Source organism: Gluconobacter sp. P5H9_a (genome assembly GCF_018812085.1).
GTDB lineage: Bacteria > Pseudomonadota > Alphaproteobacteria > Acetobacterales > Acetobacteraceae > Gluconobacter.
This window is the reverse complement of sequence record NZ_JACRVW010000021.1, coordinates 1-41,163: the sequence shown is the minus strand read 5'-3', so window position 1 is coordinate 41,163 and position 41,163 is coordinate 1. Positions and strand designations below refer to the sequence as shown.

34 protein-coding genes, 3 tRNA genes, 1 rRNA gene and 1 pseudogene are annotated in these 41,163 nt (G+C 56.5%); 26 read left to right on the top strand and 13 right to left on the bottom strand.

What is annotated here, in order from left to right; translation table 11 throughout:
- The 4 genes from KP708_RS14310 to KP708_RS14295 form a co-directional block, all read left to right on the top strand.
- On the top strand, positions 1 to 991 hold a 991-nt coding region (locus KP708_RS14310; protein ID WP_215757205.1), incomplete at its 5' end, for a MotA/TolQ/ExbB proton channel family protein.
- Positions 992 to 995: 4 nt separating this feature from the next.
- The gene (locus tag KP708_RS14305) at positions 996 to 1,421 is read left to right on the top strand and encodes a biopolymer transporter ExbD (protein ID WP_202208093.1); all 426 of its coding nucleotides are present in this window, start codon (positions 996 to 998) and stop codon (positions 1,419 to 1,421) included.
- Positions 1,422 to 1,494: 73 nt separating this feature from the next.
- Positions 1,495 to 1,929: a biopolymer transporter ExbD gene (locus tag KP708_RS14300; RefSeq protein WP_202208094.1), complete on the top strand. Its 435-nt coding sequence runs from the start codon at positions 1,495 to 1,497 to the stop codon at positions 1,927 to 1,929.
- 3 nt (positions 1,930 to 1,932) lie between these two features.
- Positions 1,933 to 3,180: a hypothetical protein gene (locus tag KP708_RS14295; RefSeq protein WP_215751052.1), complete on the top strand. Its 1,248-nt coding sequence runs from the start codon at positions 1,933 to 1,935 to the stop codon at positions 3,178 to 3,180.
- 59 nt (positions 3,181 to 3,239) lie between these two features.
- On the opposite strand, the gene flgH is transcribed toward KP708_RS14295, so the two are convergent.
- Complete coding sequence (gene flgH, locus KP708_RS14290) at positions 3,240 to 3,986, bottom strand: flagellar basal body L-ring protein FlgH (RefSeq protein ID WP_215751051.1); 747 nt, start codon at positions 3,984 to 3,986, stop codon at positions 3,240 to 3,242.
- A gap of 246 nt (positions 3,987 to 4,232) precedes the next feature.
- On the opposite strand from flgH, the gene KP708_RS14285 reads away from it, so the two are divergent.
- The 3 genes from KP708_RS14285 (at position 4,233) to KP708_RS14275 (ending at position 7,149) form a co-directional block, all read left to right on the top strand.
- Positions 4,233 to 5,792: a carbohydrate porin gene (locus KP708_RS14285; protein WP_252347532.1), complete on the top strand. Its 1,560-nt coding sequence runs from the start codon at positions 4,233 to 4,235 to the stop codon at positions 5,790 to 5,792.
- A gap of 78 nt (positions 5,793 to 5,870) precedes the next feature.
- Positions 5,871 to 6,038 carry a hypothetical protein gene (locus tag KP708_RS14280; RefSeq protein ID WP_167386170.1) on the top strand — a complete coding sequence of 56 codons (168 nt, stop codon included), beginning with the start codon at positions 5,871 to 5,873 and terminating at the stop codon, positions 6,036 to 6,038.
- A gap of 205 nt (positions 6,039 to 6,243) precedes the next feature.
- Entirely contained in the window at positions 6,244 to 7,149 is a 906-nt protein-coding gene (locus tag KP708_RS14275) for an NAD(P)-dependent oxidoreductase (protein ID WP_215751050.1), read from the top strand.
- A gap of 76 nt (positions 7,150 to 7,225) precedes the next feature.
- On the opposite strand, the gene KP708_RS14270 is transcribed toward KP708_RS14275, so the two are convergent.
- Entirely contained in the window at positions 7,226 to 7,870 is a 645-nt protein-coding gene (locus tag KP708_RS14270; RefSeq protein WP_202208098.1) for a D-sedoheptulose 7-phosphate isomerase, read from the bottom strand.
- Between the two features lie 207 nt (positions 7,871 to 8,077).
- Here KP708_RS14270 and KP708_RS14265 point away from each other — a divergent pair, with 207 nt between their 5' ends.
- Entirely contained in the window at positions 8,078 to 9,823 is a 1,746-nt protein-coding gene (locus KP708_RS14265; RefSeq protein ID WP_215751049.1) for an alpha-glucosidase, read from the top strand.
- 26 nt (positions 9,824 to 9,849) lie between these two features.
- On the opposite strand, the gene nagA is transcribed toward KP708_RS14265, so the two are convergent.
- From nagA to KP708_RS14240, 5 genes are read right to left on the bottom strand one after another with little or no spacing between them, the layout of a single operon-like run.
- Positions 9,850 to 10,959 carry an N-acetylglucosamine-6-phosphate deacetylase gene (nagA, locus tag KP708_RS14260; RefSeq protein ID WP_215751048.1) on the bottom strand — a complete coding sequence of 370 codons (1,110 nt, stop codon included), beginning with the start codon at positions 10,957 to 10,959 and terminating at the stop codon, positions 9,850 to 9,852.
- Entirely contained in the window at positions 10,956 to 12,236 is a 1,281-nt protein-coding gene (gluP, locus tag KP708_RS14255; protein WP_215751047.1) for a glucose/galactose MFS transporter, read from the bottom strand. The genes nagA and gluP overlap by 4 nt, the downstream gene beginning before the upstream one ends.
- The gene (locus KP708_RS14250) at positions 12,233 to 13,519 is read right to left on the bottom strand and encodes a D-tagatose-bisphosphate aldolase, class II, non-catalytic subunit (protein ID WP_215751046.1); all 1,287 of its coding nucleotides are present in this window, start codon (positions 13,517 to 13,519) and stop codon (positions 12,233 to 12,235) included. Before KP708_RS14250 ends, gluP begins: the two co-directional genes overlap by 4 nt.
- A 3-nt stretch (positions 13,520 to 13,522) precedes the next feature.
- Positions 13,523 to 14,476 carry an SIS domain-containing protein gene (locus KP708_RS14245; RefSeq protein WP_215751045.1) on the bottom strand — a complete coding sequence of 318 codons (954 nt, stop codon included), beginning with the start codon at positions 14,474 to 14,476 and terminating at the stop codon, positions 13,523 to 13,525.
- 11 nt (positions 14,477 to 14,487) lie between these two features.
- On the bottom strand, positions 14,488 to 15,447 hold the full coding sequence (locus tag KP708_RS14240; protein WP_371822778.1) for an N-acetylglucosamine kinase: 960 nt from the start codon (positions 15,445 to 15,447) through the stop codon (positions 14,488 to 14,490).
- 178 nt (positions 15,448 to 15,625) lie between these two features.
- Between KP708_RS14240 and KP708_RS14235 the strand changes: the two genes are divergently transcribed.
- From KP708_RS14235 to KP708_RS14220, 4 genes are read left to right on the top strand one after another with little or no spacing between them, the layout of a single operon-like run.
- Positions 15,626 to 16,408 (top strand): DeoR/GlpR family DNA-binding transcription regulator, encoded by a 783-nt coding sequence (locus tag KP708_RS14235; RefSeq protein WP_215751044.1) that lies wholly within the window; start codon positions 15,626 to 15,628, stop codon positions 16,406 to 16,408.
- Position 16,409: 1 nt separating this feature from the next.
- Positions 16,410 to 16,790, top strand: a complete 381-nt coding sequence (gene hpxZ / locus KP708_RS14230; protein ID WP_215751043.1) for an oxalurate catabolism protein HpxZ — start codon at positions 16,410 to 16,412, stop codon at positions 16,788 to 16,790.
- 31 nt (positions 16,791 to 16,821) lie between these two features.
- Complete coding sequence (locus KP708_RS14225) at positions 16,822 to 17,001, top strand: DUF4089 domain-containing protein (protein ID WP_046900228.1); 180 nt, start codon at positions 16,822 to 16,824, stop codon at positions 16,999 to 17,001.
- Complete coding sequence (locus KP708_RS14220) at positions 16,998 to 18,332, top strand: AtzE family amidohydrolase (protein ID WP_215751042.1); 1,335 nt, start codon at positions 16,998 to 17,000, stop codon at positions 18,330 to 18,332. Before KP708_RS14225 ends, KP708_RS14220 begins: the two co-directional genes overlap by 4 nt.
- Before the next feature lie 46 nt (positions 18,333 to 18,378).
- On the opposite strand, the gene KP708_RS14215 is transcribed toward KP708_RS14220, so the two are convergent.
- Both KP708_RS14215 and KP708_RS14210 read right to left on the bottom strand, forming a co-directional pair.
- Complete coding sequence (locus tag KP708_RS14215) at positions 18,379 to 19,944, bottom strand: gamma-glutamyltransferase family protein (protein WP_305798411.1); 1,566 nt, start codon at positions 19,942 to 19,944, stop codon at positions 18,379 to 18,381.
- Positions 19,945 to 19,983: 39 nt separating this feature from the next.
- Complete coding sequence (locus KP708_RS14210; RefSeq protein ID WP_215751040.1) at positions 19,984 to 20,865, bottom strand: LysR family transcriptional regulator; 882 nt, start codon at positions 20,863 to 20,865, stop codon at positions 19,984 to 19,986.
- A gap of 101 nt (positions 20,866 to 20,966) precedes the next feature.
- On the opposite strand from KP708_RS14210, the gene KP708_RS14205 reads away from it, so the two are divergent.
- Positions 20,967 to 22,202 (top strand): allantoate amidohydrolase, encoded by a 1,236-nt coding sequence (locus KP708_RS14205; protein WP_215751039.1) that lies wholly within the window; start codon positions 20,967 to 20,969, stop codon positions 22,200 to 22,202.
- Entirely contained in the window at positions 22,199 to 23,425 is a 1,227-nt protein-coding gene (locus KP708_RS14200) for an alanine--glyoxylate aminotransferase family protein (protein ID WP_215751038.1), read from the top strand. The genes KP708_RS14205 and KP708_RS14200 overlap by 4 nt, the downstream gene beginning before the upstream one ends.
- Positions 23,426 to 23,474: 49 nt before the next feature.
- Here KP708_RS14200 and KP708_RS14195 read toward each other — a convergent pair.
- Positions 23,475 to 23,642, bottom strand: a pseudogene (locus KP708_RS14195) (plasmid stabilization protein); the annotation flags it as partial.
- A gap of 175 nt (positions 23,643 to 23,817) precedes the next feature.
- Here KP708_RS14195 and KP708_RS14190 point away from each other — a divergent pair.
- The 4 genes from KP708_RS14190 to KP708_RS14175 all read left to right on the top strand — a co-directional run bounded on the left by KP708_RS14190 (position 23,818) and on the right by KP708_RS14175 (position 27,882).
- Positions 23,818 to 23,893, top strand: a tRNA-Thr gene (locus KP708_RS14190).
- 224 nt (positions 23,894 to 24,117) lie between these two features.
- Positions 24,118 to 25,596, top strand: a complete 1,479-nt coding sequence (locus KP708_RS14185; RefSeq protein WP_215751036.1) for a paraquat-inducible protein A — start codon at positions 24,118 to 24,120, stop codon at positions 25,594 to 25,596.
- Positions 25,593 to 27,263: an MlaD family protein gene (locus KP708_RS14180; RefSeq protein ID WP_215751035.1), complete on the top strand. Its 1,671-nt coding sequence runs from the start codon at positions 25,593 to 25,595 to the stop codon at positions 27,261 to 27,263. The genes KP708_RS14185 and KP708_RS14180 overlap by 4 nt, the downstream gene beginning before the upstream one ends.
- Positions 27,264 to 27,267: 4 nt before the next feature.
- Entirely contained in the window at positions 27,268 to 27,882 is a 615-nt protein-coding gene (locus tag KP708_RS14175; protein WP_215751034.1) for a membrane integrity-associated transporter subunit PqiC, read from the top strand.
- Between the two features lie 75 nt (positions 27,883 to 27,957).
- On the opposite strand, the gene nusG is transcribed toward KP708_RS14175, so the two are convergent.
- From nusG to KP708_RS14160, 3 genes are all read right to left on the bottom strand, one after another.
- Positions 27,958 to 28,488 carry a transcription termination/antitermination protein NusG gene (gene nusG / locus KP708_RS14170; protein WP_046900219.1) on the bottom strand — a complete coding sequence of 177 codons (531 nt, stop codon included), beginning with the start codon at positions 28,486 to 28,488 and terminating at the stop codon, positions 27,958 to 27,960.
- Positions 28,489 to 28,497: 9 nt separating this feature from the next.
- A complete protein-coding gene (secE, locus tag KP708_RS14165; RefSeq protein ID WP_232309136.1) occupies positions 28,498 to 28,752 on the bottom strand; it encodes a preprotein translocase subunit SecE in 255 nt (84 codons plus the stop codon).
- A 62-nt stretch (positions 28,753 to 28,814) separates the two neighbouring features.
- Positions 28,815 to 28,891, bottom strand: a tRNA-Trp gene (locus tag KP708_RS14160).
- Positions 28,892 to 29,065: 174 nt separating this feature from the next.
- On the opposite strand from KP708_RS14160, the gene KP708_RS14155 reads away from it, so the two are divergent.
- The 8 genes from KP708_RS14155 to KP708_RS14120 form a co-directional block, all read left to right on the top strand.
- Positions 29,066 to 29,139, top strand: a tRNA-Gly gene (locus KP708_RS14155).
- Between the two features lie 504 nt (positions 29,140 to 29,643).
- Complete coding sequence (gene atpH, locus KP708_RS14150; RefSeq protein ID WP_064274294.1) at positions 29,644 to 30,216, top strand: ATP synthase F1 subunit delta; 573 nt, start codon at positions 29,644 to 29,646, stop codon at positions 30,214 to 30,216.
- Positions 30,216 to 31,751: a F0F1 ATP synthase subunit alpha gene (gene atpA, locus KP708_RS14145; RefSeq protein ID WP_046900218.1), complete on the top strand. Its 1,536-nt coding sequence runs from the start codon at positions 30,216 to 30,218 to the stop codon at positions 31,749 to 31,751. Before atpH ends, atpA begins: the two co-directional genes overlap by 1 nt.
- A gap of 9 nt (positions 31,752 to 31,760) precedes the next feature.
- Positions 31,761 to 32,648 (top strand): F0F1 ATP synthase subunit gamma, encoded by an 888-nt coding sequence (locus KP708_RS14140; RefSeq protein ID WP_046900217.1) that lies wholly within the window; start codon positions 31,761 to 31,763, stop codon positions 32,646 to 32,648.
- 21 nt (positions 32,649 to 32,669) lie between these two features.
- Positions 32,670 to 34,133: a F0F1 ATP synthase subunit beta gene (atpD, locus tag KP708_RS14135; RefSeq protein ID WP_099213283.1), complete on the top strand. Its 1,464-nt coding sequence runs from the start codon at positions 32,670 to 32,672 to the stop codon at positions 34,131 to 34,133.
- 5 nt (positions 34,134 to 34,138) lie between these two features.
- The gene (atpC, locus tag KP708_RS14130) at positions 34,139 to 34,555 is read left to right on the top strand and encodes an ATP synthase F1 subunit epsilon (protein WP_046900215.1); all 417 of its coding nucleotides are present in this window, start codon (positions 34,139 to 34,141) and stop codon (positions 34,553 to 34,555) included.
- Positions 34,556 to 34,680: 125 nt separating this feature from the next.
- Positions 34,681 to 40,692, top strand: a complete 6,012-nt coding sequence (locus tag KP708_RS14125) for a DUF3320 domain-containing protein (RefSeq protein WP_215751033.1) — start codon at positions 34,681 to 34,683, stop codon at positions 40,690 to 40,692.
- 402 nt (positions 40,693 to 41,094) lie between these two features.
- A 16S ribosomal RNA gene (locus tag KP708_RS14120) occupies positions 41,095 to 41,163 on the top strand; the annotation flags it as partial.

Here is a 41,163-nt window from a genome sequence, read left to right as displayed (position 1 = left end):
GGCTTCGGGTGCAATCGCACCGGCCGTCGCTTTCGCTCAGCCTGCACCGGCTGATCAGAGTGCTCCGGCTGCCGCTCCGGCCGACCCGTCGGCAGTGCCGCCGGCTCCGTCCTCGGACCCGTCTGCTGCACCTGCTGCTTCTGCACCGAATGATGCTGGCGCTCCGGCACCTGCAGCCGGTGATGCAGCTGCTCCTGCTGACCAGACGCCTGCTGCTGCTGCCACCCCGGGTGAAAGCGCAACGGCCGCTCCTGAAGCTCCGGCTCCGCAGGGCAACCCGTACGGTCTTGGCGCTCTGTGGGCCAATGGTGACGTGATCGCTCGTGGCGTTCTGATCATCATGGTTATCATGTCCGCTGGTACCTGGATCATCATGGTCATGAAGTTCCTGGAGCAGGGCCGTGTGTTCGCTGCCTCCAAGGAAGCTTCCCGTGAATTCTGGACGAAGCCGTCCGTTCAGGCTGGCGCTGCGTCCCTGAAGGCTTCTTCTCCGTTCCGTTACATCGCTGAAACCGGTATTGTTGCTGCAGAGCACCACGAAGGTTCCATGCGTGATGCGATCGACCTGCACTCCTGGACGGAAATGTCCATCGGGCGCTCCGTTGACACCATCAACACGCGTCTTCAGGGCGGCCTTGCGTTCCTCGGTACGGTGGGTTCCACCTCTCCGTTCGTCGGTCTGTTCGGCACGGTTTGGGGTATTTACCACGCTCTGACCGCCATCGGCATTGCAGGTCAGGCGTCCATCGACAAGGTTGCTGGTCCGGTGGGTGAATCCCTCATCATGACGGCAATTGGTCTTGCAACCGCTGTTCCGGCCGTTCTGGGTTACAACCTGCTCGTTCGCCGTAACAAGGGCGCTATGGATCGCGTTCGTAACTTCGCTGCAGACGTTCAGTCTGTCCTGATCGGTGGCTTCCGTCACGGCGTGTCTCCGGAAGACGGCGGCATGTCAGCTCCGACCACCATCACCACCAGCCAGCGGGTCTGATACTATGGGAATGAACGTCGGAGGAGGCGGCGGTGACGACGAGGTGGTGTCGGCAATCAACACCACTCCCCTCGTCGACGTCATGCTGGTGCTGCTGATCATCTTCTTGATCACCATCCCAGTCGCCACGCATACTGTGAAGCTCAAGCTGCCGGTTGATGCAAATCAGCCGACCCAGACTAAGCCTAATAATGTTGTTCTGGCGGTAACTGCGAATGGCCAGGTTTTCTGGAACACCACACCGGTCCCAACGCATCAGGATCTGCTGAACCGCCTTGTAGAGGTGGCTAAGCAGAAGCCTCAGCCGCAGGTCCAGATCCGTGGTGACGGTGCTGCCAAGTATCTGGCAGTTGGCCAGGTGGTCGCTACAGCTCAGGAAGCTGGTATCGCTCACGTGGACTTCATCACCGAGCAGCCCCACTCGAACTGAAGGTCTGCCGGGCCGTTATAGAAAGAACGGTCCGGCAACCTCTTTCACGTCACCCTTTTGGAGAACCGCCGTCATGGGCATGAGCGTCGGATCGGACAGCACGCACGAAGACGAAGGTATCGTCGATATCAACACCACGCCGTTGATCGACGTGATGCTGGTGCTGCTGATCATGCTGATCATCACCATCCCGCTGCAGACACATTCGGTGGCGATCGATCTGCCTCAGGGCAATCCTCCGCCGTCTACCGAGCAGCCTAAGCTGGTGACTGTCAGCATCAATTACGACAACAGCATTTCGTGGAACAGCGAGCCGGTCAGCTCGGAAGCAGCACTTCAGGCCCATTTTGAGGCCGCTGCTGCTGAAGGCGATCAGCCCGAGGTCCATATTCATCCTGACCGTCTTGCCGATTATAAAACGGTTGCCCACGTCATGGCTGACGCTCAGCGTCTTGGCGTGACCAAGCTGGGTATTGTCGGTCTGGATCAGTTCATGGAAGGACAGTAATTCGTGTCTTTGTCCCTTAACCGCCGTCTGAGCGCCCGCTCCCTTCTGCTGGCTGGTGCTATTGGTGCAGCTCTTGTTGCTGGGCCTGCTGCCCATGCAGATGATGTGCTGGGCCAAGCTGTCGGCAAAGATCTTCAGCAGGCGCAGAGTGCTCTTGCCGCGAAGAGCTACGAAAAAGCCATGGCTGCGGTGGATGCCGCGGATGCGGTCAAGGGCAAGACGGATTACGAATCCTATACCATTGCCCAGATGCGTGCAGCGGTCGCCGCTCAGTCCGGTAACGTGGCTGCGGCAACCAAAGCTTATGACGTTCTCATCAACAGCTTCCGCACGCCGAAGGCTGCGAAGGGTCAGATGCTGATGGCTCAGGCTACCATGGCTTATGGTGCCAAGAACTATGCGGCTGCCATTCCGCCGACTGAGCGTTACCTGCGTGAACACGGGCCTGACCCGCGCATGCAGACGATGCTGATCCAGTGCTACTATCTTCAGGGTGACTGGAAAGGAACAGCCAAGGCTGCTCAGGAGCAGGTGGACGCAACGATCAAGGCAGGCAAGATTCCTGCTGAAAATCAGCTTCAGATGCTCGCCACCGCTTATACGAACCTGAAGGACGCGGACGCCAAGACGCACGCCTACGTCCTGCTGGCCAAGTATTATTCCAAGCCTGATTATTGGGCGATGCTGATCCATGATCTGGTCGCAAATCCTAATCTGGCACCGCCGCTGGTTTTCTATGTTGAGCGTCTGCGTCTGGCGACGGGGGTCCTGAAGGATCCGTCCGACTACCAGGACATGGGTGAGCGCGCTGTTCAGCTGGGTCTGCCCCAATTGGCACTGAACCTGCTCAATCAGGGCTATGCCAACAAGTCTCTGGGTAACGGTCCGACAGCCGCTGGCGATGCGAAATTCCACGCATTTGTTGCACAGCGTGCCGCTGCTGACCGTGCACAACTTGCTCAGGCTGCTGCGTCTGCTGCCACGGATCCCTCTGCGGGTCCTGCTCTGACAACAGGTTATAATCTTGTTCTGAATGGTCAGGCTGATCAGGGCCTTGCCCTGATGAAAACCGGGCTTGGTAAGAAGCCGCACTATCCGGATCTGGCCCAGATTGAATTTGGTATGGCGCAGATGGATGCTGGTCATAAGGCTGATGCCATCAAGACCTTTGAATCCATCACTGGGAATGGTCCCGCAAAGGACGTTGCCGAACTTTGGGCTCTTCTGCTGTCTCGTCCTGCCGCTCACTGAGCTGGATAAAAGCTAAGATCTTAAGGAAAACGCCGGGTCATTCCCGGCGTTTTTTTTGTTTAGAATGGTAAGATCGAGTCCATAATCTGTTGTCCGTAACGAGGGGTTTGGATTTGGGTGATGGTCCCTCTGCCGCCATAAGAAATACGGGCTTCCGCCATCCGATCGTGAGTAACGGTATTGTCCGCCGTTATGTCCTGTGGCCTAACAATGCCGCTGACACCGAGTTCGCGTAGTTCACTGTTGACCCGGACTTCCTGTTTCCCCATCACGACGAAATTCCCGTTTGGAAGAACCTGTGTGATGGTTCCTGCCAGGCGAAGGGTTACCGTCTCATTCCGGATGATCTTTCCTGTCGCGCTGCTATCGCTACTGCTGGTCGTGTTCAGGCTGTCAGCACCCGTTACAGCGCCGATGACTCGTCCTTTGATTCCAAACAGATTTGGGATTCCAAATTTTTCGTTGGCAGCACGATTGGCTGTCGTGCCGTTATTGAAAGCAGCGTTATCGGTGATGTCCACAATGATCGTGACCAGATCCCCAACCTGAGAGGCACGCTGGTCCTTGAAGAACGCACGGCTACCACTTCGCCACAGGCTGGAGGCTTCCTGCGGAGGGGGACGCAGGGGGGGCATGGGCATTGTGACAGGGCGATAGCTTGCTGCTAATGTTGGGTCGGTAATGGACGTCATGCGTGGCGGCCGCCCAACCTCAGAGAGCTGGGCTAGCGAATTACAAGCGGAGAGGGCAGGTATTAGCCCGATCAGCCCCAGACAGCGCATAGCATGACGAGATGGAAGCAACATGTATGGGGCAATTCCGTTTGTTCTGAACAAAACGACCCAAACATATGTTTCGTAAAAAACGGGTTAACTCTGTGCCTAAGTGGGGTGTTTAGCGCACTTTTCTCCGGTTTATGAAAGTCGAAGTATCCATATTGTCTTCGTTCCAACGCTCATGCAGTGGGAGGGTCAGCATTTGCAGGATGGAAGCTAATGTCGTGGTGTGCATAAACAGGACAGGTTGAGGGCGACATCAAGGAAAATTCATTTTTGAGCGTTGATAGTTCGATAAGCGACTACATTAAAAACGGCATGGAAAAGGCTCGCATGGCTGTGGTGCAGCGTATGATGCGCATCGCCGTTTCGGCATGTGTATTGTCTTTGACCAGCGTTGTGGTGGCTGCCGAACCAGCGTCTGACTCGTCTTCGTCTGAAGGGCGTACCGCGTCTGATCAAGCCAACGGGGAAACAGAGGCTGCACCGCTTTCAGCTGGAGCGGCGGAACTCCTGCCAAAGGCTTCGGCGTATGAAGATCTGGCCGGGAATCTGTCTGCCCCGCCGTCGCTCTTTTCCTATGTGAACGATGCTCATGGTTGGTTGAGGCGCCATGGAACGATTGCCCAGTTCGACAATATGAACGAGATGATGGGTGCTGTGACGGCTCCGACCAAAGGGTATGGTTACAAGCAGGGCGCGTCTAATGCCGGACAGTATGCTCTGAATATTGTGACGGATTGGAACCGTCTGGCGAAGCTTCAGGGCTTTGCGACTCATGTGATTTTCATAGGGCGCTACGGCACAACGGCTAACCGCATGTTTGGAGACTGGCTGGCTCACAGTCAGGAAACCTATGGTGGTGGCGGAAACGTCGTGGTGCATCTTGTGATGGCATATGGGGAGCAGCACCTGTTCCAGAACCGACTGGCAATCGCAGCGGGGCGTATGTCCCAGCTTTCGGATTTCGCAGCCGGTACGGTGTTCTGCTCCTTCGTGAACAATAGCTTCTGTGGTCGCCCAAAAGGTGCTTCTGATAGCGCCTATTACAGCTCTTATCCGGCGTCTGTCTGGGCGTTGCGTGTGAGGGGGCGTCCCTGGCGGCGGGATGTTTATGTCGAAACGGGTGTCTATTTTGCGGAAGAGGGAATTTATTCGGTCGCGCAGCACAGAACAGGGTTCAAGCTGAATGGCTCGAATATTGTGGGTGAAATCTTTCCTGTAGAGATTGGATGGCAGCCCATCTTCCGCCGTCCTTCCGGAGAACTTGCGTATCCAGGCCATTATAAGCTGGGCATTGCCGTGGAAACGATGGGGCGGTCTGAGAACTTTCTGGATACGCTGGGAAATCCCTATGCGGATAGCGGATATTCCGCTGCCCGACACAGCGGTTCATGGTCCACGTGGTTGATGGCGGATCAACGAATCAAAGGCTCTAGAATCAACCCACAGGGCGGTGTGACGCTGATGGGGGGGGGCGTACTGAACGAGCCTCGGACGGCACTGAGAGACCGGCAGATCTATCTGGGCGCAACCTGGAAAGGTTTCTGGGCTGCGCGGCCATCAGACACGATTGGACTGGCGGTCTCGTATGTTCATATCGCGTCAGGTGTGCAGAGAACTGAACGGATTCTTCTGGCCGCCGGCAAGTCGCTGCCATATCGGGCGACAGGTTTGCAGACGCATCAGGAGGTTGCAGAACTGAACTACACGTTCGCAATTGGCCGGGCGATGACGTTTGAGCCTGACCTTCAGTATTATCATAACCCGAACGGGCAGGTGAACTTACGGGATGCTGTCATGATGGGTTTCAAGAGTCATATCGAAATTTTCTAACTTCGTTACGTGCAGGGAACCGAGAACGGCGCAGACCGTTTCTGATGGCTTCACCGTCTTTTCGGAGGATTACTCCACGTGCGTAAATCGATATTGCTTCTTCTGGCCCTTTCCGTGTCCTGCGTGACGCTGACAGCCTGTGAACACCACCGGACGTTTGGTGAAAAGGTGCGCGACACCGTCGATCCGCCGAAGGGGCCTATCGAACGTGCCGGCCGCTCTGTGGATCGTTCTCTGGGGAACTGAGTCCCGCACCCTGCAGGAGAGTCTCTCTCTTGCCCCGTGGCTGAATGTGGTCGAGAACGAAGGGATGGCGGAATAGCCGTGCCTTCGTTCGGTGCTCAGACCCGTCAGCATGGGAGAATGATCAATGCTGCCCGTTTCGGAAAATTCGCTTCTTACGTCCTCTGACCCTCTCGGCTCCTTAGGGTGGTCGGTGTGAGGGCAGGCAATGCGAATTCTTCTTACGGGTGGTCTTGGGTTTGTTGGAACCCATTTGAAAACACGCCTTAAGGACCGGATACCCGATCATGTTCTGATTGAAGGGCAACTGAATATTCTGGACCGTGAGGCTGTAGAGCGTGTGGTACAGGACACACGGCCCGATGCCTGCATTCACCTTGCTGCCGTGTCATCGGTTCTGGAGGCCAGTCAGGACACGCAGCGTGCCTGGAAAGTCAATCTGGACGGAACGATGAATCTGGCGGAGACGTTTCAGAAACACGCCCGTCACATCCGTTTTGTCTATGTGTCTTCAGCTGAAATTTATGGTGCCTCTTTTGCGGAAGGCGTTCCCCTAAACGAAACTGCGACTGTAGCACCGTTGAATTCTTATGCAGCCAGTAAGGCGGCGGCTGATATGGCGGTAGGAATGATGGCGAAAGAGGGTCTGCACGCTGTACGGATGCGGCCCTTCACGCAAGCTGGAAGCGATCAGGATCCGAATGCCATCCTACCCTTTCTGGCCGCTCAGGTCGCTCGGGTTGAGGCGCACCAGCAGACGACCATTACGATAAACCATCCGGATGTTGGGTATGACATCATAAATGTTCGGGACGCCTGTGATGCTTATATCGATGCCCTGACGCTACCCGAGGCTCCTGCGGATGGCACGATCCTGAACATTTGCAGCGGTGAGACCAGAACGGTTCGTGCCATGTTGAATGACCTGATGGAGATGGCGAGCGTCAAAGCAGACATCTGCCTGGATTCTACGCGTCAGACACCGTCAGGACTGCAGAATATGCGGGGTGATCCGTCTGAAGCTCAACGCATTCTGGGCTGGACGGCGCAGATCTCCTGGAGAAACACTCTTGAGGAAGTTCTGAACGACTGGCGCTGGCGCATCCGGTCCTGATAATTCAGGGCATGGACCCGGCGGACAGTGACCAGGGTCTGTCTGCTGGGTCCATGCTCAGTTCACTGGTGCCTGCTCAGTGCTGTTCGTGAATGGAGGATTGTGGGCATAGCGCCCGCTCAACCAGCGCGCAGACAATGTGTGCGGCTGTAATATGCATCTGCTGGATCAGGGGCGTCCATGCAGAAGGAACGCGGAGTACGAAGTCCGCTTCTGGAATTTCGACCGACGTCTGGCCTGTAAAGACGATGGTTGTGACCCCTTGCGAGCGAGCAGCCTTGAGTGCTTCCACGATATTCGGCGAACGCCCGGATGTGGTAATGCCGAGGAAAACGTCTCCCTTGCGACCCAGAGCAAGCACCTGTCGGGAAAAGACGTGGTCGAAGCCATAGTCGTTGCCGATGGCCGTCAGGCTGGATGTGTCCGTTGTTAGGGCAATAGCGGCCAGTGGGCGACGGTCATACATCAGGCGGGCTGTGAATTCGCCAGCAATGTGCTGGGCATCCGCCGCGCTTCCGCCATTTCCGGCAACCAGCAGCTTTCCATCATCCTGCAGCGCGGATGTGATGGTCAATGCAATGCCTGCCATCATTTCTGAGCAAGCTTCATCTTTCGAGAAGGCCACCATCGTCTCGGCTGACTGGGTAAGATAATCCTGCATATAATTCCGTTCGGAAGCAGAAAGATCATTCAGCAGGGTGGATGTCTGGTTCGTGGACATCAGGGTCAAGAACTCCTGGAGCGCAATAGAAAGGGCGGTGGCGTAGCTCCTTCAGGCTCACCGACATGCCAGAGACACAGACTGTTTCGAAGCGCATCTGTCAAGCGACTGACTGATAAAGCAGTCTCGTTAACTTGTACGGTAAAGGTTGAAACGCTTTTTCCTGGTGCGTCGTTGAAGGCTTATATCCGCGAGGAGATAGCCCGGATGTCACAGCCTTCCCCCAACGATTCCAACGCACCATTCCTGACAGCCCTTCGTGCCAGTGAAGCCAATACGCCCGACAAGAGGCGCTGGTGGAAGGAAGCTGTGGTTTATCAGGTCTATACACGGTCATTCTGTGATAGCGACGGGGATGGAATAGGAGATCTTCCGGGTCTCATCAGCCGGTTGGATTATCTGCAATCGCTCGGCGTACAGGTGATCTGGCTGGCCCCGCACTATGACAGCCCGAATGTTGATAACGGGTATGACATCCGGGATTACCGCAAAGTCGATCCCCTTCAGGGGACCATGGAAGACTTTGACCGTCTGGTAGCAGGATTAAATGCCCGGGGTATGAAGCTCATTGTGGATATTGTCGCCAACCACACGAGTGATCAGCATGCATGGTTTCGGCAGAGCCGAGCCGGGCGGGATAATCCCTACCGTGATTTCTATATCTGGAGGGATGGCCGGGATAGCGGTCCGCCCAACAACTATCTGTCCATTTTTGGCGGGAGTGCATGGGAGAAGGATGAAGCGACAGGGCAATATTATTTGCACTATTTTGCCCGGGAGCAGCCCGATTTGAACTGGGAAAACCCCCAGGTCCGAGAAGAAATATATAGCATGATGCGTTTCTGGCTCGACCGTGGTGTGTCTGGCTTTCGGCTGGACGCAATCTGCTTTCTGTCCAAGTTATCAGGCCTCAGAGACCTTACGCTCGCCGAGATGGAAAGTCTGGAGCATGTTTATGTCACAGGCCCCAAGGTGCATGACTATCTCCAGGAAATGCATCGGGAGGTTTTCGCTGACCGGGACCTGCTGACGGTCGGAGAAGCTTTTGGCGTTCCGTTTGAAGAGACCCCGGCTTTTGTTGCGGAAAGCCGAAGGGAAATGACAATGGTTTTTCATTTCGAAATTGTCCGCCTTGGTCGCCATGACTGGCAGGTACAGGACTGGACGATCAAGGATCTCAAGGCCGTTCTGAGGGGGGAAGACACCTCTTCTGGTCCAGAGGGCTGGCTGACATCTTTTCTGGAAAACCACGATAATCCCCGAGCTGTCTCATGGTTTGGAGATCCGTCGCCCGAAGGGCACGGCCCATCAGCCAAGGCTCTGGCAACAATGCTCCTGATGCGACGTGGGACGCCCTATATCTATCAGGGGCAGGAAATTGGCATGACGAATATCCGGTTCGATGGGATCGAGGATTTCGAGGACATCAACGCTAAGGGTATCTGGGAAAATACTGTGGGCATTGGAAAAATGTCTGCGAAAGAGGTTCTGTCCAGTCTTTCAAAAATCAGCCGGGATAATGCACGAACACCTATGCAATGGGATGGAACGTCGCGCGCGGGTTTTACGAGTGGTGTGCCTTGGTTTCGGATCAATCCAAATCACACAGACATCAATGTTGCTCAGCAGGAAGCTGATCCTAATTCGATTCTAAACTATTACCGGCACTTGATTCAGCTGCGAGCTACGCATCAGGCGCTGATTTACGGTACATTTGAAGACGTGGATCCAGACCACCCTTCGGTGATTGCGTTTACGCGTACGCTAGAGGACGAGCAGTTACTTGTTCTGATCAATATGTGTGGGGAACAAGAACACTATATTCTGCCGCATGGTCTGAAAATATCTGAGGTTCTGATCGACAGCACGTCTGCTCAGGCAGCGGACGTGCTGCCTGATCTGAAGCCCTGGCAGGCAGGCGTTTATCGGCTGGCACCACCCGCGGATATCTGAAGAGACGTCTGCTCAGTTAGGCAGCCTCAAAAAGTTCTTTGCCCACCAACCCAGACTTCCGCGATTTGCAGCGTGTCATCCAGAACGGTGAAATCGGCCAGGAGGTCGGGAGTGATTGTGCCCCGATCATGAAGGCCAAGATAAGTCGCTGCATTGGTGCTAACGAGCCGTGCAGCCTCCGGAAGTGACTTCCCGGCCTGCACGGCGTTGCGCACAGCCTGATCAAGGGTCAGGACACTTCCTGCCAGAGAGCCGCCGGGAAGGCGGACAACGCCGTCCTGGATCAGGACGTCCTGCCCTCCCAGACTGCTGGGGCCTTCCGGTTCACCCGTTCCCCGCATGGCATCTGTTACGAACAGGAGGCGGTCTCCCATAACGCGTGAGGCCAGACGAAAGCTGGCGGGGTGCACATGGTATGTGTCGAAGATCATCTCCGCATAAGCGGTATCGCTGCACATGAGTGCCGTTACAGGGCCGGGTTTGCGCCCCTCAATTGCAGACATGGCGTTGAAAAGATGGGTCGCACCGACGGTGCCGCCAGTTCCACAGACGAGGCAGATGGCGCGTTCGGCGCCTTCATAATCTGTGGTGGTATGGCCGAGACTGACCCTTACGCCAGCCGCTGCAAAACTGCGCATGGCACTTTCTGCATGGTCCAGTTCGGGAGCAAGCGTGACGACGCGGACACACCCGGTTTCGACAGCTTCATGAACCCGGTCAGGGGAGGGAGGAATGGCAAAGGGGGGCTGCGCACCCAGCTTGTGGGGACTCACAAACGGCCCTTCCAAATGGGCTCCATGAATGCGCGGACCGTTTTCCACCCCGCGTTCACAGACTTCCGCAACGGCTCTCAGGGCATTCATTACGTCATTCCAGGGTGCCGTAATGGTTGTCGGGAGAATGGTCGTAGTGCCGTGAGACATGTGGAACCGGGACAGTGTTTCAATGGCTTCCACGCCGTCCATGGTGTCGGCCCCACCGCCACCGTGAACATGTCCATCAATGAAGCCCGGAAGAATGTAACGATTGCCGGCGTTTTTCAGTGGCTCAAGATCGTGGATATGGGTGCCGAAGGTCACGCGACCGGGGACGATCCGGTCCCGGAGTACGAGATTTCCATCGAGATGAGACGTCATTGTTTCTGGTCCAGTGGGAGAAGGCCCGTCTGTCCGTAGCGGCGAGCGTAGAAAAGAACTGCGAGATAGGATGGCAGAACGAGGAGGGCGAACATTGCCTGAAACCCGACATAAGGCTTCAGCAGGACATAGATCTGCGGAATGATCGCACCGCCGCTATACGCCATGACAATCAAGGCCGATGCCAACGGGGTCCAAGGGCCGGCACCCCGAATGGCAATTGGGAAGATCGTCGGCATGATCATAGCATTTGTGGCGCCCAGCAGAGCGACGCAAAGTACGGAGGCGTAACCATGTGTCAGGAAGGCCGCAATGGTCAGGATGCAGCCGCCAATGCAGGAGAATTCAAGAAAGCGTTCCTGCGTGATGATGCGTGGAACAACAACGAACCCGGCGACATAACCAGCCAGCATTCCGGCGAGGGTCAGGGAGGTGAAGAACTTGGTCTCGCTTAGGGGAAGGCCAAAGCCCTGCCCATATGTCCCGATAGCGTCGCCCGCCATGACTTCGATACCGACATAAATGAACATGGCTGCAATGCCGAAGACGAGATGCGGCCGGAAGATTTTCTCACTGCTTCCGCTCACGCTTGGAAGTGGCGGAGCCTGAAGTTCCGGCAGGGGGAAAAAGATCACGCCCACGGCAGCGACCAGAAGAACGACAGCCATGCTCATATAGGGCGCATAAATGGCATGGACGAAGCTGTTTAGAATGGCGTCTCGTGCTTCTGGTGTTGCAGCAAGCTGCGCTTTCTCCGCGACATTCCCGATATCGCCCATGACGACTGTGGCCAGGACGATAGGCGCCAGAATGCCGGCAAATTTATTACAGACACCCATGATGGCGATACGCTGGGCGGCCCGTTCGGACGGACCAAGCAGGCTGACCAGTGGGTTGATGACGACTTGCATCAGTGCAAGCCCTGAACCCAGCACCAGAAGCCCAGCCAGTGCGCCGCCATAAATGCGCATGGAGACGAATTGCCCGAAGAGGGTCACGCCTGCCGCACATAAAACCAGTGCTCCAGACAGACCGCGACGTAGACCTAGTGAACGGGCGACAAATGATGCGGGAATGGAGAACAGGAAATACGACAGGTAGAAGACCAGAGGCACCAGAAAGGCGCTGACGTCTCCCAGTGAGAACGCAACCCGGACAAACGAGATCAGTGGTCCGTTCAGCCAGGTCACAAAACCCATCATGAAGAAGATGGCGGCGGCAACACCAAGTGGACCAAGGCCGTATGAGCCAGTCAGGCTATCCGGGGAACGGTTCATGTCACTTCTGCTCCACAGGCCTGATCGTACAGGCCAAGAACTGTGTCGATTGCGGAAAGAATTATGGCGCGCGGATGCCGTGGAAGCAGTCCGTCGCGGATTTTTTCGTACTGCACAGGCAGGAATTGGCTCAGAAGCGGGTCTGGCAGCCCTGTTTCCTCAAGCTGGCGCAGAAGCGTTTCAACGGCGGCTTCCGCATCAGGTTGAGGCCAGTAATAGCGGATGCGGTCGCTGTACGCATAGTGACGGAGAATGGCGAGCTTGCTCTCCGTGCCTTCATAATGCCCACGCCACTGCGCAGGCTGCTGCGTCATGATCCGTTCCATAGCCGCCCGCAGGCTTTCCTGTTGCGGCAGAAGGACGGAGCGGATGCTGTCCAGCCCATACAGGGCTTCACGCAGGGCAAAGGTCAGGCCGGGTCCGACTTTCAGAAGCAGGAAGCCGTCTTCCACAAGCGCGCGCAGGGCGGAGAGAGGCTGATAATCGGTCGAATGGGCCTCAAAGATCTGGCCCGACATCTGGTTCAGCGTGGCCGAGAGGGATTGCGCACGTGGCCGGTCGTAAATCACGACGTCTTCTACACCGAATTCCACGCCCGGCTGGACGACAAGGCCGATCACACGGCCCCAGACATCATCGCCCAGAACCCGGCGAAACAGCGTTTCATGAACCTGAAGTGTTGCAGTGGCAGCGTCTGGAGATGTTGGCTCCAAATGGTCCAGAGCCTCAGCCGCACCACCCGGAACAGGGACTTCCGTTCCAATGATATAGACGGCCTGACCGGGAGCCGCGCTTTCGGCGCGCTGTGCAAGGGCGCAGGCGCGTTCGGCAACGGTTTCATCGGAAAGCGCAACCGGCTCGCCCGTGCAGCCCATGCTGGCATCAAGATGCAGTTTGACGAAGCCTGCTTTCGCAAAGGCTTCGATCATGGTCAGGGCCTTGTTCATGGCTTCCTGCGCGGGCAGGGATTTCCATGGATTGGGGCCAAGATGGTCGCCGCCCAGCAGAACAAGATGCGCCGGGCAGCCGACTTTAGCGGCAATTCCAAGCACAAGATCCCGGAAATCTGCCGGGGTCATGCCGGTATAACCCCCATCCTGATTGACCTGATTGCAGGTTGCCTCGATCAGGACATGTCTCTTGGTCTGGGCAGCGCGTTGAAGCGCTGCCTCCAGTACCAATGGGTGTGCGGAACAGACAGAGGTCAGGCCTTGACGTTGGGCTTTCGGAACGTCTGGATCGTGCGTCTGGCGAACGAGGTTCAGGAACGGAGAAAGGCTCATGAATCAGGCGATCGTCACAACTTTGGTCAGATGACGAGGGGCCAGAGTATCCAATCCCTTTGAGCGCGCGACATATTCGCCGAAAAGCTGAAGCACTGGCAGAACGACCAGCGGGCGAACATCTGCGCCTTCCTTAACGGAAAGAGAGACGGTGCCGGGGCCACCAATGCCGAGAACGCGTGCGCCCTTGCCGATCAGATCCTTGGCAAGAATGCTCTCTTCTTCCAGCGTGTCTGGGTGGTACAGGAAGACGACGAGAGAGCTGTTATCAATCAGGCTGATCGGGCCGTGACGGTATTCCAGTGGATGATGCGCCTCCGTCTGGCTGAGGCTCATTTCCTGAAGTTTCAGGGAGCCTTCGCGGGCAACGCCATAAAGTGCTCCAGCGCCCAGGAACACGAAATGGGAACGGCCATTGATCAGAGCCTTAAGCTGCGGATCTGCGGCGTTAAGGAGTTCCTCGGCAGCCTTTGTTGTTTCCGGCGTGACGGAAATACCCGCATAACGCAGGCCCATCAGCAGCATCAAACTGGCCGACGCTGTCATGACGATGCCTTCTTCCGCATGGGTTTCGGCCAAGACGGTTTCGTCAGCGTTCTTCTCGAGACTGGTCTCTTCCGCGCAGGTGAAAGCCGTGACGTGCAGCCCGTTCTTTCGGCTTTCGATGGCAGCGGCGACTGTCTCAGTCGACTCTCCGCTGCGTGAAAGAGCCAGAATGTTTGGGCGGATTGAGGACGGCACATAATCCTGCGGGCGGCGTGTCCACTCATTGCCTGCAACGGCACGCGAAAACACACCGTTGGCGTTCAGGCTTGCCGCGATTGAATCTGCAATATGAACTGATGTGCCACAGCCCACGACGACCGTGAAAGTCTCCGGGTCTGGATGCACATCCTGCATGTCTACCTGGTTCCAGAGGGGAAACTGTTTGCGAATACCGCGCTCGGTAGCGTTCATAAGAAAACCTTTCAGGCCCCTGAGCCTACGGTGTCGAGGGTACGGGAGAGGGATTGAATCCAATGTGTATCTGCTGCCCATCCGGCTTGGCGGGCGGCAGAAATGAGGCCTCCGCCAATGGGAGGGAGAAGGGGCGGGCGAGGTGCTCCGCATTGTTTTGCGATGGCATTTCGCAGGTACGCGCTTTGAAGCGTACCGCCCGCATAGCTCCAGGGAAGGTCTAATTCCGGCATTTTTCTACGCGCCGCAATGATATGCGTGGCCAGATCGGATGCGGCCTGGTCCAGAAGAGCCATGGCCGGGACACAACCGTCTTCGGCCAGGGCAGATACGTGACGGGCGAGAGCTGCAACGGCAGAGCGGGGGTGCTCAAGAGTGCCGTACCATTCCAGAAGGGCGGGCGTGCAGAGTTCCGGGCTGGATGGCAAGCCCATGGCCTCAGTGAAGGGCGCCAGGAAGCCGGCATCCTGTGTGTTTCGACCATCCAGAATATGCGTCAGAAGTGCCAGAGCGTTTCGGCCGATCTGGTAGGCGCTGCCTTCATCGCCAAACAGGCTACCCCATCCGCCGACCCGGCAATGCTTGCCCGCAGCATCGGACGCCCATGCCATGGAACCTGTGCCAGACAGAAGAAGAATGCCGGGCTGCCCCCCAAACGCGGCTGAACAGGCCATGTCCACATCATTTGTGAGGGAGTATGGAATGTCTCGGAGATTTTCGGAGACAGCATTTTTTTGCCGGGCGCAAAGCGTTTCACTTTCGCCGTATCCGGCTAGTCCAAGTCCGACAGACTGGGTCTCGACAGGGAGTGCCTGAAGGAGGCCTGTCAGCCTCTCGCGCCAAAGCGGTTGATCGAAAGGGTTTGTTCCACCTGTCTGCCGGCTCACGGCGACTGTTCCATCCTGACGAAGGACAACAAGGAGAGTCTTGCTGCCCCCGCCATCAATCGCTGCGATACAGGGTTCAGTCACGGCCAGGCTTTCTTTGCGGGTAGTACGATCCTCATCTGATCAGACTAGTCAGAGGCCAGTCATGTCAAGTCATCTTTCTGAGCGAAACGTTCCGATTTCGATCATTTTATGAGTGTTTTTTGAAAAATATGGGTATGCTGAGGCGCACCGTGTCATGGCTCAGTAGGGAGAGCGTCTTTTGGCTTCTGACCGGCTGGCTCAGATCCGGCATTACCTTTACCTGAACGGAATGAGTGGTGTCCACGAACTGGCCCGACAGGTGGATGCCTCTCTTGCGACGATCCGGCGGGATCTTCAGTTGCTTGAAGAGCAGGGCATTGTCATCCGGACACGCGGCCGTGCTTCCCTGACTGCTTCCATCGATCGAGAGGTGGCGTTTGAGGCGCGGGAAAATCACGCACTCGAACACAAGCGAGCCATTGCGGATCTGGCCTTTTGCCGTATCGAGCGAGAATCAAAGGTTTTCTTCGACGCCGGGACAACCGTTCTGCAGCTCGCGCGACGTCTTCGCATTTCTCCCATGCCGCTGACGGTCTTTTCCAACAACATCATGGTCTCGGAAATGCTGAGCGGTGTTGAAGGTGTCGAGACGATTCTTCTGGGTGGCAGAGTGAGGCATACCAATCGCAGTCTGGTCGGACTTTTGGCAGAGCAGGCACTGGAGAAACTCTGGTTCGATCAGGTATTTCTCGGCGCCAGTGCTGTGCAGGCAGATGCGACGATTTCGACGCCTGATGAGGAAGAAGCCAAGCTCAACGCGCTTATGATGAAGCGGACGGATACGTGCTTTCTTCTTGTGGATAGTACAAAATTTGCGCGCCATTCCACTTACAGTGTCGGGTTCCTGGATCAGGTTTCCTGTATATTTACAGATACCGATCTTGATGCCCGACAGGTTCAGTCTCTGCGAGACGACGGGCATGACGTCGTGCTCGCAGGGCATGCAGAAGGAAAAATATAGGATGCTGAACGAGCCCAAAATTCTGGCTGAGATTTCAGGCCTGGCTGATCTTTATGAAAAAGCGTTGGGTGAGAATGATCTTCAGACCCTGGATGACCTCTTTTATGCGGGGCCGGAGACAGTCCGGTACGGGGTTGGTGAAAATCTCTATGGCATCGAAGAAATCAGGGAATTCCGGAAGCAGCGGCCAGGAGGCTCTCCGCCACGGGATGTGCTGAAACGCGTCATCACGGTGATTGGTCAGGATGCTGCCGTGGTTGATCTGGAGTTTCAACGCCGGGGTGGTTCCAAAATCGGCCGTCAGAGTCAGACATGGTTTCGTACACAGAATGGCTGGAAGATTCTGGCTGCGCATGTTTCCCTGATGGCCGACATATCCTGAAGACTGACTCTGAAGAGGCGACGGCAGCAGCATGAATCTTTCGGAAGATAAAGAAATCGAGGTTCTCGCAACGGCGAATGGCCTTGTGATACCCGCTGAATTTCATAAGGGCGTTCGGATGAACCTCGACCTTCTGCGTTCCTATGCGACCCTGATCGAGGGAATGGAACTGTCAGACAGGCTTGAGCCTGCGTTCGAGTACGAACCATGAGCGGGCTTGAATTTCGCACGCTGGACATTGCTGCGCGTGTTCGAAGCGGCGAGTTATCTGCAACGGACGTGACCAAAGCTGTTTTTGCAGACATCGCCGAGCGGGATGGAGCATTGAATTGCGTCACGCGTCCCCTCACGGATCGGGCATTTGCCGCTGCCGCTGCGGTTGATTCTGCTGTTGCGGAAGGCCGTGATCCTGGCGCGTTGGCGGGTATTCCATTCGGGATCAAGGATCTGTTTGATGTGGCCGGTCAGGTCACGACAGCGGGTTCGAAGGTGCTGGCAAATGATCCGCCTGCGACGCGGGATGCCGCACTCGTGGCACGTCTGATCGACGCTGGAGCCATCCCTGTAGCACTGACAAACATGGACGAGTTCGCTTACGGGTTTGCGACCGACAACGCCCACCATGGCGTCACGCGTAACCCGCATGCGCCGGATCATTTGGCGGGTGGCTCGTCAGGTGGGTCAGCGGCTGGGGTGGCGGCGCGCCTGTTTTCGCTTGGACTGGGGTCCGATACCAATGGGTCCATCCGCGTTCCGGCCTCCTTGTGTGGTGTTTGGGGACTTCGTGGAACGCAGGGGCGTTTTCCAATTGAGGGTAGCTACCCGTTTGTGGCCAGCCTCGACACAGTTGGGCCTTTTGCGGACAGTGCGGGAGGCTTGAGAGCGTGTTTTGAGGCATTGGTACGGACGGAAAACGCACCTGTTGATGTTGGTGGCTTGAAAGTGGCGCGTCTGGGTGGATGGTTTGCGGAGAACATGTCCGCTTCCATGCAGGAAGCAGTAAACGCACTGGCGGCCCGGCTTGGTGCCAAAAATACGGTGGAACTCCCTGAAGTTGCGCGGGCGAGAGCGTCTGCTTTCGTGATCAGTGCCTCGGAAGGAGCAGCACTTCATCTGCATCGGCTGCGCACACAGGCGAAAGATTACGATCCGTCAGTGCGTGACCGTCTGCTTGCTGGTGCCCTTTTGCCGGCTTCCCTGATTTTTCAGGCGCATCGTCTGAGGAACTGGTTCCGCGCACGGATGCACGAGGCTTTTGCTGATGCAGATATTCTGCTGGCGCCTGCTGTGGTGGGTGAGGCACCGCGCTTTGATCAGCCATTGATTGAAGTAGGGGGTAAAATGGTCTCTGCGCGTGCCAATCTGGGGCTTTATACGCAACCGCTGACGTTGGCAGGCTTCCCGGTTTTGACGGTCCCGATGAAAACGGCAGGACTGCCGTTGGGAGCCCAGCTTATTGCGCGCCCGGGCAGGGAAGATCTTCTTCTGGCTCTAGGTGAATCCCTTGAGCGGGATGGAACTGCCGAAGCTCGATTGGTCTGAGCATGAGAAGGAGGCGCTTTTACAGGAGCGCCTCCTTCTCTTTAAGTTACCAGGCCGCCACGGAACCATCGCTGCGTGGGTCGGTAGCCCCTTCGAGGCGACCATTCGCATGCCTTACGATGGCTCCGGCATGTCCCATGATGGATGACATGCCAGGAAGCTGCTCAATCACATGTCCTGCATCGTGAAGAGCCTGCACCACCGTCGGATCAAATCCAGGCTCCAGTTTGAGCGACGTACTTTCCTGCCCCCATGTGCGACCCAGGAGCCAGCGGGGACGGCAGATCGCCTCCTGCAGTGGAACACCGTGTCGGGCATAGCGGCTGAAAACGGCGGCCTGTGTCTGGGGTTGGCCTTCACCCCCCATGGTTCCGTAAACCATGACGCGGCCATCATTGAGACGCGCAGCAGCGGGGTTCAGGGTGTGGAAAGGCTTTGAGCCTGGAAGCAGGCAGTTCCAGCCAGAGGGTTTCAGGCGGAATGAAGATCCACGGTTCTGCCAGAACAGACCGCTTTGCGGCAGCATCACACCGGAGCCAAACTCGAAATAGAGGCTCTGGATCATGCTGACGGCTACACCATTGCTATCAATGGCACCCATCCAGGTCGTGTCGCCCCACTGGGTTTCTTCCGTCCAAGGGAATGCTTCTGTCATGGAAATGCGGGCGGCCATTTCGTCCAGCGCTGACGGGTTTTGCAGAAGGGCGCGAATATCGTCTTCCGCGGTTGAGCGGCCATCGATTTCGCGATTTCGGTAACGAAAAGCCTGCTTCGTGGCCTCGATCAGTCCGTGAAGGTGCTCATAACTTTCTGGCGCGTCGCATTGTGGAAGACGATCTTCCAGCGCGAGGATCAGCAGAGAGGCTGCACCCTGTGTTGGGGGTGCCATATTATAGAGCGTCCCCATCGACGTCTGAACATCCAGCGGCGCTTTGACTTCAGCGCGATGAGACAGGAAGTCGTCCAGACGCAGGGGGCTGCCAGCGGCCTCAAGATCGGCCGCCATGCCTTTTGCCAGATCGCCCTCATAAAAACTCCGCAGACCGTGATGCGCGAGGCTTCGGAGTGTAGCCGCCAGAATAGGGGAGGTCTGAATTTCCCCTTCCTGCCAGGGAATATCGTCAGGGATGCAGAAAGACCGAAATGCCTCGTTTCCACAAAGCTCTGCCTGCTTTTCCTTCAGAAGTGCGGCTTCGCTCTCCGAAACGACGCGTCCTGTGCTGGCATAATGGATGGCATCGCGCAGGAGGCGATCTAGCGGGAGAGAGGGCTGTTGCTTGGCACTTTCTTTCAGGGCTGCTTCCCATCCAGAGACCGTTCCGGCGACGGTATTGGCCGCCAGACCGCCGCGCCAAGGGATGACGCTGTGGCCAGCCTGAGCATACAGATCCAGCGTGGCATTTCTGGCCAGCCGTCCGCAGGCATCAATCGCCATGGTCTGCCCGTTCGGATAGGAAATCAGCCAGAACGAGTCCCCTCCGAGGCCAGTCATGTGGGGGTAGACCGCAGCCAGTGCGGCGGCTGTTGCTACAATGGCTTCAATAGCTGTCCCGCCATCCTTCAGGACGTCCAGTCCTGCCTGACTTGCGAGGTGATGAGGGGATGTCACCATCCCGCGGAGAGAATTGGGCGTCTGCATGGAAAATACCCGTCAGGCAGGAGGGGAAGATTGGAGGCGGGAGATATGGTCACACAAAGTCTGGATCAGCAGCTCTTCTGGCCCCTGAGCCGTCTGGTGACGTGTGGCCGCAATGAAATCGACATTCGGGATGCGCGGCAGGGAGGGCATTTCGCAAAGGGAAAGCCCATCAGACTCTCGCAGAAACCCAGGCTGCGCCGTAATGCCGTATCCTGCACGGACAGCGGCCAGAATTGCGCTCAGATTGCCGCTGGTGAAGGCGATGTGCCAGGGGAGTTCGGCACGGTTCAGGGCTTCGATTGCAAGGCGCCGGGTGACGCTGCCTTCCGGGAACGTCACCAGTGGAATGGACTGGCTTTCTGTGAATGGTGTTTGCGCTGGGCCAAACCACCGTAACTCTTCGGTCCAGAGCTTTTGACCATGCGTTTCGGAAGAGCGCCGCATACCGCAGAGCAGATCAATTTCGTCATTGTCCAGAAGGCGCGTCAGGGACGCACTGAGCCCGACTGTCATTGTGATCTGAAGAGACGGATGGGCAGCGCGAAAGACACCCAGAATTTCCGGGAAACGCGTTAAGAGCAGGTCTTCCGTTACCCCCAGCCGTATGGTGCCGCGCGGTGTACCATCCCGAAAATAGGCAAACAGACTGTCTTCAACCTGCAGAAGGCGTTGCCCTAATGAGACGAGGGCCGTGCCGTTTTCCGTGAGGCGGACGGTCTTGGTGCTGCGTGCCAGGAGACGGGTGCCCAGTTGCTCTTCCAGTCGGCTGACATGCTGGCTGATGGTCGACTGACTGACACCCAGCATCTGAGCGGCAGACGTGAAATGCAGAGTTTCTGCGACCGCCAAAAACGACTGAAGATGCATGGGATCAAGGTGGGTTTGATCTTTCATGCGAATATGTGGGGTGAGTTTTATCACGAGGTCAACTTGATCTGGTCCCGTTATGAGCGCAAACTTTATCCAAGATTGTACGTCCTTCTGGCGGAGACAAAATGACAGCCCACGGAGCCCGTGCCGTTCAACGGTGCCGCATTCTCGTTGAACCTCCATTCAGCGAGACGGCTGGTAGCCTTTTCCGTTACTGGCTCGGAACATCTTATCGGCATACCCTCGCTCAGGTCCAGATCTGGATGGAAGAAGCGGGTATGGATGTGCGAACGGATGCCGTGGGTAATCTGGTTGGTCGCTATGAGGGCACGAACCCAAAGGCCCCGGTTCTCCTGATTGGTTCGCATCTTGATACGGTGCGGAATGGGGGAGCTTTTGACGGCAACCTCGGGGTGATGCTGGGAATCGAGCTGGTTGCAGCCTTGAAGGAACAGGACACACGCTTTCCATTCTCGATCGAGGTTATTGGGTTTGGTGACGAGGAGGGATCCCGGTTTCCTGTTCCCATGATCTGCTCCCGAACGATGACGGGGGAGATCAGTGCCGTTCCTCAGGGCGTAACGGATTCTCAAGGCATGACGGTTGCCGACGCGATGCTGGCATATGGTCTGGACCCGTCGCAGCTAAAGAATGCAACGCGCCGACCAGAGGATATCCTGGCGTTTATCGAGCCGCATATCGAACAGGGCCCTTGTCTGGAAGCTGCGGATGAGCCCTTGGGCGTCGTGACCGCGATTGCTGCCCAGACCCGCCAGCGCGTCATGGTCAAGGGGCAGGCCGATCATGCTGGTACTACGCCAATGACCTTGCGCCGCGACGCACTAGCTGGGGCCGCAGAGATGATGCTGGCTGTGGAAAAGCGTGGAGTGAACGGCGCCGGAAACCTCGTCGCAACGGTTGGACAGATGGAAGTGACGCCCAACACGTCTAACGTCATTCCCGGAGATGTCTGGTTTTCACTGGATATGCGTGCAGGCTCCAATGAACTCCGTGATGCGCTGGCGGAGGGCATCAGGTCCGATATTCGGGACATTGCGAACCGGCGCGGACTAGAGGTTTCCTTTACAGCTCCACAGAAATTGGCAGCGGCTGCCTGCTCCCCAGGGATCATTGAACGGTTCGCTTCGGCTGTTGAAACGGTGACAGGGCGTTCCGCCCCACGGCTTCTCAGTGGCGCCGGGCACGACAGCATGGCTATGGCAGGCTTCTGCCCGATGGGTATGCTGTTTATTCGCAGTCCGGGTGGCCTGAGCCATCATCCAGATGAGACGGTGCTTGTGGAAGATGTTGAACTCGCCCATCGCGCCCTGCTCGCTTTCGTCAAGGAATATCAGTCATGACTTCGTCTTTTGCTCAAATTGATCCGCCGTCGCGCCTGCTGATGGGTGCAGGGCCTGCCAATGTGCACCCACGCATTCTGCGAGCTATGGCAACGGACGTCATTGGCCAGATGGACCCGGAAATGACGGCTTACATGGATGAAACCATGGCGCTGTACCGGGAAGTCTTTCAGACAAAAAACCACTGGACGCTGCTGATCAACGGTTCTGCCCGCTCGGCCATTGAGGCTGCTCTGGTTTCGCTGGTTTCTCCGGGTATGAAGGTGCTTATCCCGCGGATCGGGCGCTTTGGTCTTCTGCTGACAGAGATTGTTCACCGGTGTGGTGGCATTCCCTGCCCCGTAGATGTTGAGTGGGGGCAGGTCGTTGATCCGGCTGCCATTGAAGCTGCCATCATCGAACACAAGCCTGGCCTTGTCGCGACCGTGCACGGTGACACGTCCACCACGACTGCGCAGCCTCTTGCTGAAATTGGTGCGATCTGTCGCCGTCATAATGTCCTTCTGTATGTCGATGCGACTGCGACGCTGGGTGGCATGGAATTCAAGACGGACGCCTGGAACATCGATGTCGCCACCGCTGGGCTTCAGAAATGCCTGGGTGGACCGCCGGGTTCTGCGCCGATCACGCTATCGGATCGTGCCGTGAAGGCCATCCTGCGTCGGCGCCATGATGAGGCGGGTATTGCTACGGGCCAGCCGCAGGGCGAGGGGCCGGTAATTCAGTCGAATTACTTCGATCTGGCGATGCTCATGAATTACTGGTCTCCGGCACGGATGAACCACCACACCGAAGCGACGTCCATGCTTTATGCGTCCCGCGAGGCTGCTCGGATCGTGGTTGAGGAAGGTGTGGATGCTCGTGTCGCACGTCATACGCGTGCTGGACGGGCCATGGTGGCCGGTCTGCGGGCGATGGGGCTGCGCGTCTATGGCGACGATGCTACGCGGATGACCAATGTGACTGGCGTATGGGTTCCGGAAGGGGTTGATAATGCCCGTGTTCGCGAGTTGATGCGCAAGGACTTTGAAATCGAGATCGTCTCGTCTTTCGGTCCACTGACCGGCAAGATCTGGCGTATTGGCGCTATGGGTGTAAATGCGCAGAAGCACAAGGTTCTGCTGACCCTGGCTGCGTTTGAGGCTGTTCTTGCAGGCGAGGGTGTCAGTCTGCCGCGTGGCGCTGGAGTTGATGCTGCCCGTGCCGTTTGGGATGCAACCTGAAGAATTTATTACTCAGATTGGGCCGGATTTAATCTTTCGGGTGATTTTTCCGGCCTGACCCACTTTTCTTGCCGCCGCCACTTTCTTTGTTGACGGTCGCCCAAGCACGGCTTTCGGCTTCGTTCTTTGAGACGCCGTGCTTTTCGTAGTTTTCTTCAATATGTTCAGCCTGACGTTTTTGTTTGTCCGTGTAGGCTGATTTGTCTCCACGCGGCATGGTCTGTCCTCCTGAAAACAAGGTGTATGACGCCTTTACGCGTTAGCGTGGTTGGAGTTTTGCTTGATTGTGCTGTCAGATGTGACGTTTTCATAGAATGTAAGATGGTTTTCTTTCATTAAGGGCTTGCCAAGCTCAAAAGCGTTAGTTAAAACGCGCCCACCTCGATGGATGCGCCGGTGTAGCTCAGCTGGTAGAGCACGTCATTCGTAATGATGGGGTCGGGAGTTCGAATCTCTTCTCCGGCACCATCGAGGTATTTTCCTTAAAATAGATCAGGCTACCAGGCACACAGTTCCAGTATGCAGACGGGCTTTGATGTCTGGTTTTTGTCAGATTATTGCCAGAAAGTTTTCTGGCTCTGGGCAAATGCTGTAAAATAGGTCTACCATTCGGCATCAGATCCTGATGCGTGGGCCACGTTGTGCTGGCTGCACTGTCTTATGGCGGCTCCATGCGTTAGGTTAGGAGCGTCATGACTGACCGTTTTCATAAACGTCTTTGGCAGAATGCCGTCAATCTTTCCCGGAGCCCGCAGCGGCCACGTGCGGCGTTGCATGTCGTGGAAGGTCTGCACGAATGCTCTGTCTGTGGGTTGTTCCAGAGAGTTCCGGAACTCAAGCCGGGTTTCTTGGCTGAGTGCGAGCGATGTGGTGCGCAGATTGTGCGGCGACGCAAGACCTCTGTCATCGGAGCGCCCGCCGCTTTCTGTGTGGCTTCAGCAGCGCTCTATATTGCTCTTTTGATCAGCCCCCTCATGACGCTAAATGTCTATGGGCGTGAGAACACGGTTGCCCTGATGTCTGGTCCTATCGAGCTGGCACATCAGGGCTACAACACCATGTCTTTCTTGGTTGGACTGACAACTCTGGCCATGCCGGGGATTGTCATTGCTCTGATGGGAGCTGTGCTGTACGGCGCATCTCGTCCTCACATGCCGGATTGGACCCCAAGACTTTTGACCTGGTATGACCGCCTTCGGGGTTGGTCCATGGTGGAAGTCTATGTCCTGGGCGTTCTGGTTGCCTATACCAAGCTGGTTGATCTTGCTCTCGTTGATTTGCAGCCAGGGGTATACCTGCTGGGTGGCCTGATGCTGACGATGGCTGCCATGGATTCCACCTTTGATGATGACCTCATTTGGAATAACCGCGATTTGCGGAAGAGGGTGGATGGTCATCGCGGGCGTGTTCTGGATGTCGCCCATCTGGATGCCCATGAAGACGCGCTTCCTCCTGTTGAGCACATGCTCTCCTGTCACGCATGCGGACTGGTGGTTGCCTTCGATCACCCTGTCTTGCAGGAGGCTGATATGGGAGACTGTCCGCGGTGTGACCAGATTCTGCGGCGGCGTAAAAGGCAGAGCCTCGCATCGGCAACCTGTCTCCTGATTGCAGGCGTTATTTTTTACATCCCGGCCAACATGTTGCCGGTCATGACCTACACAAAGGTAGGCTCGGGAGCGCCCAGCACAATTATCAGTGGTGTTATCGAGCTGTGGCAGGCTGGGATGGTGCCTCTGGCCCTGCTGGTTCTGTTCGCCAGCATTACCGTTCCGGTGCTGAAAATTCTGGCCCTGAGCTTTATGATCATCAGCACAAAGCTGCGATCCCGGTGGCAGTTGCCACTGCTTGGGAAGCTTTATCGCATGGTGGACATTATTGGACGTTGGTCGATGATCGACGTTTTTATGATCTCTATTCTCTGTGCGGTCGTACACTTTGCGTTTCTGGCCAATGTCGCTGCCGATCCCGGAATGATCTGCTTTGCACTGGTCGTGATCCTGACCATTTTTGCCGTTGAACTGTTTGACCCTCGGTCAATGTGGGATGCGGCCGGTCTGAACAGCTCCGTCCCCACGGATGCGGCGGGCCGTACTCTTCCTGACACGCGGGCACCTGATGGCCCCGTTCCTTCTTCTGATACCTCTCATATGGAGCCTGAAAGCGCGTGAGCGATTCCCGAAATGATCGCGGGCAGCAGCCGGCCTTTCCGGAGGAAGCTCCGGTACGCCGGACCCGCTTCTCCCTGATCCTGCTAATTCCGGTTCTGGCCATTCTGATTTCTGGCTGGCTGGCCTGGAAGCATTTTGCCACGCGTGGACCCGAAATCACGATTACCTTTGATACAGCGGATGGCCTGACTCCCGGCCAGACGCAGGTCAAGAACAAGGCCGTGACGTTGGGTACGGTCCAGGAAATTACCCTGAGCCGTGACATGCGCCATGTGAGCGTCAAGGTTCAGATGAACGCAAATAGTGCTCATATCCTGACGGACAGCACACGCTTCTGGGTCGTGCGGCCACGTATTAACGGTGCAAGCATTACCGGGCTCGATACACTGATTTCCGGTGCCTATATTGCCATTGATCCTGGAACATCCGGACAGCACTATCAAACCGAATTCCGCGGTCTTGAAGCTGCTCCTGGCGTTCGTTCTGATCAGCCTGGAACAACATTCTGGCTTGTGTCGCCAGCTCTAGGCTCACTGGGCGAGGGAGCTCCTGTCTTCTTCCGGGATGTGCCTGTGGGTGATGTGCTCGGTTATACCATGCCGCCAGGCGGCGAGGGGCCGATCGTTGTGCAGGTCTTCATCAAGGCTCCATATGACCACTACCTGCGGACCGACAGCCGCTTCTGGAATGTCTCGGGTATTCAGGTTGGGCTTGGTGCGGGTGGTCTGAAGGTTCAGATGCAGTCGCTGCAAGCGCTGTTTTCCGGCGGTGTGGCGTTTGGCCTGCCGGATAACCGAAATGCCATTAATGCTCCGGTCGCGCCTGCAAACTCGGTTTTCAAGCTCTATACCAGTCAGGCTGATGCAGAGAGTGCCCGGTATCATCAACGTCTTCGTGTCGTGACGTATATCGATACGTCCGTGAAGGGGCTGGCTGCCGGAAGTCAGGTCAGCCTGTTTGGCTTGCAGGTTGGTACGGTTACGTCCGTAAAGCTGCAGATGCCCTCTCCGCAGGCGCACCCGAAAGTGCGTGTGGAAATGCAGATCGAGCCTGAGCGCATGATGCCGGAATGGAATGAAAGCCAGCTTGCGCGTGCCAAGGAATACCTTGCAGCGTTTGTGGCCAATGGTCTGCGCGCTTCTGTGCAAAGTGCCAGCTTCCTGACGGGTGAGTCTCTGATCGGACTACAATTCGTGAAGAACACCCCACCTGTCACCATGACGTATGAGGGTGACATAGCAGTACTGCCCAGTCAGCCAGGTGGCATGGATGGGATCATGGAATCTGTTTCCACCATCACAGACAAAATTGCCGCCATGCCGCTTACGCAGATTGGTGAGCACGTTAATGACCTGATCGCACATGCGGATGGCCGTTTGAACAGCCGCGAAGTGACGCAGTCTCTGGTAGCCTTGCGGAACTCGCTCCAAAATCTGGATGCGTTGAGCAAGAATGCCAATCAGCATCTTCCGGAGCTTATGACGGCCCTGCAAGGAACTCTGACCAACGCCCAGACTCTTCTGGGGGCCTACGGTGGAGATACGGATTTCCATCGTAGCCTTCAGGGTATGATTACACAGATGACGCAGATGGCGCGCTCGCTGCGCTTTCTGACGGATTATCTGGGACACCACCCATCAGCACTCATTACAGGCCGCAGGAACTGACCCCATGGCAAAATATTCGTCTTTTCGTATGCGCCTTTTGTCCGTGGGATGCATGGTTGGTCTATCGGCTGCTCTGGCAGCCTGTAGCAGTGACCCCACCCTTTATACGCTGTCACCCATATCTGGAGCGGCTCAGGGCGGTGGACCAGTCGTCGTAGAGGTCCGGACGCCTGTTGTCCCTTTGCGTCTCGATCGGGATACGATCGTCCGGCAAAATCGGGATTACCAGACCAAGCTGGCTACGGGTGATAGCTGGAGTGAAGCGCTTCCCGATATGATTGCTCAGACGCTCACGACTGATTTAGCGCAGCGTCTTCCGGGCACGGCGGTCGTGTCACAAGGAGATGCGGTGACAACAACCCCGACAGCTTACGTAGAGGTGACGATTCGGAACTTCGAAGCTGATTCAGCGGGGCGTGCCTATATCACGGGGGCAGTGTCTGTTCACCCTGCGCAAAAAATGATTGGTCCCGTTCTGGCTGAATCGTTTGCTTGGCAATCTCCGGAGAGCTCGCAGCGCGATACCGGTAAGCTGGTAGCGTCTCTGAGCCAGGGTTTGTCAGCACTCGCAGATCATGCCGCGTCCCGACTGCGCTCACTCTCCCCTTCAAGCCGGTAAGAGGGCACATTCGAGGCAATAAAAAAGGCTCCCGTCTGGGAGCCTTTTTTATTCATATGGCCTCAACAGAAGAGATTAGAGCTTCTCAACCTGCGTGAAGTCCAGATCCACTGGGGTCGAACGACCGAAGATGGAAACGCTGACCTTGAGGCGCTGACGTTCTTCGTCGACTTCTTCGATCATGCCCGTAAAGGATGTGAACGGGCCGTCAGCAACGCGGATCTGCTCGCCGATCTCGAAGGTGAGGGCAGAACGTGGACGTTCCACACCTTCCTGAGCCTGCTTCATGATCCGGTCTGCTTCTGCAGCCGTAATCGGGGTTGGGCGATTGCGCGTTCCCAGAAAGCCGGTGACCTTGGGGGTATCCTTGACGAGATGCCATGCATCATCCGTCAGTTCCATCTTCACAAGAACGTAGCCGGGGAAGAACTTGCGCTCTGAATTGACCTTACGGCCCCGGCGCATTTCCGTCACGTCTTCGGATGGGACAAGGATCTGCTCGAAATGGTCAGATAAGCCCTTCTGTGCAGCCTGCTCCTGAATGTGGCTCGCGATCTTTTTCTCGAACCCGGAATAGACATGCACAACATACCAACGTTTTGCCATGCTGCGGACCTAGCCTCCAACGCCAAACAGCTCGCGGACGCCCAGGCCAATGACCTGATCCACGATGAAGAAGAAGATGCAGGTCACGGTAACCATGGCAAGCACCGCACCCGTCGTAATGAGGGTGTTACGACGTGTAGGCCACGTAACCCGCTTTGCTTCGTTGCGCACGTCCTTGATGTACGTGCCCAGATTGAAGCCGGATCCGTTTTTATGAGGCGCTGTCTTACGCGACTCGTCTTTCGGGGTAGTGACCGACACCATCGTCCTCGAATCAAATGAAAATCCGCGTCCCGGTGCCGGAAAAGCTATCCGGTAAAGCGGGGTGGCAGGGGCGGAGGGTCTCGAACCCACAACCTTCGGTTTTGGAGACCGACGCTCTAGCCAATTGAGCTACGCCCCTATCATCGGGGGTACCACACGGAATGCGATACACCAACGACAGTGGGGCGGAAAAGATAATGTTCAGGGATGAAAGTCAAGTACCCATAAGCACCTAGGTTCATATTTTTCATTTCTGGCATTCCCCCTCTTGCGAGGATGCGAAGGAATGGAGTATGACACCGGCAACCTAAGGGCGGGCGTAGCATAGTGGTAATGCAGTAGCCTTCCAAGCTTCTGAGGAGGGTTCGATTCCCTTCGCCCGCTCCAGTAGGTTTCCCAAAAAATCTGATCCAAGCGACTAACAGAGCTGGGTATTTCGTATGTGCCTTTTCTGCTCTGCTAAATGTCTGGCCGCAGTTCCTGTGAGCTGATTGCATACTCCGCAACTCTCTTGCTCGATGACGGCATTTTAACCCTGCCTCAACACAGTCTCCAATGATTGTGAAGCACTTCCGCAAAATTGTAGAAATTCTGAGCTCTCCCTGACAGCAGCAGGCTGGCATGCGCGCTACTGTTTTTTGGGAATGAAGAATTTGCCTGCAAAGAGCAGTGTTACGCTGAAAAATTTAGTTGTGCGGTAAGGTTGTAGCTCTGCCTCGGTTGCACTGGATCATGGGGACGTGCTAGAGGCGGCGCCAAGTGGAGGACCGGGTTCAGACGAATCCTGCGTAGGGTCGTGTGTGCCTGAATCCCAACGGATTTGGAAGCAAGGGACCGGATAAGCCGGTTCCGGCCGCATCCTGCGGCGGAAAAGTGAGACGGAACACGCGTGTGACGGTGACACAGGTGCCGCAGATGGGACCCACAGGTGGCTTGGCTCAACGCTATGCCCGAGCGCTTTACGATTATGCCTCAGAGCAGGGAGCGCTTTCTGATGTGCTGGCTCAGGTTCGGGGACTTCGCGATGCGATTTCCCAGAGTGCTGACCTGCGGACGTTCCTTGCGGACTCCCGCCTTGATGCACATCGCTCAAGCAAGGTTGCTGGTGCCCTGACCGAGAAACTCGGTTTCGGAGATGCCGTCCGTCGCTTCGTCGGCGTGATTGCTGCTAACCACCGTCTTGCTGATCTCGCTTCTATTCTGGACGGCGTGCTGGCCCTTGATGCGAGCCTCCGCGGCGAAACCGTTGCAGAAATCCGCTCCGCTCAGCCTCTTACCGACATGCAGCGCAGCCAGCTTCAGGGCCGTCTGGCCGAAGCGGGTTACAGCCGCGTGTCCATGATCGAACGTACAGATGCCTCCCTGATTGGCGGCATGACTGTACGTGTCGGTTCTACATTGTTTGATACTTCGATCGCCGGGCGCCTGACTCGCCTGCAGAACGCCATGAAGGGAGCCGCGTGATGGATATCCGTCCCGCTGAGATTTCGGACATCCTCAAGCAGCAGATCGCGTCTTTCGACAAGGTCGAGACCGTTTCCGAGACGGGCACGGTCCTGTCGATTGGCGACGGCATTGCTCGCGTTTACGGCCTGACAAACGTCATGGCTGGCGAAATGGTCGAGTTTGAAGGCTCTGGCCTCAAGGGCATGGCGCTGAACCTCGAAGCCGACAACGTCGGTATCGTGATTTTCGGTGATGGCGACGAAATCCGTGAAGGTGACACGGTTCTTCGCACGAAGTCCGTTGTTGAAGTTCCGGTTGGCAAGGGGCTCCTTGGTCGCGTTGTTGACGGCCTTGGTAACCCGATCGACGGTCGTGGCCCGCTGACGGACGTCGAATATCGCCGCGCTGAAGTGAAGGCTCCGGGCATCATGCCGCGTCAGTCGGTTAGCGAACCGATGCAGACGGGTATCAAGGCCATTGACGCTCTGGTGCCGATTGGACGTGGCCAGCGTGAGCTGATTATTGGTGACCGTCAGACCGGTAAGACGGCGATCCTGGTTGACACCATTGTGGCCCAGAAGCCAGTCAATGCTGAAGGCGACCCGAAGAAGTCTCTTTACTGCATTTATGTTGCAGTTGGTCAGAAGCGCTCCACGGTTGCAAACCTGGTTCGTACGCTGACGGAGCAGGGCGCGATGGAATATTCCATCGTTGTTGCTGCCACGGCTTCTGATGCTGCACCAATGCAGTATCTGGCTCCCTACACAGCTTGCGCCATGGGCGAGTACTTCCGTGACAACGGCATGCATGCTCTAGCTTGCTACGACGACCTGTCGAAGCAGGCTGTTGCATACCGTCAGATGTCACTGCTGCTTCGCCGTCCGCCGGCACGTGAAGCTTTCCCAGGTGACGTGTTCTATCTGCACTCCCGTCTTCTCGAGCGTGCAGCCAAGATGTCTGATGCCAACGGCGGCGGCTCTCTGACGGCTCTGCCAGTCATCGAGACGCAGGCTGGTGACACGGCTGCATACATCCCGACCAACGTGATTTCCATCACCGACGGTCAGATCTTCCTTGAGACGGACCTGTTCTATAAGGGTATCCGTCCGGCTGTGAACGTGGGTGGTTCTGTGTCCCGTGTGGGCTCGGCTGCTCAGATCAAGGCGATGAAGCAGGTTGCTGGCAAGATCAAGCTTGAGCTGGCTCAATATCGTGAAATGGCTGCATTCTCGCAGTTCGCTTCCGATCTTGATGCTGCAACGCGCAAGCAGCTTGATCGTGGTGCACGTCTGGTCGAGCTGCTGAAGCAGCCTGAGACGTCCCCGCTTCCGGTTGAAGAGCAGGTTGTTGTTCTTTTCGCGGGTACCCGTGGATATGTTGATCCGATCGCCGTGGATAAGGTTGTGGCCTACGAGGCTGCACTGCTGACGGAAATGCGTGGCGCTGGCGCTGGCATTCTGACGGCCATCCGCAACGATCGCCAGATCAAGCCGGAGACGGAAGGCAAGCTCAAGGAGCTGCTCGAAGCTTTCGGTAAGCGCTTTGCAGCCTGAGGATAGTCCATGGCTTCGCTGAAGGAACTGCGCGGTCGGATCACGGGCGTCAAATCGACGCGCAAGATCACGAACGCCATGAAAATGGTCGCAGCATCCAAGCTGCGACGCGCCCAGTCCCAGGCTGAGGCGGCTCGTCCCTACGCCGAGGCCATGGGCCGCATGATGGCGGAACTGGCAGCGGCAAGCCGCGGCGCTGATGCGTCCAGCCTGCCGACACTGCTGGGTGGTACGGGTAAGGATCAGGTCCATCTTGTGGTGGTCCTGACTTCGGATCGTGGTCTGGCGGGTGGCTTTAACGCCAACATCGTTCGGAGTGCGCGTCAGCTGATCCGCACGCTGCGGGATGAGGGTCGGACAGTGCGTCTTCTGCCGGTTGGCCGTAAGGGTGCTGATATTCTTGCAAAGGAATATCCGGATCTGGTGGTTGAGCGCGTGGCAGGGACGGAAGGCCGTGACGTCGGTTTCGACAAGGCTGAGTATGTGGGCAAGAAGATTGTCGCCATGCTTGAAGCCGGCGAAATTGATCGCTGCACGCTGATCTACAACCGCTTCGTCAACGCGATGACGCAGATTGCCATCCAGCTTCCGCTGGTGCCTCTGTCCGTCGCGGAAAATGACAATGCGGCGCCTGCCGAGGCTGCCCAATACGAATTCGAGCCCGATGAGGCTACGCTCCTGGCCAATCTTCTGCCACGCAATCTTCAGGTGCAAATTTTCTCTGCCCTGCTGGAGAGTGCAGCAGGTGAGCAAGGTGCACGGATGACGGCTATGGACAACGCGAGCCGGAATGCCAGCAAGGCAATCGACCGTCTGTCCCAGAAGTACAACCGTACGCGCCAGGCCAACATTACCAATGAACTGATCGAGATCATCTCCGGCGCAGAAGCCGTTTGAGATCACGCAGGAGACGAACCGATGTCTGAGACTCTTAACCCTTCTGCCCCGGCTGCAAATAACGTCGTCGGCCGTGTCACGCAGGTGCGTGGCCCGGTTGTTGACGTGCAGTTCGAAGGCGATCTTCCGTTTATCCTGAACGCCCTTCATGTTCAGAACGGCGATCACACGCTTGTTCTGGAAGTTGCACAGGAAATCGGTGAGCGTCAGGTCCGCTGCATTGCCATGGACACGACGGACGGCCTGAGCCGTGGCGCTGAAGTCCGTGACACTGGCAAGCAGATCATGGTTCCGGTTGGCCCGGCTACACTTGGTCGTATCCTGAACGTCATTGGCGAAGCCATTGACGAACGTGGTCCGATCGTTAGCGACAAGTATTTCCCGATCCATCGCAAGGCTCCGTCCTTCGAGGAGCAGGCTGCTGCGTCCGAAATTCTCGTAACAGGCATCAAGGTCGTTGACCTTCTTTGCCCGTACCTGAAGGGCGGCAAGATTGGCCTGTTCGGTGGCGCAGGCGTTGGCAAGACCGTTATTATTCAGGAACTCATCAATAACATCGCGAAGGCACACGGTGGTGTGTCCGTGTTCGCAGGTGTAGGTGAGCGTACCCGTGAAGGTAACGACCTGTATTTCGAAATGCAGGACGCTGGCGTTATCAAGATCGCTGAAGACGGTTCCACGGAAGGCTCCAAGGTTGCTCTGGTCTATGGCCAGATGAACGAGCCGCCGGGAGCACGTGCCCGCGTTGCTCTGACGGGTCTGTCACTCGCAGAATACTTCCGTGACGAAGAAGGTCAGGACGTTCTGTTCTTCGTGGACAACATCTTCCGCTTCACGCAGGCTGGTTCGGAAGTGTCCGCTCTGCTGGGCCGTATTCCTTCCGCCGTGGGCTATCAGCCGACGCTGGCAACGGAAATGGGTGCCCTTCAGGAGCGCATCACGTCCACCAAGAAGGGCTCCATCACGTCCGTTCAGGCCGTGTATGTTCCTGCTGACGATCTGACCGATCCGGCGCCTGCTGCGACCTTTGCTCACCTTGATGCCACGACGGTGCTGAACCGTTCGATCGCAGAAATGGGCATCTACCCGGCTGTTGACCCGCTGGACTCCACGTCCCGCTCGCTTGACCCGAAGATCGTCGGTCAGGAACACTACGACATCGCTCGTAAGGTTCAGCAGACGCTTCAGACCTACAAGGGTCTGCAGGACATCATCGCGATCCTGGGCATGGATGAGCTGTCTGAAGAAGACAAGAAGATCGTTGGCCGTGCACGTCGCATCCAGCGCTTCCTGTCCCAGCCGTTCCATGTGGCTGAAGTGTTCACGGGCGCACCTGGCAAGCTGGTTGCTCTGGAAGACACGATTCGTTCCTTCAAGGCCGTTGTAAACGGTGAATACGATCACCTGCCAGAAGGCGCGTTCTACATGGTTGGCGACATTGACGAGGCCATCGCCAAGGCCGAGAAGATGAAGCAGGAGGCCTGATCCTGATGCCCCTACGCATCGAGATCGTCAGCCCGGAAAAGCGCCTTGTTGACCGTCAGGTCGACATGGCGGTGGTCCCGGGCATGGAGGGCGATATTGCAGCCATGCCGGACCGTGCACCGCTGATGCTTCAGCTGCGTGGTGGCGTCGTGGCCCTGTATGAAGGCGACAAGATCGTCGACCGTTATTTCGTGGGCGGTGGTTTCGCAGATATGGGCGCAGAGCACTGCACCATTCTGGCAGATTCTGCTCAGCTCATGAGCGAGCTGTCTGCGGATGATGCCCGTGATCGTCTGCGGGATCTGGAAACCACATGGGCCCAGATCGAGCCGAACGATACTGATGCGCATGACCGTCTCAGCCGTGAAATCCAGAGCGTTCGCGCTGAACTGGAAGCTGTTGAAGGTCCTGCTTCAGTCTGAGGCTGAACGCAGCATCTATGAAAACAGGAAGAACCCACCCGGTCAGTTGACTGGGTGGGTTTTTCTTTGTCCGCAAGCTTCCTGTATGCTGCCGTCCAGACTTTACCAAGTGATGGTGGCGCGTAATGACGGACTCTTCCCCTGACACTGAAATTATGTCCGAGGGCGTTGATCTCGCCTTTGGAGAAGCAATCGAATGTGTAGGGGACGTAGTAGAGGCAGAGCGGGAAGAAGGTGCGCCACCTGAACCGATTGCAGAAGATATCGTCGCGCTGACAGTTGTCGTCCGGGAGAGCGTCAGTAGTGCTCTCTGGGAAAACAGCGTCCCAGTTTTGCTTGAGCTTGCGGTTCGTAATCTTGCAGATCGGGATCTCTCAGATGTTGAGATTACGCTGCATTCCAAGCCCAGTGTGCTCCGAACAACCTCCTGGCGAATTCAGTCTCTCGGAATGGGACAGTTTCGGGCGTTAGAGCGCCTCGATGTGGAACTGGATGGCGCCTATCTCGCCTCGCTGAGTGAAGCAGCGCGCGCTGAAGTTCATTTTACAGTCTCGGAGGTACAGCCCCATGGTGCGCGGGCGACGCTTCTCGAACGCGTTCTTCCTCTGACTGTCCGCTGCCGGAGCGAATGGGGCGGATTACAGGGGCTGCCCGATCTGCTTGCTGCCTTCGTTCTACCGAATGATCCTGCTGTCGCAAAAATTCTCCGTTCAGCTTCTCTTCTTCTACAGGAGGCCGGCCACAGTGGCTCATTGGAGGGATACCAAGGCGGTCGAAAGCGGGCGTGGGAACAGGCACAAGCGATCTGGTGCGCAATCGCTGGCTTGAACATTACGTATGTCAGTCCCCCGGCTTCTTTTGTGGAGGCTGGCCAAAGGGTGCGTCTTCCCACTCAGATTGTGGAAGACCGACTGGCGACTTGCCTGGATACAGCCTTACTGTTTGCGTCCTGTCTTGAAGCTGTTGGTTTGCGGCCATTACTGATCATGCTCAAAGGTCATGCTTTTACCGGGCTTTGGCTGTCTCGGGAGCAGTCTGGAACCTCAATCATTCAGGATCTGCCTGGACTGCGGAACAGGGTAGCCCTTGATGATGTCTGTGTGTTCGAGACAACGCTTGTAACTGCAGCGTCTTGCCCGGATTTCGCAAAAGCCTGTGAGCGTGGGCTTGCCCAGCTTCAGGATGACGGTGAAGAGTCGAAATTTGAAGAGGTCATAGACGTCCACCGTGCCCGACTGCGCCGCATTCGGCCGTTGTCATCGCTTTTGCCTAATACTGACCCGGCCGAGAGCGATGACGTGGCGACCTCTGCCACGCCTCGGCTGAAAGCAGCGCCGGATCTTCGGGAAGAACTCGGAGACCATGAAAACGAAGAGACACCGGAATCCCGTTTGGATCGCTGGTGTAAACGGCTACTGGATATTTCAGGCCGAAGCCGCCTTCTGAACCTGCCACGCTCTGAGAAGCAGATCATCGAGATCTGCTGTGCAGATCCGGGAAGGTTGGAAGACCGTCTGGCAGAAATGCGGGGAGGGGAACGGAAACCAGCGCTCAGGCTGCGAGCTCGTCCCGAACTGATGGATGGGTCTGACCCGAGGAGTGCTGTGCTCCATCAACAGCGTCATCATGACGATCAGCACAGGGCTATTGCTGCGGAGGCTTTGGAGCACGGTGAACTGCTGGTTGCCCGGGATGAAGCTGGCTTACAGTCCGCTCTTACAGAAATCTATCGCAAGGCTCGTGCGGCTGCGCAGGAGGGAGGGGCAAACACACTTTTCCTGACTCTGGGAGAGCTTGTGTGGGAACCTCGGGGGCGGGATCGCAAAGCGAGAGCCCCTTTGATTTTAGTTCCAGTTATTCTGGAGCGTAGCAGTATTAACGCTCCATTCCGGTTGCGCGCCCATACCGATGAAAATCAGGTGAATGGCAGTCTGCTGGAAGTTCTTCGACAGGATTTCGCCATGCGGTTTCCTGAACTTGAAGGAGAGCTTCCTCAGGATGAGGCTGGTTTGGACGTTGCGCGCATCTTTGACATTTTCCGCGCAAAAATCCGTCAGCTCCCGCAATGGGAAGTGCAAGAACGTGTCAGCCTGACGACCCTCTCTTTCGCTAAGTTCCTCATGTGGAAGGATTTGCAGGAAAGACGGGACGCGCTGCGTATTAACCCGGTTGCCAGTCGTCTTCTGGATGGGGTTTCAGAATCTGATGACACTGGAAGTGGTTTCCCCACGGCTTTGTTTGAGGGACAGAAATCGCTGGATAACGCTCTGGACGAGGCTTCCCTGCTTTGTCCCATGGAAGCTGACTCGTCCCAATTGACCGCCGTAGCCCGGGCGGCAGCGGGTGAAAATTTTGTCCTGATCGGTCCGCCGGGAACCGGCAAAAGTCAGACGATTGCTAATATCATCGCTGATACGCTGGGACGGGGTAAGACGGTCCTTTTCGTCGCAGAAAAGAGAACTGCGCTGGAAGTCGTGCGGAATCGTCTGCGTTCTGTAGGGCTGAGTGAGTTCTGCCTGGATCTGTTTTCGCCTCAGGCTGGGCGCGGCGCAGTGCTGGAACAGTTTCAGCAGGTTCAACTGGTCAGGGAAGAGTTTTCAACAGCGGAATGGACCTCGGCCCAAAGCCGTCTGATGGCAGTCCGCCAGGATCTGAATGCCTATGTTCAGGATCTGCATAAGTGGTGGAACAACGGATGGACTCCCTATCAGGCTATAGGCGTGGTTCTGGAGGCCGATCGTAACGGCACTTATCCGCTTGCTCTGAAATGGTCGGCTCCAGACGCCCATGCTGAAACAGACTGGGAGTCGCTCAGGAATGCGGCCAGTCTGTTGGCGGGGCTTTATGAGCGCTTCGGGCGGGATGCTCTGTCGCCTCAGTTGTCGGGAATAGAGCAGGAAGAGTGGACGTCTCGCTGGCAGGATCAGATTCTTCAGCAGAGTGAGGCTTTGAGAGGGCAGATCGATGCGTTGTCTCAAGCAACGGATGATCTGTGCTACGTACTGGGTCTGACTGGCACTGACCGATCATTGGCTCAACTCCATCGACTGCAGTCGTTCTGTGCTCTGTTGTATCGACCGGAAGCGGCCTGGGGAGCGTGGGCCCTTTCCGAAGATGCGCAGGACAAGGCTCAGGTTGTTCTTGCAGAAAAAGAACGGATTGCACGTCATTGCACTCTGGAGCAGGGGCTGGCTGTGCGTTGGAGTGATGCGAAAACACTCCCGTTGGAAGACTTGCATCGTGAGTGGAAGGACTCCGAAGACAAATGGCTTCTTTCGCGCAGGAGTGCTCAGAAAGCTGTACGCCGCCGACTTGAAGCGAGTGCGAAAAGCGTCTTACCGGACGACTTGAGTGATGAGCTGTCCCGGCTTCTGGAGCTGTCTGCGCTGGAACGCGACCTGAAGGGAGCCCCTCACAGAGAGGTTGTCGGTTCTCTCTGGAGTGATGTGACGACCGATTTTGAAAAAATCGAAGCTGCTCTGCTCTGGGGAACTGAGATTCGCACGGCATTGGCAAGCTGCGTCCCGGATCTCGCAGGATTGCTCTCTGTGAGACGGCAAATCCGGGAGCTGCTTACAGAAGGGCGCGATCTTCTTGCAGAGAGTGGGCCGGTAGGTCTGAAAATTACGGGGTTCAGGAAGGCACTTTCGGCTGCTGAGGAAAGCCTGAGTCTTTTGGCCGAACTGGCGGGAAGTCCTCTTCTTGCAATCGAGCCAGATGGCGAAGACTGGCTGCTGCGTTTGTCTCAACGTCTGACCTGCTGGCTTGAGCAGGGTAAAAATCTGCGCGACTGGTGTGCGTGGCGAAAGGCCTGTCACACAGCTGAGCGTCTGGGATTGGGTCCGTTAGTAGAGGCGCTTGTGGCAGAGCGCGTGGCTCCGAAAGATCTTCAATCCGTCCTGATCGCCGCTTATGCCCGATGGTGGTTGGCAGCAGCCGTTGATGAGCAGCCACGACTGCGCGGTTTTGTTGCTGCAGCGCATGAAGAACAGATCGAGCGCTTCAAGACGTGGGATGGTGATGCTGCCAGTCTGGCAGGGCGTCTGATCCGGGCAAGGCTCTCAGGTAATATTCCTGCTCAGGACGTTCGGCGGCAGGACTCACAGTATGTGATGATTCATCGTGAAGCGCAGAAGAAAGCCCGGCATATGCCGATTCGTCAGTTGGCTGCTGCTGCACCCCGGGCGGTGAGAGCGCTTACGCCCTGCTTCATGATGAGCCCTCTTTCCGTAGCGCAATATCTCCCCCCGGACAGTGAGCCGTTCGATCTGGTCATTTTCGATGAAGCCTCGCAAATCCCGACATGGGATGCCATCGGGGCCATCGGACGTGGCCGACAGGTGATCGTGGTCGGAGACCCCAAGCAGCTACCGCCGACCAGCTTCTTTGCACGAAGTGAGAATGAGGAAGAGGACGGTGAACTCTGCGATATGGAGTCCATTCTCGATGAGTGTCGTGCGGCTGGTGTGCCGGAAATTACGCTGAAATGGCACTATCGCAGCAGGCACGAGAGCCTGATCGCGTTTTCCAACAATCAGTATTATGGCGGCGATCTCATCACGTTTCCCTCGAACGTGACGCAGGATCGAGCTGTTTCTTTCCAGTTTGTGGAGGGTGGCAACTACCAGAGAGGTGGCAGCAGAACCAATCCCGCAGAGGCCAGAGCTGTTGCGGATGCGGTTGTAAGGCATTTGAAGACTGCCGGAGAGAAATCCGTTGGCGTCGTAACGTTCAACGGAGAGCAGCAGACACTGATTACTGATTTGCTGGAAAAGGCCCAGATGGAGGATTCCTCGCTGGTGCCGTTCTTTAGCGAAGAGTGCCCGGAACCCGTCCTGATTCGGAATTTGGAAAATGTGCAGGGCGAAGAGCGGGACGTGATGTTCTTTTCCCTCACCTATGCGCCGGAGCTAAAAGGGGCGCCTTACGTTTCGTTTGGTCCATTGAATCGCGCGGGCGGTGAAAGACGCCTCAACGTCGCTGTGACGCGGGCGCGTGAAAAACTAGTTGTTTTTGGTTCCCTGCGCGCTGAACAGATCGATCCGTCCAGAAGCTCTGCAGAGGGTGTACTGCATCTTCGAAAGTTCCTGACTTTTGCAGAGCATGGGGCAGGTGCACTTGCTGGTTTGCACCAGGGGTCTGTCGGAGAAGAAGAAAGCCGCTTTGAACTCGAAGTCTCGGCGTTGTTGCGTCAACGCGGATGGGATGTTCGTCCCCAGATAGGTGTCTCCCGCTTTCGGATTGATCTTGGCGTGGTGGACCCGGACATGCCCGGAAGCTTTCTTGCGGGCGTCGAGTGCGATGGCGCGACTTACCATCGTAGTGCCACCGCGCGTGATCGCGACAGACTTCGTCAGGTCGTTCTAGAAAATCTTGGTTGGGTGATTTTCCGTGTTTGGTCGACTGACTGGTGGCTGAATGCGAACCGCGAGGTGGAACGTCTGGATCAAGCCCTGAAGCTGAGATTGGAGGCCGTAAGAGAAAGTCGACTTAGTCTTCCGGTCGAGGCGCCAGATATTGAGGCCCAAGAAGTGCCGGAGACTGAAAGCGCTTTCGTGGAAGAACCGTCTCTCTATGCCGGGTTTGTCCCTCATGACACGAGTGCCATTGTGGCCGCTCCGTATATTCCGGAGGACGACAGTGAAGAGGCATTATCGGCACAGCCAGATGCAGCGCGTTTCGCAGATGATGACTATCTGCCGGTTCTGCAGTCCCTGATTCAGCAGGTTCTTTGTGAGAAGGGGGTTCTGCATGAAACGGCCCTGATCCAGAAAATTGCGAGACAACATGGTTTCGCCCGGGCGGGACGACAGATCCGGGAGCGAGTTCTCACAGCCATCCCTGATGGCGTGGGAAGAACTACCGAAGATGCTGGAACGTTCTTTTGGGAAACAGAAGACGTTGTATGCGATCCTGAGACCGTCTTGAAGAGAACCTCTGGAGAGAGTGTTGATCCTGCTCAGGTTCCGATGTCGGTTCTTGCGGCTCTGGCCAAAAAGCAGCAGGACCGGGGACTGGGAGAGGAAGAGGGTATCGGAGAGATGCGAAAAGCCTGCGGATTAGGGCGTATCGGGGCGGCGAGCAGACTGCGTTTCCACGATGCATGGCTTTCTGTGGTGGCAAACATAGAAAACTAAGGAAAAAGGGACGCCAGATGATTTTTCTGGCGTTTTTTTTGATTTTTTTAGTTTTGTTTTGTGAATGGAAAGTGTGTGTAAAGGGGAAAAGTGTAGGAAATCTGTGGGTTAGTTGTGTGGATAAGTGTCGTATGATGATTGTTTGACAGTGATGTGTGTGGGCCGTATAAGCCCGTTCACCGACGCGGCGGGGCCTTCTTCGAGGGTCTGGCCGGGGCGGTTTGAGATGATGATCTTTGAAAATTGAATATGGAATTGGAAGGGATATGTTGGCGGCGTTTTGGTGCTGCTGGTTTTGGGATTATTTTCCTGAGACCTGAGTGTCGAACGTTTAGACGCTGATGTATCTTTTTAAGATGCTTCAATTAAGCCTAACGTTTTTTCATTTGGGTTTAGAGGATTGAACCTGAGAGTTTGATCCTGGCTCAGAGCGAACGCTGGCGGCATGCTTAACACATGCAAGTCGCACGG

What these genes read in the sequence shown, in the direction of transcription:
- KP708_RS14200 (WP_215751038.1), top strand. Translation starts at nt 22,199, where the DNA reads ATGACTTCGTCTTTTGCTCAAATTGATCCGCCGTCGCGCCTGCTGATG.
- KP708_RS14185 (WP_215751036.1), top strand. Translation starts at nt 24,118, where the DNA reads ATGACTGACCGTTTTCATAAACGTCTTTGGCAGAATGCCGTCAATCTT.
- KP708_RS14205 (WP_215751039.1), top strand. Translation starts at nt 20,967, where the DNA reads ATGACAGCCCACGGAGCCCGTGCCGTTCAACGGTGCCGCATTCTCGTT.
- nagA (WP_215751048.1), bottom strand. Translation starts at nt 10,959, where the DNA reads ATGACGTCTCATCTCGATGGAAATCTCGTACTCCGGGACCGGATCGTC.
- KP708_RS14250 (WP_215751046.1), bottom strand. Translation starts at nt 13,519, where the DNA reads ATGAGCCTTTCTCCGTTCCTGAACCTCGTTCGCCAGACGCACGATCCA.
- secE (WP_232309136.1), bottom strand. Translation starts at nt 28,752, where the DNA reads ATGGTGTCGGTCACTACCCCGAAAGACGAGTCGCGTAAGACAGCGCCT.
- atpA (WP_046900218.1), top strand. Translation starts at nt 30,216, where the DNA reads ATGGATATCCGTCCCGCTGAGATTTCGGACATCCTCAAGCAGCAGATC.
- KP708_RS14175 (WP_215751034.1), top strand. Translation starts at nt 27,268, where the DNA reads ATGGCAAAATATTCGTCTTTTCGTATGCGCCTTTTGTCCGTGGGATGC.
- atpD (WP_099213283.1), top strand. Translation starts at nt 32,670, where the DNA reads ATGTCTGAGACTCTTAACCCTTCTGCCCCGGCTGCAAATAACGTCGTC.
- KP708_RS14305 (WP_202208093.1), top strand. Translation starts at nt 996, where the DNA reads ATGGGAATGAACGTCGGAGGAGGCGGCGGTGACGACGAGGTGGTGTCG.
- nusG (WP_046900219.1), bottom strand. Translation starts at nt 28,488, where the DNA reads ATGGCAAAACGTTGGTATGTTGTGCATGTCTATTCCGGGTTCGAGAAA.
- KP708_RS14245 (WP_215751045.1), bottom strand. Translation starts at nt 14,476, where the DNA reads ATGAACGCTACCGAGCGCGGTATTCGCAAACAGTTTCCCCTCTGGAAC.
- KP708_RS14270 (WP_202208098.1), bottom strand. Translation starts at nt 7,870, where the DNA reads ATGTCCACGAACCAGACATCCACCCTGCTGAATGATCTTTCTGCTTCC.
- KP708_RS14275 (WP_215751050.1), top strand. Translation starts at nt 6,244, where the DNA reads ATGCGAATTCTTCTTACGGGTGGTCTTGGGTTTGTTGGAACCCATTTG.
- KP708_RS14215 (WP_305798411.1), bottom strand. Translation starts at nt 19,944, where the DNA reads ATGGTGACATCCCCTCATCACCTCGCAAGTCAGGCAGGACTGGACGTC.
- atpC (WP_046900215.1), top strand. Translation starts at nt 34,139, where the DNA reads ATGCCCCTACGCATCGAGATCGTCAGCCCGGAAAAGCGCCTTGTTGAC.
- gluP (WP_215751047.1), bottom strand. Translation starts at nt 12,236, where the DNA reads ATGAACCGTTCCCCGGATAGCCTGACTGGCTCATACGGCCTTGGTCCA.
- KP708_RS14210 (WP_215751040.1), bottom strand. Translation starts at nt 20,865, where the DNA reads ATGAAAGATCAAACCCACCTTGATCCCATGCATCTTCAGTCGTTTTTG.
- flgH (WP_215751051.1), bottom strand. Translation starts at nt 3,986, where the DNA reads ATGTTGCTTCCATCTCGTCATGCTATGCGCTGTCTGGGGCTGATCGGG.
- KP708_RS14220 (WP_215751042.1), top strand. Translation starts at nt 16,998, where the DNA reads ATGAGCGGGCTTGAATTTCGCACGCTGGACATTGCTGCGCGTGTTCGA.
- KP708_RS14140 (WP_046900217.1), top strand. Translation starts at nt 31,761, where the DNA reads ATGGCTTCGCTGAAGGAACTGCGCGGTCGGATCACGGGCGTCAAATCG.
- KP708_RS14265 (WP_215751049.1), top strand. Translation starts at nt 8,078, where the DNA reads ATGTCACAGCCTTCCCCCAACGATTCCAACGCACCATTCCTGACAGCC.
- KP708_RS14225 (WP_046900228.1), top strand. Translation starts at nt 16,822, where the DNA reads ATGAATCTTTCGGAAGATAAAGAAATCGAGGTTCTCGCAACGGCGAAT.
- KP708_RS14300 (WP_202208094.1), top strand. Translation starts at nt 1,495, where the DNA reads ATGGGCATGAGCGTCGGATCGGACAGCACGCACGAAGACGAAGGTATC.
- hpxZ (WP_215751043.1), top strand. Translation starts at nt 16,410, where the DNA reads ATGCTGAACGAGCCCAAAATTCTGGCTGAGATTTCAGGCCTGGCTGAT.
- KP708_RS14125 (WP_215751033.1), top strand. Translation starts at nt 34,681, where the DNA reads ATGACGGACTCTTCCCCTGACACTGAAATTATGTCCGAGGGCGTTGAT.